Origin of the sequence: Streptomyces sp. NPDC060035 (assembly GCF_042736635.1) — a bacterium.
Classification (GTDB): Bacteria; Actinomycetota; Actinomycetes; order Streptomycetales; family Streptomycetaceae; genus Streptomyces.
Genome location: NZ_JBHWVO010000007.1, coordinates 173015 through 229199, shown reverse-complemented (window position 1 = coordinate 229199; position 56185 = coordinate 173015). Strand labels below are relative to the sequence as shown.

The 56185-nt window shown below is 70.4% G+C and carries 52 protein-coding genes and 1 tRNA gene (2 of these 53 cut by a window edge); 37 read left to right on the top strand and 16 right to left on the bottom strand.

The window, feature by feature from the left end; genetic code table 11:
* The 4 genes in view from ACFWBQ_RS14150 to ACFWBQ_RS14135 are tightly spaced (at most 21 nt apart) and all read left to right on the top strand, a layout consistent with a single transcriptional unit that may run on beyond the window.
* Positions 1 to 458, top strand: partial view of a 4Fe-4S dicluster domain-containing protein gene (locus tag ACFWBQ_RS14150; RefSeq protein WP_385487570.1) — the 3' portion only. The gene continues 145 nt to the left of window position 1, outside the view; the window shows 458 of its 603 coding nt (coding positions 146–603); its start codon lies off the left edge, out of view; it ends in the stop codon at positions 456 to 458.
* Complete coding sequence (locus ACFWBQ_RS14145) at positions 455 to 1192, top strand: ubiquinol-cytochrome c reductase iron-sulfur subunit (RefSeq protein WP_385487568.1); 738 nt, start codon at positions 455 to 457, stop codon at positions 1190 to 1192. The genes ACFWBQ_RS14150 and ACFWBQ_RS14145 overlap by 4 nt, the downstream gene beginning before the upstream one ends.
* A complete protein-coding gene (locus tag ACFWBQ_RS14140) occupies positions 1189 to 1602 on the top strand; it encodes a hypothetical protein (RefSeq protein WP_385487566.1) in 414 nt (137 codons plus the stop codon). The genes ACFWBQ_RS14145 and ACFWBQ_RS14140 overlap by 4 nt, the downstream gene beginning before the upstream one ends.
* 21 nt (positions 1603 to 1623) lie before the next feature.
* Complete coding sequence (locus tag ACFWBQ_RS14135) at positions 1624 to 1827, top strand: hypothetical protein (RefSeq protein WP_385487564.1); 204 nt, start codon at positions 1624 to 1626, stop codon at positions 1825 to 1827.
* A 36-nt stretch (positions 1828 to 1863) separates the two neighbouring features.
* Here the strand turns inward: ACFWBQ_RS14135 and ACFWBQ_RS14130 are convergent, their stop codons facing one another.
* On the bottom strand, positions 1864 to 2325 hold the full coding sequence (locus tag ACFWBQ_RS14130; protein ID WP_385487771.1) for an MscL family protein: 462 nt from the start codon (positions 2323 to 2325) through the stop codon (positions 1864 to 1866).
* Between the two features lie 113 nt (positions 2326 to 2438).
* A complete protein-coding gene (locus tag ACFWBQ_RS14125) occupies positions 2439 to 3029 on the bottom strand; it encodes an RcpC/CpaB family pilus assembly protein (protein WP_385487562.1) in 591 nt (196 codons plus the stop codon).
* A 751-nt stretch (positions 3030 to 3780) separates the two neighbouring features.
* Between ACFWBQ_RS14125 and ACFWBQ_RS14120 the strand changes: the two genes are divergently transcribed.
* Entirely contained in the window at positions 3781 to 7032 is a 3252-nt protein-coding gene (locus ACFWBQ_RS14120; RefSeq protein WP_385487560.1) for a GH92 family glycosyl hydrolase, read from the top strand.
* 587 nt (positions 7033 to 7619) lie between these two features.
* Here the strand turns inward: ACFWBQ_RS14120 and ACFWBQ_RS14115 are convergent.
* The 4 genes from ACFWBQ_RS14115 to ACFWBQ_RS14100 all read right to left on the bottom strand — a co-directional run bounded on the left by ACFWBQ_RS14115 (position 7620) and on the right by ACFWBQ_RS14100 (position 12140).
* Complete coding sequence (locus ACFWBQ_RS14115) at positions 7620 to 8468, bottom strand: S-methyl-5'-thioadenosine phosphorylase (RefSeq protein WP_385487558.1); 849 nt, start codon at positions 8466 to 8468, stop codon at positions 7620 to 7622.
* A gap of 89 nt (positions 8469 to 8557) precedes the next feature.
* Positions 8558 to 8929 (bottom strand): FmdB family zinc ribbon protein, encoded by a 372-nt coding sequence (locus ACFWBQ_RS14110; protein ID WP_385487556.1) that lies wholly within the window; start codon positions 8927 to 8929, stop codon positions 8558 to 8560.
* A 66-nt stretch (positions 8930 to 8995) separates the two neighbouring features.
* A complete protein-coding gene (locus ACFWBQ_RS14105; RefSeq protein ID WP_385487554.1) occupies positions 8996 to 10276 on the bottom strand; it encodes an MFS transporter in 1281 nt (426 codons plus the stop codon).
* 328 nt (positions 10277 to 10604) lie between these two features.
* Positions 10605 to 12140 carry a potassium/proton antiporter gene (locus ACFWBQ_RS14100; RefSeq protein WP_385487552.1) on the bottom strand — a complete coding sequence of 512 codons (1536 nt, stop codon included), beginning with the start codon at positions 12138 to 12140 and terminating at the stop codon, positions 10605 to 10607.
* 276 nt (positions 12141 to 12416) lie between these two features.
* Here ACFWBQ_RS14100 and ACFWBQ_RS14095 point away from each other — a divergent pair, with 276 nt between their 5' ends.
* A complete protein-coding gene (locus ACFWBQ_RS14095; protein ID WP_385487550.1) occupies positions 12417 to 15164 on the top strand; it encodes a penicillin acylase family protein in 2748 nt (915 codons plus the stop codon).
* Here ACFWBQ_RS14095 and ACFWBQ_RS14090 read toward each other — a convergent pair.
* A complete protein-coding gene (locus ACFWBQ_RS14090) occupies positions 15161 to 15754 on the bottom strand; it encodes a 5-formyltetrahydrofolate cyclo-ligase (RefSeq protein WP_385487549.1) in 594 nt (197 codons plus the stop codon). The two genes, ACFWBQ_RS14095 and ACFWBQ_RS14090, sit on opposite strands and share 4 nt — an antisense overlap.
* Before the next feature lie 92 nt (positions 15755 to 15846).
* Between ACFWBQ_RS14090 and galU the strand changes: the two genes are divergently transcribed.
* The 9 genes from galU (at position 15847) to ACFWBQ_RS14045 (ending at position 22735) form a co-directional block, all read left to right on the top strand.
* Positions 15847 to 16749, top strand: a complete 903-nt coding sequence (gene galU, locus ACFWBQ_RS14085) for a UTP--glucose-1-phosphate uridylyltransferase GalU (protein WP_385487547.1) — start codon at positions 15847 to 15849, stop codon at positions 16747 to 16749.
* Positions 16750 to 16753: 4 nt separating this feature from the next.
* Entirely contained in the window at positions 16754 to 18064 is a 1311-nt protein-coding gene (gene glp, locus ACFWBQ_RS14080) for a gephyrin-like molybdotransferase Glp (protein ID WP_385487545.1), read from the top strand.
* Positions 18065 to 18188: 124 nt separating this feature from the next.
* Positions 18189 to 18689: a cyclic pyranopterin monophosphate synthase MoaC gene (gene moaC / locus ACFWBQ_RS14075; protein WP_385487543.1), complete on the top strand. Its 501-nt coding sequence runs from the start codon at positions 18189 to 18191 to the stop codon at positions 18687 to 18689.
* Entirely contained in the window at positions 18686 to 19267 is a 582-nt protein-coding gene (locus tag ACFWBQ_RS14070; RefSeq protein WP_385487541.1) for a molybdenum cofactor biosynthesis protein B, read from the top strand. The genes moaC and ACFWBQ_RS14070 overlap by 4 nt, the downstream gene beginning before the upstream one ends.
* 17 nt (positions 19268 to 19284) lie before the next feature.
* A complete protein-coding gene (locus ACFWBQ_RS14065) occupies positions 19285 to 19905 on the top strand; it encodes a GNAT family N-acetyltransferase (RefSeq protein WP_385487539.1) in 621 nt (206 codons plus the stop codon).
* Positions 19906 to 20028: 123 nt separating this feature from the next.
* On the top strand, positions 20029 to 21189 hold the full coding sequence (gene glpR, locus ACFWBQ_RS14060; RefSeq protein WP_385487537.1) for a gephyrin-like molybdotransferase receptor GlpR: 1161 nt from the start codon (positions 20029 to 20031) through the stop codon (positions 21187 to 21189).
* 87 nt (positions 21190 to 21276) lie between these two features.
* A tRNA-Ala gene (locus ACFWBQ_RS14055) sits at positions 21277 to 21350 on the top strand.
* 91 nt (positions 21351 to 21441) lie between these two features.
* Positions 21442 to 21795, top strand: a complete 354-nt coding sequence (locus tag ACFWBQ_RS14050) for a hypothetical protein (RefSeq protein WP_385487535.1) — start codon at positions 21442 to 21444, stop codon at positions 21793 to 21795.
* 154 nt (positions 21796 to 21949) lie between these two features.
* A complete protein-coding gene (locus ACFWBQ_RS14045) occupies positions 21950 to 22735 on the top strand; it encodes an SAM-dependent methyltransferase (protein ID WP_385487533.1) in 786 nt (261 codons plus the stop codon).
* Here ACFWBQ_RS14045 and ACFWBQ_RS14040 read toward each other — a convergent pair.
* On the bottom strand, positions 22732 to 23220 hold the full coding sequence (locus tag ACFWBQ_RS14040; RefSeq protein WP_385487531.1) for a GNAT family N-acetyltransferase: 489 nt from the start codon (positions 23218 to 23220) through the stop codon (positions 22732 to 22734). The two genes, ACFWBQ_RS14045 and ACFWBQ_RS14040, sit on opposite strands and share 4 nt — an antisense overlap.
* Positions 23221 to 23269: 49 nt before the next feature.
* Here ACFWBQ_RS14040 and ACFWBQ_RS14035 point away from each other — a divergent pair, with 49 nt between their 5' ends.
* Positions 23270 to 24085: an exodeoxyribonuclease III gene (locus tag ACFWBQ_RS14035; RefSeq protein ID WP_385487529.1), complete on the top strand. Its 816-nt coding sequence runs from the start codon at positions 23270 to 23272 to the stop codon at positions 24083 to 24085.
* A gap of 109 nt (positions 24086 to 24194) precedes the next feature.
* Here the strand turns inward: ACFWBQ_RS14035 and ACFWBQ_RS14030 are convergent, their stop codons facing one another.
* Positions 24195 to 24836: a MerR family transcriptional regulator gene (locus ACFWBQ_RS14030; RefSeq protein WP_385487769.1), complete on the bottom strand. Its 642-nt coding sequence runs from the start codon at positions 24834 to 24836 to the stop codon at positions 24195 to 24197.
* 169 nt (positions 24837 to 25005) lie between these two features.
* On the opposite strand from ACFWBQ_RS14030, the gene ACFWBQ_RS14025 reads away from it, so the two are divergent.
* From ACFWBQ_RS14025 to ACFWBQ_RS14010, 4 genes are all read left to right on the top strand, one after another.
* Positions 25006 to 26526, top strand: a complete 1521-nt coding sequence (locus ACFWBQ_RS14025) for a flavin-containing monooxygenase (protein ID WP_385487527.1) — start codon at positions 25006 to 25008, stop codon at positions 26524 to 26526.
* Positions 26523 to 27464, top strand: coding sequence for an alpha/beta fold hydrolase (locus ACFWBQ_RS14020; RefSeq protein ID WP_385487525.1), 942 nt, complete (start codon positions 26523 to 26525; stop codon positions 27462 to 27464). The genes ACFWBQ_RS14025 and ACFWBQ_RS14020 overlap by 4 nt, the downstream gene beginning before the upstream one ends.
* Positions 27461 to 28345: an SDR family oxidoreductase gene (locus ACFWBQ_RS14015; RefSeq protein WP_385487523.1), complete on the top strand. Its 885-nt coding sequence runs from the start codon at positions 27461 to 27463 to the stop codon at positions 28343 to 28345. Before ACFWBQ_RS14020 ends, ACFWBQ_RS14015 begins: the two co-directional genes overlap by 4 nt.
* Before the next feature lie 86 nt (positions 28346 to 28431).
* Entirely contained in the window at positions 28432 to 28641 is a 210-nt protein-coding gene (locus ACFWBQ_RS14010) for a hypothetical protein (protein ID WP_385487521.1), read from the top strand.
* Between the two features lie 251 nt (positions 28642 to 28892).
* Here ACFWBQ_RS14010 and ACFWBQ_RS14005 read toward each other — a convergent pair whose 3' ends face one another.
* Complete coding sequence (locus tag ACFWBQ_RS14005; RefSeq protein WP_385487519.1) at positions 28893 to 32258, bottom strand: S41 family peptidase; 3366 nt, start codon at positions 32256 to 32258, stop codon at positions 28893 to 28895.
* Between the two features lie 191 nt (positions 32259 to 32449).
* Here ACFWBQ_RS14005 and ACFWBQ_RS14000 point away from each other — a divergent pair, with 191 nt between their 5' ends.
* Both ACFWBQ_RS14000 and ACFWBQ_RS13995 read left to right on the top strand, forming a co-directional pair.
* Positions 32450 to 33022, top strand: coding sequence for a TetR/AcrR family transcriptional regulator (locus tag ACFWBQ_RS14000; protein WP_385487517.1), 573 nt, complete (start codon positions 32450 to 32452; stop codon positions 33020 to 33022).
* 120 nt (positions 33023 to 33142) lie between these two features.
* A complete protein-coding gene (locus ACFWBQ_RS13995) occupies positions 33143 to 35353 on the top strand; it encodes an MMPL family transporter (protein ID WP_385487515.1) in 2211 nt (736 codons plus the stop codon).
* Positions 35354 to 35500: 147 nt separating this feature from the next.
* Here the strand turns inward: ACFWBQ_RS13995 and ACFWBQ_RS13990 are convergent, their stop codons facing one another.
* Positions 35501 to 35905, bottom strand: coding sequence for an SsgA family sporulation/cell division regulator (locus tag ACFWBQ_RS13990; RefSeq protein ID WP_385487513.1), 405 nt, complete (start codon positions 35903 to 35905; stop codon positions 35501 to 35503).
* 179 nt (positions 35906 to 36084) lie between these two features.
* Between ACFWBQ_RS13990 and ACFWBQ_RS13985 the strand changes: the two genes are divergently transcribed.
* The 6 genes from ACFWBQ_RS13985 (at position 36085) to ACFWBQ_RS13960 (ending at position 41057) form a co-directional block, all read left to right on the top strand.
* The gene (locus ACFWBQ_RS13985) at positions 36085 to 37176 is read left to right on the top strand and encodes an energy-coupling factor ABC transporter permease (protein WP_385487511.1); all 1092 of its coding nucleotides are present in this window, start codon (positions 36085 to 36087) and stop codon (positions 37174 to 37176) included.
* Between the two features lies 1 nt (position 37177).
* The gene (cbiQ, locus tag ACFWBQ_RS13980; RefSeq protein WP_385487509.1) at positions 37178 to 37939 is read left to right on the top strand and encodes a cobalt ECF transporter T component CbiQ; all 762 of its coding nucleotides are present in this window, start codon (positions 37178 to 37180) and stop codon (positions 37937 to 37939) included.
* Positions 37936 to 38706 (top strand): energy-coupling factor ABC transporter ATP-binding protein, encoded by a 771-nt coding sequence (locus ACFWBQ_RS13975; protein WP_385487507.1) that lies wholly within the window; start codon positions 37936 to 37938, stop codon positions 38704 to 38706. The genes cbiQ and ACFWBQ_RS13975 overlap by 4 nt, the downstream gene beginning before the upstream one ends.
* A gap of 77 nt (positions 38707 to 38783) precedes the next feature.
* On the top strand, positions 38784 to 39947 hold the full coding sequence (locus tag ACFWBQ_RS13970; protein WP_385487767.1) for a serine hydrolase domain-containing protein: 1164 nt from the start codon (positions 38784 to 38786) through the stop codon (positions 39945 to 39947).
* Positions 39944 to 40753: an SDR family NAD(P)-dependent oxidoreductase gene (locus ACFWBQ_RS13965; protein WP_385487505.1), complete on the top strand. Its 810-nt coding sequence runs from the start codon at positions 39944 to 39946 to the stop codon at positions 40751 to 40753. Before ACFWBQ_RS13970 ends, ACFWBQ_RS13965 begins: the two co-directional genes overlap by 4 nt.
* A 124-nt stretch (positions 40754 to 40877) precedes the next feature.
* On the top strand, positions 40878 to 41057 hold the full coding sequence (locus tag ACFWBQ_RS13960; protein WP_385487503.1) for a hypothetical protein: 180 nt from the start codon (positions 40878 to 40880) through the stop codon (positions 41055 to 41057).
* 37 nt (positions 41058 to 41094) lie between these two features.
* Here the strand turns inward: ACFWBQ_RS13960 and ACFWBQ_RS13955 are convergent, their stop codons facing one another.
* From ACFWBQ_RS13955 to ACFWBQ_RS13940, 4 genes are all read right to left on the bottom strand, one after another.
* Complete coding sequence (locus tag ACFWBQ_RS13955) at positions 41095 to 41946, bottom strand: EamA family transporter (protein WP_385487501.1); 852 nt, start codon at positions 41944 to 41946, stop codon at positions 41095 to 41097.
* Positions 41943 to 42452: a YbaK/EbsC family protein gene (locus ACFWBQ_RS13950; RefSeq protein ID WP_385487499.1), complete on the bottom strand. Its 510-nt coding sequence runs from the start codon at positions 42450 to 42452 to the stop codon at positions 41943 to 41945. The genes ACFWBQ_RS13955 and ACFWBQ_RS13950 overlap by 4 nt, the downstream gene beginning before the upstream one ends.
* A 93-nt stretch (positions 42453 to 42545) precedes the next feature.
* Positions 42546 to 44189: a penicillin-binding transpeptidase domain-containing protein gene (locus tag ACFWBQ_RS13945; protein ID WP_385487497.1), complete on the bottom strand. Its 1644-nt coding sequence runs from the start codon at positions 44187 to 44189 to the stop codon at positions 42546 to 42548.
* 138 nt (positions 44190 to 44327) lie between these two features.
* Positions 44328 to 46091, bottom strand: a complete 1764-nt coding sequence (locus ACFWBQ_RS13940; RefSeq protein ID WP_385487495.1) for a dolichyl-phosphate-mannose--protein mannosyltransferase — start codon at positions 46089 to 46091, stop codon at positions 44328 to 44330.
* Positions 46092 to 46144: 53 nt separating this feature from the next.
* On the opposite strand from ACFWBQ_RS13940, the gene rsmI reads away from it, so the two are divergent.
* The 6 genes from rsmI (at position 46145) to ACFWBQ_RS13910 (ending at position 50980) form a co-directional block, all read left to right on the top strand.
* Complete coding sequence (gene rsmI, locus ACFWBQ_RS13935) at positions 46145 to 47041, top strand: 16S rRNA (cytidine(1402)-2'-O)-methyltransferase (RefSeq protein ID WP_385487493.1); 897 nt, start codon at positions 46145 to 46147, stop codon at positions 47039 to 47041.
* A 172-nt stretch (positions 47042 to 47213) separates the two neighbouring features.
* The gene (locus ACFWBQ_RS13930) at positions 47214 to 47594 is read left to right on the top strand and encodes a hypothetical protein (protein WP_385487491.1); all 381 of its coding nucleotides are present in this window, start codon (positions 47214 to 47216) and stop codon (positions 47592 to 47594) included.
* A 32-nt stretch (positions 47595 to 47626) separates the two neighbouring features.
* Positions 47627 to 48493, top strand: a complete 867-nt coding sequence (locus ACFWBQ_RS13925; protein WP_385487489.1) for a TatD family hydrolase — start codon at positions 47627 to 47629, stop codon at positions 48491 to 48493.
* 106 nt (positions 48494 to 48599) lie between these two features.
* Positions 48600 to 49154 (top strand): ubiquitin-like domain-containing protein, encoded by a 555-nt coding sequence (locus tag ACFWBQ_RS13920; protein ID WP_385487487.1) that lies wholly within the window; start codon positions 48600 to 48602, stop codon positions 49152 to 49154.
* A 9-nt stretch (positions 49155 to 49163) separates the two neighbouring features.
* The gene (rsmA, locus tag ACFWBQ_RS13915; protein ID WP_385487485.1) at positions 49164 to 50084 is read left to right on the top strand and encodes a 16S rRNA (adenine(1518)-N(6)/adenine(1519)-N(6))-dimethyltransferase RsmA; all 921 of its coding nucleotides are present in this window, start codon (positions 49164 to 49166) and stop codon (positions 50082 to 50084) included.
* Positions 50081 to 50980, top strand: coding sequence for a 4-(cytidine 5'-diphospho)-2-C-methyl-D-erythritol kinase (locus ACFWBQ_RS13910; protein WP_385487481.1), 900 nt, complete (start codon positions 50081 to 50083; stop codon positions 50978 to 50980). Before rsmA ends, ACFWBQ_RS13910 begins: the two co-directional genes overlap by 4 nt.
* Positions 50981 to 51085: 105 nt before the next feature.
* Here ACFWBQ_RS13910 and ACFWBQ_RS13905 read toward each other — a convergent pair whose 3' ends face one another.
* A complete protein-coding gene (locus tag ACFWBQ_RS13905) occupies positions 51086 to 51736 on the bottom strand; it encodes a lipoprotein (protein WP_385487765.1) in 651 nt (216 codons plus the stop codon).
* 159 nt (positions 51737 to 51895) lie between these two features.
* Here ACFWBQ_RS13905 and ACFWBQ_RS13900 point away from each other — a divergent pair, with 159 nt between their 5' ends.
* The 3 genes from ACFWBQ_RS13900 to ACFWBQ_RS13890 form a co-directional block, all read left to right on the top strand.
* Positions 51896 to 53710 (top strand): ABC-F family ATP-binding cassette domain-containing protein, encoded by a 1815-nt coding sequence (locus ACFWBQ_RS13900; protein ID WP_385487479.1) that lies wholly within the window; start codon positions 51896 to 51898, stop codon positions 53708 to 53710.
* A gap of 130 nt (positions 53711 to 53840) precedes the next feature.
* Positions 53841 to 55613 (top strand): PQQ-binding-like beta-propeller repeat protein, encoded by a 1773-nt coding sequence (locus tag ACFWBQ_RS13895; RefSeq protein WP_385487477.1) that lies wholly within the window; start codon positions 53841 to 53843, stop codon positions 55611 to 55613.
* A 360-nt stretch (positions 55614 to 55973) separates the two neighbouring features.
* Positions 55974 to 56185, top strand: the beginning of a protein-coding gene (locus ACFWBQ_RS13890; protein WP_385487475.1) for a PQQ-binding-like beta-propeller repeat protein. Its footprint extends 1666 nt past the window's final position; only the first 212 of its 1878 coding nucleotides appear in the window; its start codon is at positions 55974 to 55976; its stop codon lies beyond the right edge, outside the window.

Below are 56185 nucleotides of genomic sequence, written 5' to 3'. Positions count from 1 at the left end.
TCCCCACGGTCTGCATGCACTGCGAGGACCCGGTGGCCCCCTGCGCCGAGGTCTGCCCCGCCGACGCGATCCTGGTCACCGCCGACGGTGTGGTGCAGCAGGCCGACACCACCCGCTGCATCGGCTGCGCGAACTGCGTCAACGCCTGCCCCTTCGGCGTCCCGAAGATCGACCTCCAGGCGAAGCTGCAGATGAAGTGCAACCTCTGCTACGACCGCACCGCCTACGGACTCGCTCCCATGTGCGCCACCGTCTGCCCGACCGGAGCGCTCTTCTACGGAACCGTCGAGGAGCTCCAGGCCGAGCGCCCCGGTGTCCAGGTCGCCGACACCTTCGTCTTCGGCGAGAGCGAGGTCCGCACCGGCGTGGCCATGGTCGTCCCCGCGGACCGGGTCCAGTGGCCCGTGCCCGGCGGTCTTCCCGTCGTCGAGATCAACGGTAAGGACGTCCGCCGATGAGTGTCACCGAACAGCAGCCCGGCAGCGACCGGAACTCCGGCGGCGATCCCCGCGAGGCGCTCCACGACCGGATTGCCGCCGACTCGCTCACCACCCGGCGCGAGTATCTCCGGATCGTGACCACCGTCTCCGGCGGCCTCGCGCTCGGCGGCCTGGGGGTGGCGGGCGGGATCCTCCACCGCCCCGGCGACGAGGAGGACGACAAGGCGCCTGCGCCGAAGCGGATCGCCCCGTTGCTGCTGCCCGGCCAGTCGATCGCCTTCCGCTACCCCGAGGACGAGGACCGGGCAGTCGCCGTACGGCTGGATGACGGGACCCTCGTCGGCTACTCCGCGATCTGTACCCACCTCGCCTGCGCCGTGATCTGGCGCAACGACCGGGGCACCGAGGGGGAGCTCTACTGCCCCTGCCACGAGGGTGTCTTCGACGCCCGGACCGGCGAAGTCACTGCGGGACCGCCGCCTCGCGGACTGCCCAAGGTGGCGCTCACCGAGCAGACCGACGGCAGCATCTGGGCCGTGGGCACCACCCGCTCCGGCGAAAGCATCGAGCAGGGGCTGTGCCGCCAGATCGGCGAGGACCGCCCGGACCTGGCTGCCCGGATCGGCTGCCCCGGAGTCGGCGGAGGCGTGGAGGCGCCACCCCCGGCGGTCTCGTCGAAAGCAGGTGTGCCGGGCGCCGAGCCGTCCGACAGCACCACCGGCGGGACCGGAGCCGCGGGCGGGCGGTCATGACGAACCCCCGACAGCCCCACGATCCCCCGGAGCCCACCGCTGCCCAGCAGGCCTCCGGACACCGATACCCCGAGTACCGGCCGGGCAGCACCAGCCCCGAACTGAACCGCCCCGTACACGAGCGTTACCCGCAGATCCGTGCCACCAGCGGTTACGGCGACCCGCGGGTGCGGCACACCGGTCCCGGCCCCGGAGCGGGCACCGACCAGGAACCCGAGCGCTCCTCGAAGCTGACGGCCCGGCTGGTCCTTGCCATGACCGTGGTCGTCGGGCAGCTCTGGGGGCTGACGGTGGTGATCGACGAATGGATGGAGGGCAACACGGGAACAGCCTGGTGGGGCGCCGGTTTCCTCGGCCTGTCCTTCCTCGTCGTCCTCGGCCTGTGGCTGCTCGATCCGAAGGACCGGTGAGCGCCGCCGTACCCTTGACGTATGAGTACCGCCCCCGCCTCCGGACCGCGAGATTCGAAGCCGTTGCAGGAGCCCAGGCCGAAGCCGCCTCTGATCTTCGACGATCCGCTGGACAGGCAGTCCGCGGACGATACGGACCAGGGGTGGGGCGAGCGGGCTCCGGCCGGCGGCAGCGCCGCCGATCTGGCCCGCTTCCTCGACGAGAAGCCGCCCCACCACGTGTGAACCAACACGTGTGATCCAGGACCTGTGGCCCGTTGGTTACGGCTGGTCGCGCCGGGATACCAGAGCGTCGCGGATTTCCTTCAGCACCTCCAGTTCGCTCACCTCCATCGTTTCCTGAACGCCTTCCTTGGCAGCCTGCGCGGCTGCCCTCCTGGCGAGGCACTTCGCCATCGGCATCACCATCAGGAAGTAGACGACGGCGCCGGTGATCAAGAAGCTGAGCGCGGCGCTCAGCACCGAGCCCCACAGGATCTCGATCCCGTCCATCCTGCCGGTGTCCGGATCCACGACACAGGGCCCTCGGAGACAGGAGCTGTATTTCTCCAGGTCCTGGGTGCCGAAGGCACCCACCAGCGGATTGATGATCCCTTTGACGACTGCGTTCACGACGTTGGTGAATGCGGCACCGATGACGACAGCGACCGCGAGGTCGATCACGTTGCCGCGCATCAGGAAGGCTTTGAAGCCCTCCAGCAGACTGACCTTCTTCTCGCTCATCGATGAGTCTTCCTCTGTATGTGCCGCAAGGGGGGCGAACTGCTCCTTCACATAAGGCGGCGGAAGGCGACGCTGTCCAATCAGGTAAACCCAACGCGTGAGTTGACGACATGTCAGCTCTGCTCGGTGTGGGAGACCGCGACCGCGAGACGACCGGACACGCCCGCGCCGGCCAGGGCCGCGGCGGTGTCCCGCTCCACGGACAGGACCACCAGGGCACCGCCTTCCGCGGCTGTCCCGCCGTCGCCGTCCGCGGCCGGGTACCCCTGCCCGCCGTCTTCCGAACGGCGCGGCACGTCCGCCACCTCCACATCCTTCGCCACCACCCTGGCAACAGGATCGCCGTCCTGCGCGGCGATCACGTCGACGCGGTCCCCCGCACGCAACAACCGCACCGTCGCCGCATCCGCGATCCGCACCGGCGCGGACACCATGCGCCCAGGACGCCGCTCCGGAGCCGACGGCACACCGCCCGCAACGGCGACGCCGCCCGCACCCGGTGTGCCGGTCTCCGAGGCGCTCAGGCCCGAAGCGGCGAGCGCGGCCGAGGCCAGGGCGACTCCCGCCGCCATCGCGCGGCGCTGTCGGCGTATGACCCGGCGCAGTCGTCCGGCACGGCTGCCGTGAACGTGCAGGGGGTCGAACGGTGGCACCCCGCGCGGTGCGGGAGGAGCCGGACGTGTATCGGGCACGGACGGGAACATGGCAAACACCACCTGCGGTGAAGGAAATCCAGAGCGTGAGGGGCGTCCGGCGGCAACAACGCCGGACGCCCCTCACGATCCACCTTCCGCGGGAATCCGGCCGCGGCCTGTGGAAAACCCACACGTTGTGGATAACCCCGGTACCCGAACGAGCCATGACATGGCAAGCCGGCGGGGGTGTCATGGTTCTGATGGCTACGGTCACCCCGCCGGGTCCGGAGCGAGCTCAGGCAGCTCGATCCGGCGAGCTACGCCCGCCCTCCATGTGCCGTTGAGTGGCGCATCCGCTCCCGCGGAACCCGGATCGTCCCGCGGCAGGTTCCCCGTCGACTTCGACGGATGAGGGCTTCACTCGAAAGCCTCGGCCGGGAAACGAGCCAGGACCCCTGTGCCATCACGGCCGAACGGGCGCCCGAAGAGGTCGCCCATCGGCTTGAGCTGGAGCCACATCATGCGCTCCTGGCTACCCACCGACGACGAGGCGAAGCGACTGGAGCTCGAGCCCGACGCCACCAACCCGATCGCCGGACACGTCGTGGTAGGACGCGGGGCACCACATTCTGCGGAGTCCATTCGTCGCGTCAGGATTTGACCTCCGCTCAACCAGTGACATCCGGGGGGGTCGGGGGTTACGGTGCCAACCAACAGTGTGACAACGTTGTCATGTGTGTCAGGACTCGAAGGGAAATACCCCATGCGGTTTGCTTTCAGACCGTTCCGTCCCCGTACTTCCGGTATAACAGCCGGTCTGATGGCCGCCGTACTCGTGGGTGGTGGAGTGGTCGGCATCGCCCAGCCCGCCGCCGCCGCGGACGCGGAACCGATCGATCTGGTCAATCCGTTCGTCGGAACCCAGAACTTCGGCAACACCTTCCCCGGGGCGAGCGCGCCGTTCGGCATGGTCCAGGTCAGTCCGGACACCGGCGGCCAGGGCGGCTACGACTACAAGCAGGACTCGATCTACGGATTCAGCCAGACGCACCTTTCCGGCGTCGGCTGCGGTGTCATGGGCGAGCTGCCCATCATGCCGACCACGGGCGCGGTCGACTCCGTGGACCCGAACGCCTACCGCTCCCCGTACAGCCACGACGACGAGCAGGCCAGCCCCGGTTACTACCGGGTGGGGCTGAAGAAGTACGACGTCGACGCGGAACTCACTGCCACCGAACGCACCGGGTGGCAGCGCTACACCTTCCCCTCCACCGGTTCGGCCAACGTCCTGTTCAACACGGGCAAGGCCAACCAGTCCGTGCTGGACTCCGAGGTGCACGTCGTTGGCGACCGCACCATCGAGGGCCGGGTGCACGCCGGGGGCTTCTGCGCCGGACACGACGAGCACACGGTGTACTTCAGTGCCACCTTCGACCGGCCCTTCAAGGCCTACGGCACGTGGGACGGCGCAGACCCCGAGCCCGACACCCGCGACGCGGAGGGAAGCGGCCAGAACGGTGCCTGGGTGACCTTCGACGCGACCACCGACCGGGACGCCGTCCTCAAGGTGGGGCTGTCCTACACAGGTGTGGAGGGCGCCCGTAAGAACCTGGCCGCGGAGACCAAGGAGTCCTTCGACTTCGACTCCACGCGCAAGGCGTTGCAGGACACCTGGAAGAAGCAGCTGGATTCCATCCGGGTCAGCGGAGGCGCGGCGGACCGGCAGAAGGCCTTCTACACCGCGCTGTACCACAGCCAGCTGCACCCGAACCTTGCCGGTGACGTCGACGGCCTGTACCAGGGGTTCGACAACAAGACGCACACGGCAAAGGACTACACGCCGTATCAGAACTTCTCGCTCTGGGACACCTACCGGCCGCAGAACCAGCTTCTGCAGATGCTGGAGCCGAAGGTCGCCCGGGACGTCGCGCTGTCGGTCGTCGCGGCCGGCCGGGACGGCGGCTGGCTGCCCCGCTGGGCGCTCGCCAACAGCGAGACCAACATCATGACCGGTGACCCGGTCACCCCCTTCCTCGTAGAGGCTTGGTCGAAGGGTCTCCTCGCCGGACACGAGGCAGAGACCTACGCGTTGCTGAAGAAGAACGCGACCAGCACCCCGCCCGCCGACTCGTCGTACAACGGACGCTCGGGCTCGGACCACTACACCGAGCGCGGCTACATCCCGTCAGGTCTCGAGCTCGGCAAGGACTGCGCGGACAAGGGCGGCGACAACGACTGCAAGCACCCGGCGTCGGCGACGATGGAGTACTCCGCCGCCGATGCGTCGCTCGCGCTGATGGCCGACCGGCTCGGACACAAGTCGGACGCCCGGATGTTCGCCGCGCGCGGGCAGTGGTATCGGAACCTGTGGGACTCCTCGATCCAGCAGTTCCGTCCGCGGACGGCCGAGGGCACCTGGCTCACGCCGTACGACCCGGTCGAGGCGGCGCACCAGTTCCACGAGGGCGGCGCGTACCAGTACCAGTGGCTGGTGCCGCAAGACCCGGCTGGTCTCGTCAGCCTGATGGGCGGCCGGAGCGCCACCGAGAAGCGGCTCGACTCCTTCTTCGTCCACGACAAACTGCTCACCGACCCGGCGGGCACCGCTCGGAACGACTGGATCTCGCAGCCGTACGACTACTACGGCAAGCCGACGTACAACCCGAACAACGAGCCGGATCTGCACGCCCCGTACATGTACAACTGGGTCGGCGCTCCGGCGAAGACCGCGACCGTGGTGCGTGCGGCGATGACGCTGTTCACCAACGGGCCGGACGGGATGACGGGCAACGACGACCTGGGCACCATGTCTGCCTGGTACGTCTTCTCCTCGCTCGGCATCTACCCGACGATGAGCGGCGGCAACTTCCTGGCCGTGTCCAGCCCGCAGTTCGAGTCGGCGACCGTCCGGATCGGCAGCTATCCCAAGGCGTCCGGCACCAAGGGCCAGGGCGGCACGCTGACGATCGAGGCGCCCGGAGCGAGCGACACGAAGCGGTACGTGCAGAGCGTGGCCCTGAACGGCCGGGACGTACCCCAGACCTGGCTGAGCTGGAACAAGCTCGCGCACGGCGGAACCCTGGCCCACCGGCTCGGGACCTCCCCGTCCTCCTGGGGCACGGGCAAGGACGCCCAGCCGCCATCCGTCAACCAGGCGTCCCCCGACAGCCGCAAGCACGTCGACGCGTCGTTGCGTCCCGCCTCGGCGGTCGTCCCCACGGGCGACACCGCGCAGACCGCGAAGTTCACGCTGGACGTCCTGGGGCAGGCACCCGGCAAGCTGAACGTGTCGGTCACGGCGAAGGTGCCCAGCGGCTGGAAGGCCACGACGGCACCGCGTTCACCCCTGGTGATCGATTCCGGACACCTTCCGGTGCAGAAGAAGGTGTCGCTCGACATCACCGTGCCGCCGGGCGTCGCCGCCGGGTCCTACCCGGTGGAGGTGAAGGTCGCGGGCCGAGGGGCGAACGCGGTCACGCGCAAGGCCACCGTCGCGGTGGGAGCCGCCACGACCTGCGCGAGTGAGGCGAACGGGCAGTGCGCCGTGAACCTGCGCGCGGACCTCGGCCACGACGGCACGGCCACGGTGGCGAACTCCGACGAGGGCGACTTCGACGGGCATGGCTGGAGCTATGACGGCGACCTGCTGCCCAAGGAGGGGCCGGTCACATGGGACGGGGTGACGTACGACGCGCCGGACCCCACCGGCACGGCGAACAACTTCCTCGAAGCGCGCGGGCAGGCCCTCCTGCTGCCCGCCGGACAGCACAGTGCGCTGCGGCTCGTCGGCTCGGCGCACAACGGTCCTGTGACCACCACACTGACCGTGCACTACACGGACGGCAGCAGCACGGAGGCACCGGTGACGTTCGGTGACTGGGCGGGCTCCGCGCCGGACGGCAGCACGGTCGTCCTCGACATGCCGCACCGCATCAAGCGGGGCAGCGGTGTCGACGGGCCGTCCATTCGGCTCTTCGGCACGGCCGCCGAGCTCGACGGGGGCAAGACGGTCCGTTCGGTCTCGCTGCCGGACGACTCCCGCGTCGAGATCTACGCGATCACGCTCGCTTAGAGAGGGACGACGGACCGCCGGAACCCATGCCGGCGGTCCGCCGTTCCCGATCGGCGCACCCATCTCAGGGCCTCGGCGCGGAAGCCTGGGTTTCCGTGGGCGTCGCAACACCCCAGCTAAGGGGTGCGATGGACCTCGAGATCCGGAGGGACCGGTAGCCGCAGGGACGGAAGAAGCTGACCCGTGAGCGGGCGAGGTACTTCCAGCTCATGCAACAGGGCCAGCAGGGAAGCCTGTCGGATCGCCGGTATCGAGTGCGGACGTGAAAGAAGTGGCGCAACGGCCGCCACGCCTGCAAAGGCAGTGAGAAGGCGGCGCCTCCGATCCATCAGGAGGCGCCGCCTTCGTCGGGCCCGTCCCCCCGCCCCGAGCCGGGGAAGAAGAGTGCCGCGCTGAGGAACTTCATCCGGCGTCACCTGGACCTACGGTCGAGCCCCGAGCAGATCTGCCAGGCTCTGCGGTCCCGGTTTCCCGACCGGCCGGATATGCACGTGGCCCACGAGACGATCTACCAGGCCCTCTACGTCCAGGGCCGGGCTGCGACGTGGTCGACGGCTGCCGGGTTCACCGGGGTGACGTCGGCGGTCTCAAGGCAGCTCGATCCCTGTGTCGAGTCCGTCCAGCGCGCGCACACACGCGCAGTCGCGTTCCGTGTTCGCAGGCAGCGCTGCCACCGCGTCGAACAGCACCGACCGCAGCCGGTCGACGTTGGCGGAGAACACCTTGAGCACATCCCCGTGACTGACGCCCTCGCCGGCCTCGGCCCCCGCGTCGAGGTCCGTCACCAATGTCAGCGTCGTATAGCAGAGCCCCAGTTCACGGGCGAGCACCGCCTCCGGATGCCCGGTCATCCCGACCACCGACCAGCCCATCGCCGCATGCCAGCGTGATTCCGCGCGGGTCGAGAAGCGCGGCCCCTCCACGACGACCAGGGTCCCGCCGTCCACCGGCTCCCAGTCGCGCCCTCGTGCGGCCTTGAGCGCCGCATGGCGTCCCTGAGGGCAGTACGGGTCGGCGAAGCCGAGATGCACCACGTTCGGTTCGGTTCCGTCCGCCCGGGTCACGCCGTCGTAGTACGTCTGTGTACGGGCTTTGGTGCGGTCCACAAGCTGGTCCGGTACGAGCAGGGTCCCCGGCCCGTACTCCGGGCGCAGCCCGCCGACGGCACACGGGCCGAGCACCTGGCGTACGCCGACGGAACGCAGGGCCCAGAGATTGGCGCGGTAGTTGATGCGGTGCGGCGGGAGGTGGTGGCCGCGTCCGTGACGCGGGAGGAATGCCACCCGGCGGCCCGCGATCTCGCCCAGGAAGAGGGAGTCGCTCGGCGCCCCGTACGGGGTGTCCACCTGGACCTCGGTCACGTCCTCGAGGAAGGAGTAGAAGCCCGATCCGCCGATGACACCGATATCCGCTGTACCCGTTTCTGCGTTCACCATGCCGTCACACTAACCGGGCACACACGACCGGGACCCCGCCGAGTCGATCAGCGGGGTCCGGGTGAAGCGTGTGGTGTACGTGCGCAGCCTCAGGCAGCCGATGTACTGCTCGAGGACGAAGACGAGGACGACGGCGCCGACGAGGACGCAGACGACGACGAAGAAGAACTCGACGCGGCGGGCTTCGAGTCCGAACCCGAGGACCCCGACGAGGACGTCGACGTGGCGGACGCGGAACCGGATGCCTTCGCGGGCGACGTCGACGGCGTGCTGCTCGACGAGGAGCCGCGGCTGTCGTTCCGGTAGAAACCGGATCCCTTGAAGACGATGCCGACCGCCGAGAACACCTTCTTCAGGCGTCCCTCGCAGTTCGGGCACACGGTCAGGGCATCATCGGTGAACTTCTGCACCGCCTCGAGGCCCTCGCCGCACTCGGTGCACTGGTACTGATAGGTCGGCACTTGCTCCTCCTGGCACTCTCACTCAGTGAGTGCTAACGACGTTCCATACTGACGTATTCCGAGCGATCAGTCCACCGTGACCGGCTCGCGGTGACCGATCCCACGTGCCACCGTCCGTCCCCGGTACCTCGGCGTCAACCGCGAGCGCAGGGCCAGCAAGGTCGCCAGCGCCAGCGCCGTCCCCACCAGCGGCACCACGAAACCGGTGCTCGCACCGTGGGAGTCGGCAAGCTGCCCGGCCACCGTGACAGCGGCCGCCTGGCCGAGCGCCACTGCGCCCGTCAGCCAGGTGAAGGCCTCGGTCCTGGCCGATGCCGGCACCAAGGCCTCGACCAGCGTGTAACCGCTGATCAATGCCGGGGCGATGCACAGACCGACCAGCAGTCCGAGACCGGCCAGCAGCGGTACGGAGTGCACCGCCCAGAGCCCGGAGGCGGTCAGAGTCAGGGCCACGTACCCGACGATCAGCCGGCGACGCGGGCTGCTCTTCCAGGCGATGGCCCCGCAGGCGATCCCGGCCAGCATGTTGCCGGCCGCGAACACCCCGTACAGCAGTCCGTTCACGCCCGGCCTGCCGATCTCCTCGGAGAACGCCGTCAGCGAGACCTGCATTCCCCCGAAGACGGCGCCGATGCCCAGGAAGGTGATGGCGAGCACCCGGACTCCCGGTACGGACAGTGCGGAGCGGTGCGGTTCGGCGGCGGTCGCGGCGCTACGGGGAGCGGGCTGGGTGGAGCTCTGGGCGGCGAAGAGAACTCCGCCGATCAGCGTCAGCGTGGCTTCGGCGATCAGTCCGGCCGCCGGGTGCACGCCGGTGCACAGTGCCGTCGCGAGGACCGGGCCGACGACGAAGGTGAACTCGTCCGTCACGGACTCGAAGGCGGCGGCCGTGGACATCAGCGGGGACGCAGGCCGCCCCGGGGCGGCCCCGAGCCGGGCCGCCCAGCGGGCCCGGACCATCGGCCCGATCTGCGGGATGGAGGCTCCGGTGGGTACGGCCGCCAGGAACAGCACCCACAGGGGTGCGTGCGCCAGGGCGAGCGCCGTGAGGACGCCCACGGACAGGGCGTGCACGAGAACGCCGGGCAGGAGCACGGCGCGCTGGCCGAGACGGTCGGCGAGCCTGCCGCTCTGCGGTGCGAACAGCGCCATCGAGACGCCGGACACGGCGGCGACAGCGCCTGCGCTGCCGTACGAACCGGTGGTGTGCTGAACCAGGAGCACGATGCCGATGGTCAGCATCGCGAAGGGCTGCCGGGCAGCGAAGCCCGGGAGGAGGAAGGTCCACGCACCAGGGGTGCGCAGCAACTGCCCGTAACCGGGGCGGTCGGAGACCGTGGATGCCACGGTCCTTGCCTTTCTGCCGCCTGGTAGCCGTGCTCCCGGGCGCGGCCGGCACCGGAGTGCGCGGCTCGTGCGGGAGCTGCCGAGAGCTGTCCTCTTCGCGCGGAACTGCGGTAGATGCCGGGCGCTCGCTCCAGAGGCGAAAGGACGCCACGACCGCCATACGGTCGCGCCAGCTCTGCATCAGACAGAGTTGGTCGATCAAGATGTGTTGATCAATGTGGTCGATCAAGACTAATACGGGTGGATCTTCGGTAACAATCCTTCATCTTACAGGTCACGGGCTGCATGTGCCTGTGATTGCGCACGAGGTACCCGTCACCACCTCCGATCAGTGGTGCGTCCGTGTGTCCCCGTGTTTGCCGCTCTTGCCCAGCTTCTTCGCGAGCTTCACCACGTGCGGTACCTCCAAGCCCAGCGACCCGTTGTCCCGGTGACCGCCCGTGCCCAGCCAGCCGGCCAGCTTGCCGCCCTCGCCGACCGCCCGCAGTCGTGCTTCCGCGGCGTCGCGTACCGGGTCGGTCGCCACCACCAGCAGCTCGTCCCCGCGTCGCAGCACGGTGGACGGCGCGGGCACGAAGCTCTTCTTGTCCCGTACGACAAGGGTGACGGCGGCCCCGGCGGGCAGTCGCAGCTCGCCGACCTCCACGCCGTGCATCTTCGACTTCCCCGGGATCGCGACGGACAGCAGGTGCCCCCGCAACCGCTCCAGGGGCGCCGACTCGATGCCCAGGTCGGCGGCCTCGGACGGATCCTCGCCGATCTTGAGGGCCTTCGCGAGCCAGGGCAGGGTCGGGCCCTGGATCAGGGTGTAGACGATGACGAGGACGAAGACGATGTTGAAGACCTTCGTGCTGCCCTCGATTTCGGACACCATGGGAATGGTCGCCAGGATGATGGGCACGGCGCCGCGCAGCCCGGCCCAGGACATCAGGGCCTTCTCCCGCCGTGGCAGCCGGAACGGCGCCAGGCTGATGAAGACCGACAAGGGCCTCGCGACCGCGGTGAGAACCAGCCCCACGACCACGGCAGGCCAGAAGTCGTCGACCAGGTCGTGCGGGGTGACCAGCAGGCCCAGCAGGACGAACATGCCGATCTGGGCAAGCCAGCCGAGCCCGTCGGCGAAGCCCCGGGTGGCCGGCCAGTGCGGCAGTTTGGAGTTGCCGAGGACCATCGCGGCGAGATAGACGGCCAGGAATCCACTTCCGTGAGCCATGGCGCCCGCCGCGTACGCGGACACCGCGATGGCCATCACGGCGATGGGATAGAGGCCGGACGCGGGCAGCGCCACGTGGCGCAGTCCGAAGGAGCCGAGCCAGCCCACCGCGAGCCCGATGGCCGCGCCGATGGTCAGCTCCAGGGCTATTTCGCCCACCAGTACGTACCAGTGCTCCACGGGGCCGACCGTCGAGAACGCCACCACCAGGATGACCACCGGGGCGTCGTTGAAGCCGGACTCGGCCTCCAGTACGCCCGTGATCCGGGACGGGAGCGGGACCTTGCGCAACACGGAGAAGACAGCCGCTGCGTCGGTCGAGGAGACGACCGCACCGATGATCAGTGCCTGCCGCCAGTCCAGGCCCACGAGATAGTGTGCCGCGGCCGCGGTGACGCCCACGCTGATGCCCACCCCGACGGTCGACAGCATGGCCGCTGCCGGCAACGCGGGTTTGACTTCTTTCCACTTCGTGCCCAGACCGCCTTCGGCCAGGATGACGACCAGCGCGGCGTAGCCGATCACCTGGGTCAGCTCGGCGTTGTCGAACTTGACGTCGAAAATGCCGTCCTGCCCCATGGCGATGCCGATGCCGAGGTACAGGAGCAGGCTGGGAAGCCCGCTGCGGGACGAAATGCGTACGGCCGCCACAGCGACCAGCAGGACGAGCGAGCAGACGAGCAGAAGTTCGTTGAGCGCGTGGACAGTCAGGGTCCGTTCCTTCCCTGCGTACGCCCTCCGGATCGACCTCCGGGGGCCAGTACTTCGTTACCTTACCTAATCTTTAACGTTTTCTTGACGCCTTCGAGTGTTCGTGCGAGCGGTGCGCAAATGGATGCATCCCCATACCGCGTCCGAGTGGCTTCGGCGGGGCGCCTATGGTTGCTCCTGCACTCCCAGGACCACCCTGCCCCTCGAAGGACAGCGATGCCCGCCAACACAACCGCCTCTTCCGGTTCTTCCGATGCGAAGAAGCCCGGCAGGAAGAAGGGGCGACGCGCCCGCCTGTTCGTGATCGTCCTGGTGCTGGCGCTTGTCGCGGGTGTCGGGTACGGCGCGTTCTGGTCCGTATCCACGGTTCGGGCCTCGTACCCGCAGACGACCGGTTCGATCGAGCTCGAGGGTCTTACCGGCAACGTCGACGTCAAACGCGACAGTTACGGGATCCCGCAGATCTACGCGGACTCCGACAGCGATCTCTTCCGCGCCCAGGGCTTCGTCCAGGCCCAGGACCGCTTCTGGGAAATGGACGTCCGCCGTCATATGACGTCCGGGCGGCTCTCCGAGATGTTCGGCTCCGGCCAGGTCGAGACCGACGCCTTCCTGCGCACGCTGGGCTGGCGCAAGGTCGCACAGGACGAGTACGACAACAAGCTGGACGAGGACACCAAGAAGAACCTCCAGGCGTACGCGGAGGGGGTGAACGCGTATCTGGGCGGCAAGGACGGCAAGGACATCTCCGTCGAGTACGCCGCCCTCGGCCTGACCAACGACTACAGGCCCACCGAGTGGACTCCGGTCGACTCGGTCGCCTGGCTGAAGGCGATGGCCTGGGACCTGCGCGGCAACATGCAGGACGAGATCGACCGCTCGCTGATGACCAGCAGGCTCAGCGAGAAGCAGATCGAGGACCTCTACCCGGCCTACCCCTACGCGAAGAACAAGCCGATCGTCCGGCAGGGCGCCATCTCCCCGGTCACCGGCAGGTTCGACCCGAAGGCCGAGCCGTCGGACAGTATCGGTTCGACCACCCCCGAGGGTGCGGCCGAGGGCCTCAACACCCAGCTCTCCGCGCTCTCCGAGACCCTCGACGAGATCCCGGCGCTGCTCGGACCCAACGGCAGCGGCATCGGCTCCAACTCCTGGGTCGTCTCCGGCGAGTACACGACGACCGGCAAGCCGCTGCTGGCCAACGATCCGCACCTGGCGCCGCAACTTCCCTCCCTCTGGTACCAGATGGGGCTGCACTGCCGGGTGATCTCGGAGACCTGCCAGTACGACACCGCCGGCTACACGTTCTCCGGGATGCCCGGTGTGATCATCGGCCACAACGCGGACATCGCCTGGGGCTTCACCAACCTCGGCGCGGACGTCACGGATCTCTTCCTGGAGAAGGTCTCGGGCGAGGGCTACCAGTACGACGGCAGGACCAAGCCCTTCAAGACCCGCAAGGAGACCATCGAGGTCGCCGGAGGCCGCAGCCGGCACATCACCGTGCGCGAGACGAACAACGGCCCGGTGGTCTCCGACCGCAGCAGCGAGCTGGAGAAGGTCGGCCAGAAGGCACCCGTCACCAACTCCGCCCCGGACCGCGCCGATGGATACGCGGTCGCCCTGAAATGGACCGCGCTGAAGGCCGGCAAGTCCATGGATGCCGTCTTCGAGCTCAACCGGGCCAAGGACTTCCCGTCGTTCCGGGCAGCGGCCGAGCACTTCGAGGTGCCCGCGCAGAACCTCATCTACGCGGACACCAAGGGCCACATCGGCTATCAGGCCCCCGGGACGATCCCGGTCCGGATCAAGGGCGACGGCACGCTGCCCAGCCCCGGCTGGACCTCGGACTACGGGTGGAAGGCCGACCCGATTCCGTTCGACGAGCTGCCGTACGAGTACGACCCGGAGCGCGGCTACATCGTCACCGCCAACCAGGCCGTCATCGACGAGAAGTACCCCGAGCTGCTCACCAAGGACTGGGGCTACGGCGCCCGCAGCCAGCGGATCAACGACCTCATCGAGTCGAAGATCAAGGGCGGCGGGAAGATCTCGACCGACGACATGCAGAAGATGCAGATGGACAACCAGAGCGCGATCGCCGTGGAGCTGGTGCCCGCACTGCTGAAGATCAATATCTCCGACAAGAACGTCCGTGAGGCGCAGAAGCTGCTGGAGAACTGGGACTTCGCCCAGGAGCCCGACTCGGCAGCCGCGGCCTACTTCAACGGCGTCTGGCGCAACATCCTCAAACTGGCCTTCGGCAACAAGCTCCCCAAGGAGCTCCGCGCCGAGGGTGACTGCCTGAACGTGCCGCCCGCCTCCGGCACGGGTCCGGTGGACGAGCAGAACAGGCTCGTACGGGAATGCGGTCAGCGCGCCCCGGACGCCGCCCAGCCGGACGGCGGCGACCGCTGGTACGAGGTGGTCGATTCCATCCTCGAGGACACGGACAACGAGTGGTGGAAGGCTCCGGCCAGGGGTCGTGAAGAGGCGATCGACAACCGTGACGAGCTCTTCGCCCGCGCCATGGAGGACGCCCGCTGGGAGCTGACGGCCGAGCTCGGCAAGGACATCACGACCTGGAGCTGGGGCCGGCTGCACCAGCTGACCCTGCGCAACCAGACGCTCGGCACCGAGGGCCCCGGTCTTCTGCAGCGGGCTCTCAACCGGGGTCCCTGGCACCTCGGCGGCGGCGAGGCCGCGGTCAACGCCACCGGCTGGAACGCGGCGGGCGGCTACGACGTCATCTGGGTCCCGTCGATGCGGATGGTCGTCAACGTGGGGGACTGGGACAAGTCCCGCTGGATCAACCTGACCGGCGCCTCGGGGCACGCGTTCAGCGCGCACTACACCGATCAGACCGACAAGTGGGTCGACGGCGAACTGCTCGACTGGTCCTTCGGGACCAACGCTGTCGGGCAGTCCACGGTCGACACCCTGACACTCAAGAAACCTGGCTAGGCATGGAAGCGCCGTGCTCCGGCCGGCGTGATCACGGCATCCACGGGGTGGTCGTGCGGTTCCTCCGGAACCTGCGCGACCACCTCGTCGTCGTACAGCAGGACGACGAGGGCGGGGTGGGCTCCGGCCGCCGACAGCCGGGCCAGTACCCGGTCGTAGCTGCCGCCGCCCCGGCCCAGCCGCAGCCCGCGCCGGTCCACCGCGAGCCCGGGCAGCAGGACCACGTCCGCATCGAGGACCGCGGCCGGCCCGAGGCGCACCCCGTCCGGCTCGAGCAGCCCCCGTCCCGCGGGCAGAAGGTGTTCGGCGCCCTCGTAGGCCGCCCAGTCCAGGTCGTTGTCCGCCATGAGCACCGGCAGCAACACCCGTACGCTCCGCGCACGCAGCGTGTCCAGGAGCGGGCGGGTCCCGGGTTCGCGCCCCACGGACACATAGGCGGCGACGGTCCGGGCCCCGGCGAGCTCCGGAAGGGCGAGTGCGGCAAAGGAGAGAACCGCGGCGGCGTTTTCGACGTCCTGAGAGGTCAGGAGCCGTCGTGCGGCGAGCAGTTCGCGCCGCATGGGCGCCTTTCCGGACATGTCATGGTTCACGGGTGCTCGCATACTTCTCGTATGGGGTTGTATGAGTACGAAGTTAACCGGACGCTCATCTTCCGCCCATACGCACCCGTTAGAGTCTGCCTATGACTCAGTCGCGCCCCAGGATCAGCAAAGCTGTCATTCCGGCTGCAGGTCTCGGCACCCGGTTCCTGCCGGCCACCAAGGCCACTCCCAAAGAGATGCTGCCTGTCGTCGACAAACCCGCCATCCAGTATGTCGTCGAAGAGGCGGTCGGAGCAGGCCTCTCCGACGTGCTGATGATCACCGGTCGGAACAAGCGTCCCCTGGAGGACCACTTCGACCGGAACTACGAGCTGGAGTCGGCACTGACCCGCAAGGGAGACGCCGAACGGCTCTCCAAGGTCCAGGAGTCCAGCGACCTGGCCACCATGCACTACGTCCGCCAGGGCGACCCGCGCGGTCTCGGTCACGCCGTCCTGTGCGCCGCGCCGCACGTCGGTGACCAGCCGTTCGCGGTCCTTCTCGGCGACGACCTGATCGACCCGCGCGACCCGCTGCTCGCCCGGATGGTCGAGATCCAGGAGCGCGAGGGCGGCAGCGTCATCGCGCTGATGGAGGTCGACCCGGCGCAGATCCACATGTACGGCTGCGCGGCCACCGAGGTGACCGCCGACGGCGACGTCGTACGGATCACCGGGCTGGTGGAGAAGCCCGACCCGGCCGACGCACCCAGCAACCTCGCCATCATCGGCCGCTATGTCCTGGACCCCGCGATCTTCGACATACTCCGTCACACCGAGCCCGGCCGCGGCGGCGAGATCCAGCTCACCGACGCCCTGCAGCTGCTGGCCGAGGACGAGAAGGCCGGCGGCCCCGTGCACGGCGTCGTTTTCAAGGGCCGCCGCTATGACACCGGTGACCGCGGCGACTACCTGCGTGCCATTGTCAGACTCGCGTGCGAACGTGAAGACCTGGGCCCGGACTTCCGGACCTGGCTCCGCAGTTACGTCACCGAGGAGTTGTAACAGCTTGAGCACCACGATCTGGTCGGTGGACGAGCACCTGGACGACATCCTCGCCGCGGTGAGGCCGCTGGAGCCCATCGAGCTGCAGCTGCCCGACGCACAGGGATGTGTCCTGGTCGAGGACGTCGTGGTCGAGGTCGCTCTGCCGCCCTTCGACAACAGCTCGATGGACGGATATGCCGTCCGGATCTCCGATGTCCAGGGCGCCAGCGAGGAGTTCCCCGCCGTCCTCACCGTCATCGGCGATGTCGCGGCGGGCGACGGCGGACTCGCCGACGGCCGGTCGGTGGCCCCCGGCGAGGCAGCCCGCATCATGACCGGCGCCCCGCTGCCCGCGGGTGCCGACGCCGTCGTGCCGGTCGAGTGGACCGACGGAGGCACGGGCGGCGGCCCGGCCGAGGCCATGCGCGCCCACAGCGACGCCCCGGAAGGGGCGAGCGGTGAGGTCCGTATCCATCGTCCCGTCGAGGCGCGCGCCCACGTCCGGGCCCGGGGCAGCGACGTCCGGCCGGGGGATCTGGCGCTGCGCGCGGGGTCGGTCGTCGGGCCGCCGCAGATCGGGCTGCTCGCCGCGATCGGCCGCTCGACGGTGAAGGTGCGGCCCCGCCCGCGCGTCGTCGTGCTCTCCACCGGCAGCGAGCTGGTGCAGCCCGGTGAGGAGCTGACCGGCGGCCGGATCTACGACTCCAACAGCTTCGCGCTGACAGCCGCCGCCCGGGACGCCGGGGCCATCGCCTACCGGGTGCCCGCGGTCGCCGACGACGCGGAGACGCTGCGTGCCACGATCGAGGACCAGCTGATCCGCGCGGACATCGTCGTCACCACCGGGGGCGTGAGCGTCGGTGCGTACGACGTGGTCAAGGAAGCCCTGTCCTCCGTGGGCGACGAGGACGACCCGGGCAGCGGCATCGACTTCCGCAAGCTGGCCATGCAGCCGGGCAAGCCGCAGGGCTTCGGCTCGATCGGTCCCGATCACACCCCGCTGCTGGCACTGCCCGGCAATCCCGTCTCCTCGTACGTCTCCTTCGAGTTGTTCGTACGGCCGGCGATCCGGGCCCTGATGGGGCTGAAGGACGTCCGCCGCCCGACGGTCCGCGCCACGCTGAGCACGGACAAGGCGCTCGTCTCGCCGCCCGGCAAGCGGCAGTTCCTGCGGGGGACGTACGACGCCGAGGCGGGCACCGTCACCCCGGTCGGCGGTTCCGGATCGCATCTGATCGCCGCGCTCGCCCAGGCGGACGCGCTGATCGTGCTGCCCGAGGACGTCACCTCCGCGGAGCCCGGCGCGGAGACCGAGGTGATCCTCCTCCGCTGACTTCCGCGCGGTGGCGGTACGGTATCTGGCGCTGTGCCTTACCGGGGGAAGCCCCCCGGCCCCCCGGTCCGCACGTGTGTGCGGGCCGAGTGGGCAACCGGCGCCCTACCGCTAGGCGGAGTAGTTGAGTACGCAGAACAGGCTGACGCACATCGACGAGGCGGGCGCGGCCCGCATGGTCGATGTGTCGGAGAAGGACGTCACGGCGCGCATCGCCCGGGCCAGCGGCCGGGTCCTCGTGTCGCCGCGTGTGGTCGAGCTCCTCCGGGGTGAGGGCGTCCCCAAGGGCGACGCGCTCGCCACCGCGCGGATCGCCGGAATCATGGGGGCCAAGCGCACCCCGGACCTGATCCCGCTCTGCCATCCCCTCGCCGTTTCCGGTGTGAAGGTCGATCTGAGCGTCACCGACGACGCCGTCGAGATCCTCGCCACCGTGAAGACCACCGACCGTACGGGGGTCGAGATGGAGGCCCTGACCGCCGTCTCGGTCGCCGCGCTCACGGTGATCGACATGATCAAGGCGGTCGACAAGAGCGCGGTCATCACGGACGTCCGGGTGGAGGCGAAGTCGGGCGGCAAGTCCGGCGACTACCGCCGCCCCGCGCCGGAGGGTGCGGACGCATGACCGTCCCCGACGAGAACCCGGCGGCCGCCGAGCGGCCCGCACCGGAACCGGCAGGGCCGTCCCCGTCCGGTGGAGCGCTGACCGCTCCCTACGCCGCCCTCGTGGTGACCGCGTCCAACCGCGCATCGGCCGGGGTCTACGCCGACAAGGGCGGCCCGATCATCGTCGAGGCGCTCATCGGTCTCGGATTCGCCGTCGACGGCCCCCAGGTCGTCCCGGACGGCGACCCGGTCGAGGCGGCCCTGCGGGCCGGCGCGGCAGCCGGCTACGACGTGGTCCTGACCACCGGTGGTACGGGCATCTCGCCCACGGACCGCACCCCGGAGGCCACCCGCCGCGTCATCGAACGCGAGATCCCGGGCATTGCCGAGGCGATCCGGGCCGAAGGCCGGGACCAGGTCCCCACGGCCGCACTCTCGCGCGGCCTCGCAGGTATCGCGGGGGGCACCCTCATCGTGAACCTGCCGGGGTCCACCGGCGGGGTGCGCGACGGCCTCGCGGTCCTGAGCAGGCTTCTGGTGCACGCCGTCGATCAGGTGCGCGGCGGCGATCACCCCCGACCGGGGAGCTCGAGCTGAACGTCCCGACCTGGCCGGTGATCCTGACCGACGGCGAGATCACCCTGCGCCCGATAAAGCTGCGTGACCAGCGCATGTGGCGTGAGGTCAACCGTCGCAACCGCGACTGGCTGCGCCCCTGGGAAGCGACCGTCCCGCCGGCCGCGCCGGGCGCCCCGGTTGCCCAGCGCCCCACCTACCGTCAGATGATCCGTCATCTGCGCTCCGAGGCGAACGCCGGTCGGATGCTGCCCTTCGCCATCGAGTACGAGGGGCGTCTCGTCGGACAGCTGACGGTGGCCGGGATCACCTGGGGATCGATGTGCTCGGGCCATGTCGGCTATTGGGTGGACCGCAGCGTGGCGGGCCGCGGTGTCATGCCGACCGCGGTGGCGCTCGCCGTCGACCACTGTTTCCGCAGCGTCGGTCTGCACCGGATCGAGGTGTGCATTCGGCCTGAGAACGGCCCCAGCCGGAGAGTCGTGGAGAAACTCGGATTCCGTGAGGAAGGGCTGCGTCCCCGCTATCTCCACATCGACGGCGCGTGGCGGGACCATCTGATCTTTGCCCTGACCGCCGAAGAAGTCCCTGACGGGCTGCTCCGGCGCTGGCGCAGAGTACGACCGGAGGCGCCGCACACTCCCGGGGAAATGAAATAAGTGTTCGAAATTGATCGCTCTCTGAACGCTAAGGGACCCACTCGCGGCGACTGCTGATCTGAACAATCGCAAAAAAGTCCGTGATATCAGCCGGATCGAGCGACACACCGGGCCAATTGGCGGATGCCGCCGTGCAAACCCCTCTACGGTGTGAGCGTGAGCAGCAGCGGCCTCATCTACGCAGTCATTGTCGGGGCCTGGGCCGCCTACTTGGTGCCGATGTGGCTCCGCAGGCAGGACGAGCTCAATGAGGCCCGTCCGACGGAACGCTTCAGCACCGCCATCCGGCTGCTGTCCGGACGGGCGGCGATGGAGCGCCGATACGCCAAGGAGCTGCGGGAGCGCGATGCCGAGGAGGCGCCCGGCGACGTCGACCCGGATGCCGTCACGGACCGATTGGGTTCCGCGGACGTCCGGGCCTTTTCCGCGCCCCCGGCGCACACGGAAGCCCGGTTGCACGACCCGGTCCGTGAGCGTCGCGCCGCGGAGCCCCCGCGCGCGCAGTCGGCGCGGCCCGCGCCCGTACATCGCGCGTATACCTCAAGCGCGGAAGCCGAGCGGGAGAGGCGGGCCCGGCGCTCGAAGGTGCTGGCACGCCGCCGGCGCACGACCATCGTCCTGTTCCTGGCGTTCACGCTCGGCGCGGTCGTCGCGGCCGTCGGCGGACTCCGCTTCCTGTGGGCGCCCGCCGTTCCGGCCTTGATGTTGAGCACGTACATCGTGCATCTGCGTGCCCAGGAGCGGCGCCGGTTCGCCTTCACCATGGACCGTCGCCGGGCAGAGGTGGCCGCGCAGCGGCTCCGCGAGAACCGTCCCCGCAGGCACCAGCCCGCGGCAACGGCTCCGGCCGAGCCCGACGAGGAGCCCGAAGGGCGCGACCCTCATCCCGCACCCGTCCCCACGGTCTCCCCGCAGGAGGCAGGCCGCCGCGCCCTCGTCGAGCAGACGGACCACGCGGAGTGGGTGGACCAGCAGCGTGAACGCGGGCCGGCCCAGGGCGACAGCTGGGAGCCGGTCCCGGTCCCCCTCCCGACCTATGTCACCGCCCCGGTGGCCCCGCGCGCCGCGGGCGGCGTGGAGGTCGGAGACCCGGACACCTGGAGCGCGGCACGCTCCAGCACGGCGGAGCCCACCCAGGCGGACACCGAGCACCCCGCCGCACCTTCGGCGGACCCGGCGCCGCGCCGACGCGTCAACCAGCCCCGCCGCACTCGCGACCGGGGCCGGACCCCGCTCTTCGACCAGTACGACGACGGGGACCGGCCCCGTGCAGCCAACGAGTGAGACCGGCGGCGACGCCGACTCGGCTGACCTGCGGCATACGGATTTCCGGGCACCCCGGTGGGGGTGCTAAAGTTTCACTCGTTGCAAGGGCCTGTGGCGCAGTCTGGTAGCGCACCTCGTTCGCATCGAGGGGGTCTGGGGTTCAAATCCCCACAGGTCCACCGCAGCTCAGAGCCTCTACCGGGGAAACCCGGTAGGGGCTCTTTGGCGTCGTAAAGCGTATGGGCCTCGGGGCCTGGCAGCATGCCGGACATGGACGAAGCTTTGAAGACCCTGGAACACGAGTTCCGTGCCGAGCCCGGGAGCTTCCTGCTGGGACTGCGAAGTGATCTGGTCTGGAACCACGTCGCATTCTCCGAGCTGGAGAAAGCCATGCGCACTGTCTGCGGCTCCTTGCAGGAGGCCGAGGACCTTCCCCGATGGCTGGCAGAGGGGTATTACCACGTCTTGACGGACGTTCCCTCGTGGACGGCGCACCCCGACTTCCCGCGGCCGGAGCCGGCGGACTACTACGCCGCGTGCATCGAGCGGATCACGGATCTGGCGGACTGGTTCTTCCGGGGGGAGCACGTCTACCTGGAGCCGCACACCTGGCCGGAGCTGTAGGGGAGTCGTGCGCGATGTGTTCAGGGTGAAGCAATCGCTTACCGGGGCGCTTAGGGTGGTCGTGCTCACCTGGCCGCCCGGTGGCCGCAGTTGACGGTCGCCCCGCGCCAGGACGAGCGCCCAGTGCCCGCGATTCCGTACGGAGGAGCGCCCCGTGACTGCCGGTATGCCCAGCTCTCGAATCGACACCAGCAAGCCCCATCCGGCGCGCGTCTACGACTGGCTCCTGGGCGGCAAGGACAACTACCCCGTCGACCAGGAGGTCGGGGAGAAGCTGCCTGCCGAGGCGCGGGCCAACGCGGCGCGGAACCGGGCTTTCATGCACCGTGCTTCCGGTTGGCTGGCCCAGCAGGGCATCGACCAGTTCCTCGATATCGGCACCGGCATCCCCACCTCCCCGAATCTGCATCAGATCGTCCAGGCCGTCACGCCGCAGGCCCGGGTCGTCTACGCCGACAACGACCCCATCGTGCTGCGCCATGCGGAAGCGCTCCTGGTCAGCCGGCCCGAGGGTGCGACCGAGTACATCCATGCGGATGTGCGGCAGCCCGAGGCGATCCTCGAACGCGCGGGTGAGGTCCTGGACTTCGGGCGCCCCGTCGCGTTGTCCCTCATCGCGCTGATGCACTTCCTGCCCGATGACCAGGACCCGTACGGCATCACCAGGACCCTGGTCGGCGCGCTGCCGTCGGGGAGCTACCTGGTCCTCTCGCACGGGACGGCCGATCAGCACCCGGAGCTCCGGCAGGAGACCGAGTCCGCGTACCGCAAGGGTGCGATCTCGTTGCGGATGCGGACACGCAGCGAGGTCGAGCCCTTCTTCGAGGGGCTGGATCTCGTGGGGCCGGGTCTGGTATCGGCGACCGAGTGGTACCGGGAGCAGCCCGCGCCGGCGTACGAGCGGAGCGGGTTCCACGTGGGTGTGGCGCGGGTCCCCTAGGAGGACTGCTGCAGCGGCTTGGCCATGCAGATACTGCTCGCGTACGTCCGGTAGTGGCCGAACTTCGCGCACGGTGCGTAGCCGCTGGAGGTGTACAGGGCGATCGCCTCGGGCTGCTGGTCGCCGGTCTCCAGGACCATGCGGCTGCGGCCCGCGGCTCGGGCGTCGGCTTCCAGGGCGGCGAGGATGCGCCGGGCCAGGCCGTGGCCGCGGCCTTCGGGTATGACGAACATCCGCTTGATCTCGGCGTCGCCGTCGGAGTACCCCTCGGCGTTCCGCTTCTGGGAGCGCCAGCCGCCGGTGGCGACCGGCGTGCCCTGATCGTCGTAGGCGAGCAGGTACAGTCCGCGCGGCGGATCGAACATGGTGGCGTCGAGCGGTGTGATATCGCCCTCGTCCCCGTAGCGCTCGGCGTATTCGAGCTGCACCTGGTCGTTGAGTTTGACCGCGTCAGGGTGGTCGTAGGGCCGAGGCTGGATATTCATGCGAGTGATGGTACAGGTATGCACTAGCGGGTGTCGGTACTGTGCCGGGATGCTCACCGTAACCAGTGTGAATGTGAATGGGCTCCGCGCCGCCGCGAAGAAGGGCTTCGTCGAGTGGCTGGCGCAGACGGAGGCCGACGTGATCTGCCTCCAGGAGGTCCGGGCCGAACCGCAGCAGCTGCCCGAAGAGGTGCGTGACCCCGAGGGCTGGCACGCCGTGCACGCTCCGGCCTCGGCCAAGGGGCGCGCCGGTGTGTCCATCTTTACGCGGCACGCGCCGGAGCGCGTCCAGATCGGGTTCGGCGGTTTCGGGGGCGCCGGGAGCGAGGAGTTCGACGAGAGCGGCCGGTACGTCGAGGTGGACCTGCCGGGCGTGACGGTCGCGAGCCTGTATCTGCCGTCCGGCGAGGTCGGTACGGAGAAGCAGGAGGAGAAGGAGCGCTTCATGGCGGCCTTCCTGCCCTACCTGAAGGGCCTCAAGGTGCGGGCCGCCGCCGAGGGGCGTGAGGTGGTCGTGTGCGGCGACTGGAACATCGCCCACCGTGAGGCCGACCTCAAGAACTGGAAGTCGAACAGGAAGAGCTCCGGCTTCCTGCCCGAGGAGCGTGAGTGGCTGTCCCGGGTGTTCGACGAGGCCGCGTACGTGGACGTGGTGCGGGCGATGCACCCGGAGGAGGAGGGGCCCTACTCCTGGTGGTCCTATCGTGGACGGGCATTCGACAACGACGCGGGCTGGCGCATCGACTACCAGGTGGCGACCGGCGGGCTCGCCGCCCGCGCCGTGAAGGCCTGGGTGGAGCGGGCGGCCACGCACGGCGAGCGGTGGAGCGACCATGCGCCGGTGACGGTCACGTACGAGCGGTAGCCGAGCGGTTCGGTGTCCCGGGCCGGGACCCGCCCGCCGTTGCGGAGCGCGGGGCGTTCCGTGCCGCGGGGTTCCCCTGTCCGCGCGCTGCTGCGGAGCCCCGGGCCCTTCATTCCTCCCGGGTGCCCGTGCCGTCCTCGCTGCGCAGCCGCCGGTCCAGGGCCATGGACAGTTCGGCGTCCACCACCGCGTGGGCGAGGCTGCGCAGCCGGTCCGGTTCGGTGCTCGCGGCGTGGGTGTTCATGACCCGGACGAAGAGATCGGCGAGCGCGTCGGCGTGCTCACGGACCAGGCGGCCGGAGGAGAGCACCGCGGAGAGCGGCACTCCCTGCCGTACGAGCTCCGACGAGGCCTCCAGCAGGCGGCGGCTCATGTGCACGATCTCGTCGCCGTCGGTGGCGAGGTAGCCGAGGTCCAGGGCTGCGGCGAGATTCTCCGCCGTGGCCTCGTCCCGGAAGTAGTCGGCGAGTTGCTCGGGGGTGAGCCGGACCGGGGTCTCCTCGGTCGGTTCGCCCAGGCCCAGCACCTCGGCGACATCGCGGCCGCTGTCGAAGGTGGTGGCGAGGTCGGCGATGCCGTTGAGGGTGTGGCCGCGTTCCAGCAGGCCCGTGATGGTGCGCAGCCGGGCGAGGTGGTGGTCGTCGTACCAGGCGATGCGGCCCTCGCGGCGAGGTGGCTGGATCAGCCCGCGCTCCCGGTAGAAACGCAGGGTGCGCACGGTGATGCCGGCCTCCTTGGCCAGCTCGTCCATGCGGTATTCGCGGTGCTCGCGTCCTTCAGCCACACCCGCACCCTATGTTGTACCGCCGGTAACTTTCCTTGGTGCGACCCCTACCCATCGGTACGGTCCTGCTCTACCCTCCCAACAATGCCAGTGATTGCTGGCAGAGTCGTGGGACGTACCGCGGGGAGGCGGCAGCATGGCCCAGCACGAGCACGTACGAGTGGCGGTGATCGGATCCGGATTCGGGGGCCTCGGGGCCGCTGTCCGGCTGCGCCGTGAAGGCATCACCGACTTCCTGGTCCTGGAGCGGGCCGGCTCCGTCGGTGGCACGTGGCGCGACAACAGCTATCCCGGCTGCGCCTGCGACGTGCCGTCCCATCTCTACTCCTTCTCCTTCGCGCCCAACCCCGACTGGCCGCGCACCTTCTCCGGGCAGGAGCACATACGCGCCTACCTGGAGCACGTGGCCGACACCTTCGGGCTGCGCCCGCACCTCAGGCTCAACCACGAGGTCACGGTCATGCGCTGGGACAGCGACGAGCTGTACTGGGTGATCGAGGCGGCGAACGGCGCCACGGTCACCGCAGATGTCGTCGTCTCCGCGACCGGCCCGCTCTCCGACCCGAAGCTGCCGGACATCCCGGGGCTCGCGGACTTCCCCGGCAAGGTCTTCCACTCGGCCCGGTGGGACCACGACTACGACCTCACCGGCAAGCGCGTCGCGGTGATCGGCACCGGCGCCTCCGCCATCCAGATCGTGCCGGAGATCCAGCCCGAGGCGGGCAGGCTCACGCTGTTCCAGCGGACCCCGCCCTGGGTCATGCCGCGCATGGACCGCGCCATCAGCGGGGCCGAGAAGTGGCTGCACCGCACGCTCCCGTTCACCGGCACCGCGCGCCGCGGACTGCTGTGGGGCATACGGGAGTTGCAGGTCGGCGCGTTCACCAAGCATCCCGACCAGCTGGGCCTCGTGGAGCGGATAGCCAAGGCCAACATGGCGCGGGCGGTCAAGGACCCGGAGCTGCGGGCCAAGCTGACCCCCTCGTACCGCATCGGCTGCAAGCGCATCCTGCTCTCCAGCGCCTACTACCCGGCGCTCGCCCAGCCGAATGTGGACGTGGTCGCCTCCGGCCTCGCCGAGGTGCGGGGCTCAACCGTGGTCGCCTCCGACGGCACGGAGGCCGAGGCCGACGTGATCATCCTCGGTACCGGCTTCCATGTGACGGACATGCCGATCGCCGACCGGGTCGTCGGTGCGGAGGGCATCACGCTCGCCGAGTCCTGGAAGGACGGCATGCAGGCGCTGCGCGGCGCTTCCGCGGCGGGCTTCCCCAACTGGATGACGGTCATCGGGCCCAACACGGGACTCGGGAACTCCTCCATGATCCTGATGATCGAGTCCCAGCTGAACTACATGGCCGACTACCTGCGCCAGCTGGACGTCCTGGGCGGCCGCGCCGCACTCGGTGCACGGACCTCCGCCGTCGGCGCGTGGAACCGGCGGGTCCAGGAGCGAATGAAGCGGACGGTGTGGAACACCGGCGGCTGCACCAGCTGGTATCTGGACGCCAACGGGCGCAACACCACGGTCTGGCCGGGGACGACGGCCGAATTCCGGCGGGCCACGCGCTCGGTCGACCTCGGGGAGTACGAGGTCATCCGGCCGCCCGCCGTCAGCACTGCGGAGAAGTCCGTCACCGAGGAGGTTGCCCGATGAGCCGGCTGCTGCACCGGGCGGACACCCCGCCCGTGCCCGTACGCGAACTGACCGCCGTGTCCGTCGACGGCGCGCGCATCCACGTCGAGCTGCACGGACCCGACGGTGCACCCGCCGTGGTCCTGGCGCACGGCTGGACCTGCAATACGCACTTCTGGGCCGCGCAGGTGCGCGACCTGGCGGCGGACCACCGGGTCGTCGTCTACGACCAGCGGGGCCACGGCCGTACGCCGGAGGTGGGTGCGGACGGATACGGCACGCAGGCGCTGGCCGACGATCTGGAGGCGGTGCTGAGGGCCACGCTCGCGCCCGGCCAGAAGGCGGTGCTCGCCGGGCACTCGATGGGCGGGATGACGCTGATGGCCGCAGCCGGGCGGGACGCCGTGCGTGAGCACGGGGCCGCCGTGCTGCTGTGCAGCACCGGGAGCTCGCGGCTGACCGCCGAGTCGCTGGTGCTGCCGATGCGGGCCGGCGCCCTCCGTACGCGGCTGACCGAGAAGGTTCTCGGGGCGCGGGCACCGCTCGGGCCGGTCACGGGGATCTCGAGGGCCATCCTCAAGTACGCGACAATGGGCCGCGGTTCGGCCCCGGAGCGGGTCGACGCCTGTGCCAGGATCGTGCATGCGTGTCCGCGCAAGGCGCGTGTCGCCTGGGGGCATGTGCTCGCGGAGCTCGATCTCGAGTCGGGCGTACGGGAGCTGCGGCTGCCGACCGCGGTGATCGCGGGTGCGGAGGACCGGCTGACGCCGCCGGTGCACGCGCGGGCCATCGAGGCGGCGCTGCCCCAGAGCCTCGGGCTCACGGAGCTGACGGGTATGGGTCATATGACGCCGGTCGAGGCGCCCGAGGTGGTCACCGCGAAAATCCGGGAACTGGTGGCCACGTACGTCACTGCGGACAGCACGGCGCAGGCCGTGCGCGAGGAGGAGATCGCATGAGCGGCAGGCGGAGTCTCGAAGGGCAGGTCGTGGTCGTCACCGGCGCGGCCCGCGGCGTGGGCGAGCTGCTGGCCCGCAAGCTGTCGGCGCGCGGCGCCACCCTGGCCCTGGTCGGGCTGGAGCCGGACGAACTGAAGAAGGTCTCGGAGCGGCTGCACGGGGAGAGCGGCCACTGGTACGCGGATGTCACCGACCACGAGGCGATGGCCCGGGTCGCCCGCGAGGTCAAGGAACGTTTCGGCAAGGTCGACATAGTCGTCGCCAATGCCGGGGTCGCCTCGGGAGGGCCGTTCGTGGACTCCGATCCCGTCGCCTGGCGGCGGGTCATCGAGGTGAACCTGATCGGTGGTGCGGTGACGGGGCGGGCCTTCCTGCCCGTGCTCATGGAGAGCCGTGGGTACTTCCTCCAGATAGCGTCGCTGGCCGCGATCACTCCGGCGCCGATGATGAGTGCGTACTGCGCGTCCAAGTCGGGCGTGGAGGCGTTCGCGCACAGCCTGCGGGCGGAGGTCGGCTACCGGGGGGTGAAGGTCGGGGTCGGCTATCTGTCCTGGACCGACACGGACATGGTGCGCGGTGCCGACGAGGACGACGTCATGCGGGAGTTGCGGCAGCGGCTGCCGTGGCCGACGAACCGTACGTATCCGCTGGGTCCGGCGGTGGACCGGATAGTGGCCGGGATCGAGCGGCGGTCCGCGCATGTGTACGCGCAGTGGTGGCTGCGCGGAATGCAGTCGGTGCGGGGCTACCTGCCCATGCTGATCGGGACTGTCGGACAGCGGGAGATGAAGCGGTTCGGGCCGCGGCTCGAGGGCGTGAGCAAGGGGCTCGTGGGGGCCGGCGGCGAGGCGGACAGGGAGGCGCGGGCCCAGCGTCAATGATCGAAATGCGGTGAATGTGCGGGTGTGTAACTCTGATCGAGGCCCCAACAGGGCCAACCCCACGCACCCACATAGGAGTGAACAGCATGGGCATCGCAGACCAGTTCAAGGACAAGGCGCAGGAGCTTGCCGACCAGGCCAAGCAGCAGAAGAAGGCCGGCGGCAAGCGGGACGAGCGGCACGACCGCTCGTCCGACGCCGACGAGCAGCGTTCGGACCGGGCCTCGGGCCAGTCCGGCGCGCGGGAGCGGGCGCAGGGCGCGGCGGACCAGGCGCGTGAGCGTTCCGACCGCTGACCCGAGCTCGGCGGCGCCAGGCGTTTGACGCGTCTGCGTTGCTGCGAGGGGCGCATCCGGAGGACCGGGTGCGCCCCTCCTGCGTGCGCGCGGGGGCGGGCGGGTGCCGCGGGGTGGGCCGCTGTGCGGGGCTTGTCCCCTGCCCGCCCTTCCCGGAACCGTGGGCTCCGCCACCGGACCCCGTTGCCCTCGAGCGCCGGGCGGGCTTGAGGGCAACGGGGTCCGGTGGTGCCGGACTCGGTGGTGCCGGGTCAACGTGGCGGTAGCGGGGGGCGGCGCAGGACCGGGGCCGTCGCGTACGTGGGAGGCATGGCCGCCGGGCGGTCCGCCAGGAGGTCCAGGGCCACATGCACCGCGTCGTCCAGGACCGCGTGGCGGCCCTCCGCCCAGTCCAGAGGGGTGCGCAGGGCCTCCAGGTCCGGTCCGACGCCGTGGTTCTCGACGGACCAGCCGTACGTGTCGAACCAGGCCGCGTTCATCGGCACCGTGATCACCGTGCCGTCGCCGAGCCGGTGGCGCCCGGTCATGCCCACCACACCGCCCCAGGTGCGCTGTCCCACCACCGGCCCCAGCTTCAGCAGCTTGAAGGCGGCCGTGATCATGTCACCGTCGGAGGAGGTCGCCTCGTCCGCCAGCGCGACCACAGGGCCCCGCGGAGCGTTGGACGCGTAACTGACGGCCTGCGCGTTGCGGGTCAGGTCCCAGCCGAGGATCGTGCGGGTGAGTTTCTCGACGACGAGCTCGCTGATGTGGCCGCCCGCGTTGCCGCGTACATCCACGATGAGGGCGGGTCGCGAGACCTCCAGCCGCAGGTCGCGGTTGAACTGTGCCCACCCCGAGCCGCCCATGTCCGGGATGTGCAGATACCCGCACTTGCCGCCGCTCAGCTCCCGTACGACCTCACGGCGCTTGGCCACCCAGTCCTGGTAGCGCAGGGGCCGTTCGTCGACCAGGGGGACGATCGCGATGCGCCGGGACCGGCCGCCGCACTCGCCCCCGGCCGGCCGGAACGTCAGCTCGACCGTGGTGCCGCCCGCTGCCGTCAGCAGCGGGTACGGGCCCGCCACCGGGTCGACCGGGCGGCCGTCGATGTGGCTGAGGACGGCCCCTTCCCGGATGCCCGTACCGGCAAGCGGTGAACGGGCCTTGGAGTCCGAGGAGTCACCGGGCAGGATCCGCTGCACCGTCCAGTCGCCGTCCCGGCACACGAGGTTCGCGCCCAGCAGCCCGATCGCCCGCTGGTAGTGCGGCGGGCCCTCGTTGCGGCGGGCGGGCGAGACGTACGCGTGGGAGGTGCCCAGTTCGCCCAGGACCTCGCGCAGCAGGTCCGCGAACTCATCGGGTGAGGCGACCCGTTCGACCAGCGGCCGGTACTGGTCGAGCACGCCGTCCCAGTCGATGCCGCACATGTCCGGTTCCCAGAAGTAGGCCCGGATGATGCGCCCCGCTTCCCCGTAGGCCTGACGCCACTCCGCGGCCGGGTCGACATCGTGCAGGATGCGGCGCAGGTCGAGGAAGACCGTCGAGTCGTTGTCGCCGGGCTCGTTGGACGGCACGGCGCGCAGCTCGCCGTCGTCCATCACGACCAGCCGGCTGGCGTCCCCGCTGACCGCGAACCAGTCCAGGTGGTCGACGAGTTCGGTCTTGCGTGCCTTGGCGATGTTGAAGTGCTCCAGTGTGGGCCTGCCCGACATGTCCGCAGGGTTCGCGAACGTCTCGCCCAGGGCTCCGGAGATCGGCCAGCGCAGCCAGACCAGCCCGCCGCCGCTGACCGGCTGCAGCCCCGAGTACTTCGACGCGGAGACCGGGAACGGTGTCACCCGGCTCTCCAGCCCCTCGAACTCCACGATGACCGTCGTCCCCTCGACCGTTCCTTCGGGGATGTCCACCGGGTCCAGCCCTCCCGCCGCGGGCCGGCCGTCCGGCAGCAGTGCGAACGGGGACGGGGTGGCCGAGGAGAGCGGGACCAGATAGGGGCGGCAGCCCAGCGGGAAGGAGAGATCGCCGGTGTGGACGTCGTACACGGGGTCGAAACCGCGCCAGGAGAGGAAGGCGAGATAGCGTCCGTCGCCCGTGAAGACGGGGTTCTCGTCCTCGAAGCGGCCATTGGTGACATCGACTATCACCGGGGCGTCGGGACCCGAGATCCGGGCCAGCTTGATCTGCCGCAGTGACCGGCCCACGCCCGGGTGGGACCAGGCCAGCCACGCTCCGTCCGGCGAGAACGCCAGATCGCGGACCGGACCGTTGACGGAGCGGATGAGCTCGGTGACCACGCCCTCCGAGGAGACCGGGGAGGTCGGCGGGGCGGCCCCGGCCCCGTCCGGCGCCTCTCCTTCCGCCTGTCCTTCCACCTCCCCTTCCACCTCCTCGGCCGTGTCCAGCAGCAGCAGACGGCCGTCGTTGGACGCGATGGCCAGCCGCTCACCCTCCGGATCCGAGGTGATCTCGTGGACCCGGCCCAGCTGCCCGGTGGCCAGCCGGAGCGGACCGCGGTCGCCGCTGGCCCGGGGGAGATAGGCGATCTCGATCGCGTCGTCGCCGTCCGCGTCCGTCACGTAGGCGACCTTGCCGCTGCTGCCGAGCATCTCCGGCAGCCGGACCCGTACCCCCGGAGTGTCGGTGATCGTGCGGGCGGGCCCGTCGCGGTGCGTGAGCCAGTAGAGGCTGCCGCGTACGGAGACGGCGCTCGCCCGGCCCGTCTCGTCCACGGAGAGCGAGTCGACATGGCTGGCGGCCGGCACCTGGTACGTGCGCCTGCCTGCCCGCGGCCCGCCGAGCCGTACCTCCAGTTTTCGAGGCGCGGCGCCCGGCGCCTCCAGGTCGTCGACCAGCCACAGATCGCCCGCGCACTGGTAGACGACCCGGTGTCCGTCGCTGGAGGCGTGACGGGCGTAGAACGCGTCGTGGTCCGTGTGGCGGCGCAGGTCGCTGCCGTCCATCAGACAGGAGTACAGATTGCCGACCCCTTCGTGGTCGGAGAGGAACGCGATCCGGCGCCCGACGAACATGGGCGAGTCCAGATGGCCGCCGATGTCCGGCAGCAGCCGCTCGCCGTGCAGCCACAGACGCCCGGTCGCCCCGCCCCGGTAGCGCTTCCATGCGGCGGGCTCGTGCGGCGGCTTGCCGGTGAGCAGGAGGGTGCGCCGCTCGCCGTCGATGTCGGCGACCGCGATGTCGGAGACCGGGCCCCAGGGGAGCTTGCCGCCGGGGCTGCCGTCCGTGGGGACGCTGTAGGCCCACGAGAAGTACGAGAACGGCTGGTTGTGCGAGGACACGGCGAGGATCTGGGACGTGTCGCCGGGATCGGGGCTCCAGCCGCAGACCCGCGCGTCGGTCGAGCCCCAGTACGTGAGCCTGCGGGCAGGCCCTCCGTCCACCGGGGCCAGATGGATCTCTGGATCGAGCGTGCGCCAGGTCGTATAGGCGATACGGCTCCCGTCGGGAGAGAAGCGCGGATGACTGACCCTGGTCCGGTCGACAGTCACCCGCCACGCCCGGCCGGGCCGCTGCCCTGCCGGGGCGAGGGGGGAGACCCAGAGGTCGTCCTCGGCCGCGAAGCAGAGCAAGTCCTTGTGGAGGTGCGGGAAACGGAGATACGCGACGTCGTCACTCACCCTCCAATGCTTTCCGTGCGAAGGGGCTCCGGCAACTTGTGGTGCAGGACACAAGCGAAACTGTCTCGTTTCGCCAGGGGAGGGGAGTACCCTCAAAGTGTACGAAACAGTTTCGTTCCCGTGGTTGATCATTCCGGTGATCGGCCACTGACGTACGATCCAGCAGGCACAACGGACAAGGAGGTCGGGACATGGCACGCAGCCGGCTCACGCCAGAACGCGAGAGCGAGCTGTACACCGCTGTGCTCGACCTGCTCGGCGAGGTCGGATACGAGGCCCTGACCATGGATGCCGTTGCCGCCCGCACCCGTTCCAGCAAAGCCACCCTCTACCGCCAGTGGGGGAGCAAGGCCGAGCTGGTCGTCAAGGCGCTCCGGAACGACAAGCCGGTGCATCTTGCCGAGATCGACACCGGTTCGCTGCGCGGCGACTTCCAGGCCGTTCTCCTGCGCACCGACGACTGTCAGATGGAGAAGAACTCCGCGCTGATGCGGGGCCTGACCCATGCCGTCCATGACAATCCCGATCTGTTCCAGGCGCTGCGCGAGCTGCTGATCGAGCCGGAGATGACCGGTCTCGGGGCGCTGCTCCAGCGGGCCGTGGACCGGGGTGAAGTGCGTCCGGACAATCCGGCGCTCCCCTATGTACCGCACATGATGATCGGCGCTTTCGCCGCCAGGCAGCTGGTCGACGACCGCTCCGTCGACCAGGCGTTCCTCGTCGACTATGTCGAAGCCGTGGTGTTCCCCGCCCTCGGCGTCTGACGTCCCCTTTTCTTTCCCGAGGACCCCCTCCCCGAAGCTCCACCTGACACGCCGCTCTCGTCGTCGGGCTGGTTCCTCACGCCCTTTTCCACTCAACGACCTGACCGGGAGTACCCCTCCGTGGCCACATTCCTTTACAAGCTCGGACGGCTTGCCTTCCGGCGCCGCCGCTATGTCGCCCTTGTCTGGGTGGCGCTGCTGGCGCTCGCCGGGTTCGGTGCCGCCTCCGCGTCCACCGCCACCTCCAGTTCCTTCTCCATTCCCGGTACGGAGGCCCAGAAGGCCTTCGACCTGCTGGAACAGCGCTTCCCCGGCGGCAGTGCCGACGGTGCGACCGCCCGGGTCGTCTTCAAGGCCCCCGGATCTCAGAAGGTGACCGACGCCGGAAACAAGGCCGAGGTCAAGGAGATCGTCGCCGAGCTGAAGTCGGGCTCGGACCAGATCGCCTCCGTCGCCGACCCGTTCACGGCGAACGCCGTCAGCAAGGACGGCTCGACGGCGTACATCTCGGTCTCCTACGACGTCAGCTCGATGGAGCTCACCGACGGGACGCGCGAGGCGCTCGAGGACGCGGGCGAGGCCGCGCAGAGCAGCGGAATGACCGTGGAGATCGGTGGTGACGCGCTCCAGGTGATGCCGGAGACCGGGGCCACCGAGATCATCGGTGTCGCCATCGCCGCGGTGGTCCTCGTGATCACCTTCGGCTCGCTGATCGCGGCGGGGCTCCCGCTGCTGACCGCGCTCATCGGCGTCGGTATCGGTGTATCGCTGATCACGGCCCTGGCGAACGTGTTCGACCTGGGCTCCACCACGTCCACACTCGCGATGATGATCGGCCTCGCGGTCGGTATCGACTACGCGCTCTTCATCGTCTCCCGCTACCGTGCCGAACTGGCCGAGGGCCGGGAGCGCGAGGAAGCCGTCGGCCGGGCCGTCGGCACAGCCGGATCCGCGGTCGTCTTCGCGGGTCTGACCGTCGTCATCGCCCTGGTCGGTCTCGCCGTCGTCAACATTCCGATGCTGTCGAAGATGGGCTTCGCCGCCGCGGGCACCGTCGCGATCGCCGTCCTCATCGCGCTCACCCTCGTCCCGGCGCTGCTGGGCTTCGCGGGCAAGCGGGTCCTGGGGCGCAAGGCGCGCAAGGCCGCCGAGGAGGAGAACAAGCCCGAGGCCAAGCCGAACATGGGCACCCGCTGGGCGCGGTTCGTACTGCGCAAGCCGGTGTGGGTGCTGCTCACCGGGGTCATCGGCCTCGGCGTCATCGCCGTACCTGCGGCCTCGCTGGAGATGGGCCTGCCGGACGACGGTTCCCAGCCGACGAGCACCACGCAGCGCCAGGCCTACGACCTGCTGTCCGACGGCTTCGGGCCCGGGTTCAACGGTCCGCTGCTGGTCGTCGTCGACACGAAGAACAGCTCGGACGGCAGGACCGCGGTCGACCAGGTCTCCCAGGAGATCGAGGGCATCGGTCACGTCGAGGCCGTCACCCCGGCCACCTTCAACAAGGCCGGCGACGCCGCGACCATCACCGTCATCCCGAAGGACCGTCCGAGCTCCAGCGAGACGGAGCAGGTCGTCCACGCGATCCGTGACGCGGGCGCGGACATCAAGAGCGACACCGGTGCCGAGGTGCTGGTCACCGGTGCCACGGCGATGAACATCGACTTCTCGCAGAAGATGAACGACGCGCTCCTGCCCTATCTGGCACTCGTCGTGGGCCTGGCCTTCCTGCTCCTGATGGTGGTCTTCCGCTCGCTGCTGGTGCCGCTGAAGGCGGCCCTCGGCTTCCTGCTCTCGGTCGTCGCGGCCCTGGGTGCGGTCGTCGCGGTCTTCCAGTGGGGCTGGCTCGCCTCGCTCTTCGGGGTCGAGCAGACCGGGCCGATCATGAGCATGATGCCGATCTTCATGGTCGGTGTGGTCTTCGGTCTCGCGATGGACTACGAGGTCTTCCTGGTCACCCGGATGCGGGAGGCGTACGTCCACGGGGAGTCGCCCGGCCAGGCGATCGTCACCGGCTTCCGGCACGGGGCCCGGGTGGTCACGGCCGCCGCGGTGATCATGATGGCGGTCTTCGCGGGCTTCATCGGCTCCAGTGAATCGATGATCAAGATGATCGGCTTCTCGCTGGCCATCGCCGTCTTCTTCGACGCCTTCGTGGTCCGCATGGCCATCGTGCCGGCGGTGCTCGCCCTGCTCGGCAGGCGTGCCTGGTGGCTGCCGCGCTGGCTGGACCGCGCACTGCCCAACGTGGACGTGGAGGGCGAGGGGCTGCGCAAGGACCTGGCCGACGGCCCGGCGGACGGCGGGGAGCGGGAACTGGTCCGCGTCTGATCCGCACATACCCCGGGTCCGCGTCCGAGCGGAACGCGGCCCCGGTGCACCGGTTACCTGTGGGGACGGGGGACCGGAGCGACAGAAAGCCCCCGTGCACGCGGCACGGGGGCTTTCGTCATGCAGCGCCGCCGGCGCCGCCCGGCGTCATGCGCGGGTGACGGAGGCGGCCGGAGTGGGGGCCGGGGCGGGAGTGGTGGGGGCAGAGCGAGCGGGGGCCCGGCGCTCGATCTCCTCGTGCGTACGGTGCAGGAACCGGATCAGCGGCGCGACGTCGAACTGGAACACCGCGACGCCGTCCGGGGAGTGCAGTTCCAGGACCAGCTGGGCACGGCCGCACGGCCAGACCCGTATGTCGCCGCGTTCGACGGGGGCGCGGAGTCCGCCCTCCAGGAGGTCACGGCCGAACGCCCAGTCGACGTCGCCGGGAAGTCCGACGTGGACGGTCTGCGGGGCGTCGGCGTCGCAGGTGAGCTCGACGGGGACCAGCCGCGGGTCGGGTCCGTCGGTGATGAGCCGGGCTATTGCTTGTTCATGGATCACGAGGGTCATGGGCCGGCTCCTCCTGTATATGCACCTTTCCCTACCAATGTGCCATATCTCCCATTTTGGGCATGTTGGGAAGGTGAAGCAGTTGTCACGCCTACGCTGTTGCGAACGGTTTGCAACAGGGCACTATCATTGAGCGGTTCCCGACCCCGCCCTCGAACGCCCGAAAGCGGAGCCACTCCATGCATGTACCCGACGGATTCATCAATGCACCCGTCTCCGCCGTCGCGGGCGTCGTCGCCGCAGGCGCGGTCGCCGTCAGCCTCCGGGGCGCCCGGCGAGAACTGGGAGGCACCTCCCTCTCGGACGGAACCGGGATCGGGGGAGAGCGCACGGCCCCGCTGGCCGGCCTGGTCGCCGCCTTCGTCTTCGCCGTGCAGATGCTGAACTTCCCGGTCGCCGCCGGCACCAGCGGCCACCTCCTGGGCGGGGCACTGGCAGCGATCCTGGTCGGGCCGTACACCGGGGTGCTCTGCATAGCGGTCGTCCTGCTGATGCAGGGAATCCTCTTCGCCGACGGCGGTCTCACCGCGCTCGGCGTGAACATCACGGTCATGGGCGTCGTCACCACGGTCGTCGCGTACGCCCTCTTCCGCGGGCTGACTCGTGTGCTGCCCCGCGGGCGCCGCTCGACGACCGTCGCGTCCTTCGTGGCCGCACTGGTCTCCGTGCCGGCCGCTGCCGCCGCCTTCACCCTGATCTACGCGATCGGCGGGACCACCGACGTCCCCATCGGCAAGGTTCTGACGGCGATGGTGGGCGTCCACGTCCTGATCGGCATCGGCGAGGCCGCGATCACCGCGCTGACCGTCGGCGCCGTCATCGCGGTCCGCCCCGACCTCGTCCACGGCGCCCGCGGACTCGCCGCCCCTCTCAAGCTCCGCATCGACGGCGAGCTCGTCGACGCCCCGGCCGCAGCTCCCACCCCCGTCGCCGTCGCCGCACGCTCCACGCGCAAGGTCTGGGCCACCGGCCTGGTCGCCGCCCTCGTCCTCGCGGGCTTCGTCTCCTTCTACGCCTCCGCCGACCCGGACGGCCTGGAGAAGGTCGCCGCCGACAAGGGCATCGACGAGAAGGTCCAGGAGCACGGTGCGGCCGGCTCCCCGCTGGCCGACTACGGCGTCAAGGACATCGGTGACGCCCGGCTCTCCGGCGGTCTCGCCGGAGTGATCGGTGTCGGCGCCACCGTCGCCGTCGGCAGCGGAGTCTTCTGGGCGGTGCGCCGACGCCGTACCTCCGAGGCACCGGCCACCCCCGCCACCGGGGCCGTCTGACATGGGCGCCGGCCACGCGCACAAGCTCTACCGGCACGGGCACTCACCGGTCCATGACCTTCCCCCGCACTGCAAGCTCGCCGCGGTCCTGTGCTTCGTCGTGGTCGTCGTCTCCACCCCGCGCGAGGCCGTGTGGGCCTTCGCCCTGTACGCGGTCCTGCTCGGCGTCGTCGCGGGCCTGGCCCGGATCTCCGCGGGGTTCCTGCTGAAGCGGCTGGCCATCGAGGTGCCGTTCGTGGCGTTCGCGCTGCTGATGCCGTTCGTGGTGCCCGGTGAGCAGACCGAGCTCCTCGGCATCTCCGTCAGCGTTCCCGGCCTCTGGGGCGCCTGGAACGTCCTCGCCAAGGGCACCCTCGGCGTGGCCGCCTCGGTGATCCTGGCCTCCACCACCGAGCTGCGCTCCCTGCTGCTCGGGCTCCAGCGGCTCAGGCTGCCGCCGATGCTCGTCCAGATCGCCTCCTTCATGATCCGGTACGGCGATGTGATCACCGACGAGCTGCGCCGGATGTCGATCGCCCGCCGCTCCCGCGGTTTCGAGGCGAGCGGCGTGCGGCACTGGGGTGTCCTCGCCAAAACGGCCGGCGCCCTGTTCATCCGGTCCTACGAGCGCGGCGAGCGGGTCCACCTCGCGATGGTCAGCCGCGGCTACACCGGCACCATGCCCGTCATCGACGAGGTGACCGCCTCCCGAACCCAGTGGGCGTACGCCTCGGCACTCCCCCTGATCGCCCTCGCCGTGTGTCTGCTGGGATGGACCGTATGAGCCTGCCCACCACCGCCGCCCCGTCCCTCGAGGTCAGTGGCCTCGCCTATGCCTACCCCGACGGTCACCAGGCCCTCTTCGGTGTCGACCTGACCGTGGCCCGTGGCGAACGGGTTGCGCTCCTCGGCCCCAACGGGGCGGGCAAGACCACTCTCGTCCTGCACCTCAACGGCATCCTCGACGCGGGCGCCGGCAGCGTCCGGGTCGCCGGGCTGCCCGTGGAGAAGCGCCACCTGGCCGAGATCCGCCGCCGGGTCGGCATCGTCTTCCAGGACCCCGACGACCAGCTCTTCATGCCGACGGTCCGCGAGGACGTCGCCTTCGGACCCGCTGCCGCCGGACTGCGCGGCCCCGAGCTGGAGGAGCGGGTCACGGCCGCGCTCAAGCAGGTCGGCATGGACGAGTTCGCGATGCGGCCCCCGCACCACCTCTCCTTCGGCCAGCGGCGCCGGGTCGCCGTCGCCACCGTCCTTGCGATGGAGCCCGAGATCCTCGTCCTGGACGAGCCCTCCTCCAATCTGGACCCGGCCTCCCGCCGCGAACTCGCGGACATCCTGCGCTCCCTGGACGTCACCGTCCTGATGGTCACCCACGACCTGCCGTACGCCCTCGAACTCTGCCCGCGGGCCGTCATCCTCAGCGACGGAGTGATCGCCGCCGACGACCGCACACAGGACCTGCTCTGCGACGAGGAGCTGATGCGCAGGCACCGGCTGGAGCTGCCCTTCGGCTTCGACCCCCGTTCCGTCTCCGTTCCGCATCCGTGAACATGGGGTGACCCGCCAGCCGTCCGACCTGCGGCGCGATGCACCATGGGGGGATGAGCGGGAGCGCGGGAGCAGGCGTGGATGTACGGGGCACGGTGACGCCCGGATTCGAGGCGGTACGGGATGCTTTCGTCCGTAACTTCGAACAGCGCGGGGAACGGGGAGCGGCCGTGGCCGTCTACCGTCACGGGCGCAAGGTCGTGGATCTGTGGGCCGGTACGAGAGATGTCGACGGGGCCGAACCGTGGGCGGTCGACACCGTCCAGGTCGTCCGGTCGGCCGGCAAGGGTGTCGCCGCCGCCGTACCGCTGCTGCTGCACCAGCGAGGCCAGGTGGACCTGGATGCCCCGGTCGGTACGTACTGGCCCGAGTTCAAGGCGAACGGCAAGGAACGCGTCCTCGTACGCCATCTCCTCGCCCACCGTGCGGGGCTGGCCGCACTCGACGGGACGCTGACGCCCGAGGAGGCCGCCGACGGGATCTCCGGTCCGCGGGCCGTCGCCGCCCAGCGGCCCCTGTGGGAACCCGGCACCGACCACGGGTACCACGCCCAGACCTACAGCTGGCTCATCGGCGAACTGGTGCGCAGGGCCACCGGACGCACCATCGGCCGCTGGATCGCCGAGGAGATCGCCCGCCCGCTCGGTCTGGACTTCTGGTTCGGGCTCCCGGCGGACGAGGCGCACCGGGTCGGACGGATCGGCCCCGTCGAACCGCCCGTGACCGAAGGGAACGGGGGTGCCCTGCGCATGCGCCCCAAGCGTTCCGTGACCGAGGCCTACCGCGACCCCGCCTCGCTCACCCGGCGTGCTTTCGGGGCGATCGACCCCTTCCCCGACGAGAACGACCCCGCCTACCGTGCGGCCGAACTGCCCGCGTCCAACGGCGTCGCCACCGCGCGCGGCCTCGCCCGCTGCTACGCCGCGATGATCGGTGAGGTGGACGGCCACCGGCTGTTCGCCCCGGCCACGCTCACCCTGGCCCGCACCGAGGAGTCCGAGGGCCCCGACCGGGTCCTGGTCGTCAACACCCGTTTCGGCCTCGGGTACATGCTGCACGGCACGGCTGCCCCGTTCCTGGCCCCCGGCTCCTTCGGCCACCCCGGCCGCGGCGGCTCGCTGGGCTTCGCCGACCCCGAATCGGGCATCGCGCTCGGCTATGTGACGAACGGTCTGCAGAAGGGAGTCACCGCCGACCCCCGTGCCCAGGCCCTGGTCAGGGCAGTACGTTCGGCTCTATGACTTCTCCTCCTTGCGCAGCACGCTTCGACGGGCACGCCGCACTCCTCACGGGCGCCGGCCAGGGCATCGGCGCCGCCACGGCCCACCGGCTGGCCGCCGAGGGTGCGGCCGTCCTCGTCACCGACCTGGACGCCGGCCGGGCCGCGCGCAGCGCGAAGGAGATACGGGAGCGGGGCGGTACGGCCGCATCCATGGCCTGCGACGTGGGCGACCGGGCCGCCGTCGAGGCGGCTGTCGCCCACGCGGTCGCCGCCTTCGGCAGGCTCGACGTCCTCGTCAACAACGCCTACGCCAACCACGACGACGCCCCGCTCTTCGAGGACGAGGCCGACGAGCCCTGGGACCACACCCTGGACGTCACCCTGACCGGCCCCTACCGCTGTTCCCGCGCCGCGCTGCCGCACCTGGTGGCCTCCGGCCGGGGCGCGATCGTCAACATCGGCTCGGTCAACGGGGAACAGGACTTCGGCGGCCACGCCTACAGTGCCGCCAAGGCGGGCCTGGCGAGTCTCACCCGGACGCTGGCCGGCCACGCGGGCCCGCGCGGCGTCCGCGTCAACCTCATCGCCCCCGGCACGATCCGCACGGAAGCCTGGGCGGGCCGCGACGCCGAACTCGAGCGGGTGAGCGCCCTCTACCCGCTGGGCCGGCTCGGTGCCCCCGACGACATCGCGTCCGCCGTGGCCTTCCTCGCCTCCCGGGACGCGGCCTGGATCACGGGAACGACGCTGCGGGTGGACGGCGGGCTGCTCGGGGTCAACACCGGCTTCCGCAGGGCGATGTCGGAGGGCCGGGAGACCCGCTGACCGGGACGGAGGTCCACCCTCCCTCGCTGATCGATCACGGACGTACGGACCGGACCGGCCGGCGCAGGTCTGGCAGCCGTTCAGGGACGGCATCGCGGCCTGGAAGGAGACCGGCGAGGGCACGGTGCCCTGTTCCGCCTGCGGAGTCTCCTCGCCGGTCACCGACTGGGAGTTCGGGTCCGGATTCGACCTCGGCGCGCTCGCGTTCGACTTCTGGGGGTGGCCGCCGCTCAGCGTTCGCTTCCTCGTGGAGTTCCGGAGGGAGCTCGGCCACCGCACGGAGGAGCAGTCGGGGAAGTTCTGAGGCGGCCCCGGGCCCGGGCCCTCGACGTCCTACCGGATCAGCTCGTGTGCAGCATCAGCCCGATGCCCACCACCATCAGCCCGGCAGCCGCGATCCGTGGAGCGCCGAAGCGTTCCTTGAAGAACAGCGTCCCTATCGCGGCTCCCACGATGATCGAGGACTCCCGCAGTGCGGCGATCGGGGCGAGGGGCGCCTTGGTCTGTGCCCACAGGACGAGCGCGTACGCGGCGAACGACAGGGTCGCGCCCAGCAGTCCGCGCGTCACGAACGGGGAGAGCTGGGCGGCCAGTTCACCGCGCCGGCGCCAGTACGTGTACGCCGGGATCGCCATGCCCTGTACGAGCATCAGCCAGGCGATGTAGCCGAGCGGCGACCCCGAGGCGCGCACCCCTACCCCGTCGACCGTGGTGTATCCGGCGATCGCCAGGCCCGTCGCGAGGGCCGCCAGGATCGCGGGCCCGTGCGGTCGCGTACCGGAACCGCGGATCCCCCACAGGGCCAGCCCGACGAGCCCCGCCGAGGCCACCGCGACGCCCGCCGTCGCCCAGGCGTCCGGGCGCTCACCGAGGAGGACGGCGGCCAGGACCGTCACCACGAGGGGCGCCGTGCCCCGGGCGATCGGATACATCTGGCCGAAGTCGCCCAGCGTGAACGAGCGCATCAGCAGCGCCATGTAGGCCACGTGCAGGCCCGCGGAGAGGAACAGGTACGGCCAGGCCCCGGCTGCTGGAGGCGGTACGAAACACGCCAGGAGTCCCCCGATCAGCGCCCCGCCGCCGGAGATCAGGGTGAAGGACAGCAACTGGTCACGTATGGCGTGGGCGATCGCGTTCCAGCCGGCGTGCGTGATCGCGGCGGCCAGGACGGCCGCCGCCACCAGCGGGGTCACGCGGTCTGCTCGCGTACGTCCACCAGCGTGCCGCCCGCGTGCGCGATCACGGTCTTCGGGTCGAGCGGGAAGACGGTGTGCGGAGTGCCCGCCGCTGCCCACACCACGGCGTGGTCGAGCAGCCCGCGGTCGGCCAGCACCCGGGTCTTCGTCACGTGACCGAAGGGCGGTACGCCGCCGATCGCGTACCCCGTGCTCTCCCGGACAAGATCGGCCCCGGCCCGCTCGACCTTCGCGGCGCCCAGCTCGCTCCGTACGCGCTCGACGTCCACCCGGGACGAACCGTCCATCAGGACGAGGACCGGGGCGCCGTCCGCCTCGAAGATCAGCGACTTGACGATCTGGCTGAGCTCGCAGCCGATCGCGGCAGCGGCCTCGACGGCGGTGCGGGTGGCGTCGGGGAAGCGGCGTACCTCGACGTCGAGACCCAGCTCACGCAGGGCTTCGGCGAACCTGGGATGGGCATCGGACGAGGTCGCGGCGGGGGTCATGTCGGATGTGCTCATGGCCAGCACGCTACTGAACGGCCCGGCTCCCGCACCAGGCAGTTCCGGCTCGTCCCTGTTGCGACAGGGACGACACCACGACCTCGGCCTCGGTCAGGGCCCGGCCCGCAGCACCGCTGCCACCACCGGGCCGGCCGCGTCGCCGCCGTGGCCGCCGGACTGGACGACCGCGGCGGCCGCGAGGTCGTTGCTGAAGCCGGTGAACCAGCTGTTGGACGTGCCCTGCCCGTCGACCTCGGCCGAGCCGGTCTTGGCACCCTTGTCGCCGCCGACCGTCGCCATGGCGGCCCTGCCGGTGCCGCTGGAGCTGGTCGCGGTGTAGCGCATCATCTCCCGCAGTTGCTGGGCCACGTTGCCCGGCAGCGGGCGGGCGGTGGCGAACTGCCGGGCGTCCAGCTCGCGGGGAACGATGTAGGGCTGCTTGAAGGCGCCGTGCTTCGCGGTCGCGGTGACCGACGCCATGTTCAGCGGGCTCATGAGGAGCTTGCCCTGGCCGATGTAGGAGGCCGCCGTCTCGGCTCCCGAGGACTCGGGGATGCTGCCGTCGAAGGACTGCAGGCCGGTCTTCCAGTTGTCCTGGCCGAGCCCGAAGTAGTCGCGCGCTTCCTGGCCGAGGGCCGTACCGGCCCGGTCGCCCAGCGACTTGACGGGCTTGATGAACGTGGTGTTGCAGGACCGGGCGAAGGCGTCCCGCAGGGTGGCGTCGGCAATCGAGAAGTCCTTCAGGTTGTGGAAGGGCACTCCCTCCCACGACACGGTGGAAGGGCACTCCACCTTCTCGTTCATGCTCCCGAGGCCGTTCTGGATGATCATCGCGGCCGTCACGATCTTCATCGTGGAGCCGGGGGCCAACTGGCCCGTCATCGCCGCGTTGTAGCCGTCCGCCCGGTTGTTGGCGATGGCCTGTATCGCACCGGTCGACGGCTGGACCGCCACCACGGACGTCTCGGGGAACTGCTTCGCCGCCCGCTCCGCAGCCGCCTGCACGTCCCTGTCGAGGGTGGTCTGCAGCCGGCCCGGCTTGCCCTTGGCCAGGGTCAGCAGGGTGGTGTTCGGTACGTCCTCGGCATCGGGCTCGACCCACGTCTCGATGCCGGGCGAACCGCCGGTGGTGTCCCCGTACTTCTTGCGCAGCGCGTCGATGACCGGGCCCAGCGACGGGTACGTCTCCTTGTCCAGCACCTTGCCGTTGCGGTCGACGGCCTCGATCGCCGCCGTCGACGACTCACCCGTCTTCAGGGACGCGCCCTCCGTCAGCTGCGGGTGAATCACCGTGGGGGCCCAGTCGACGAGAGCCTTGCCGGTGGTCAGGCCGCGCACCACGGACAGTTCGGAGGAGTAGGACCAGGGCTTGGTCTTCCCCTCGTACGACACCGTGGCCTTCACCGTGTACGGGACCTTCGTGCCGACGGCCGGGCCCGGGGTGATCACCGCTTCGGTGACGTGGGCCTCTTCGCTGTAGCCGGTCAGCAGCGGCTCGGCGGCAGCCTGGTTGTTGGTGAGCAGGGCGGCGGTCGTCGCGTCGCCGGACGCCCATGCCGTGAGGAACCCCTTCGCGGTCTCCTCGATCTCGGACCTGCTGGGCGGTCCCGTCCTCACCTCGGAGGACGTGGACGCGGCCTCCGTGCCCTCGGTCCCGTCACCGTCCAGCACCACGCTGTACACGCCGTAGCCGAGTCCTCCGACCACGAGCACGAACACCCCGCCCACTACGGCGACCTTCGCTCCACTGCGCATCCGTGCAGTCCCCTCCCCAGGAGTCCCCCTTGAACGTGTTCAGGGGGGATGTCATCGGCACTGTACGGGACGGCAGTGACGGCTGAGGGGGTTGTTACAGGACCGCGACGGTCTCCGCGAGAGCGCTCTCCCCCGTCTTTACACCCAGCTGTCCAGCCACATCCGATCCCGCCAGGAGTTGTCCGGAATGGACGTTCCCGTGTAGAGGGGCCAGAAGTAGACGAAGTTCCAGACGATCAGCAGCACCAGCACGCCGGCCGCGACCGCTCCCAGCGTCCGTCTGCGCTCGCCGGTCGGATCACCGGTGCTCAGGCCCAGCTCGCGCTTGGTGCCGGTACCGGCCGCCGGGCCCAGCAGGGCGCCGACCAGCATCGTCACCGCCAGGCACAGGAACGGCACGAACACGACCGCGTAGAAGAGGAAGATCGTCCGCTCCTGGTAGAAGAACCAGGGCACCCAGCCCGCCGCCACACCGCACGCGATCGCGCCCGCCCGCCAGTCGCGGCGGAAGAACCAGCGCCACAGCACGTACAGCAGCGCCACGCAGCCGGCCCACCACAGCAGCGGGGTGCCGATCGCCAGCACCTCGCGGGCGCACTTGCCGGTCTCCGACGTGACGCAGGCCTTCTCCTCGTAGAAGTACGAGACGGGGCGGCCCAGCACGATCCAGCTCCACGGGTTGGACTGGTACGTGTGGCCCGAGGTGAGGCCGACATGGAAGTCGTACACCTGGTTCTCGTAGTGCCACAGGCTGCGCAGCCAGTCCGGCAGCCAGGTCCAGCTGCCGCCCTTGCCCTCGGTGGCCGCCCAGTTGCGGTAGTAGCCCTTGTCCGTGACGATCCAGCCGGTCCACGAGGCGAGGTAGGTGCCGATCGCGACCGGCACCGTCGAGACGAACGCGGGCAGCAGGTCCCGCAGGGCCACGGCCCGGTACGGCTGCGGCGCACCCGCTGTGCGCCGCGCGCCCACGTCCCACAGCACCGCCATCACACCGAAGGCGGCGAGGATGTAGAGGCCGTTCCACTTCGTGGCGAAGGCCAGACCGAGCATCACGCCGGCAGCGATCCGCCAGGGGCGGAGGCCGAGCCGGAGCGTTTCGGCGATGTGGGCATCCGGACGCAGCACGCCGTCCTCGTCCGTCGGCAGTGCGGCGGCCAGTTTGCGGCGGGCCCAGTCGCGGTCGATGAGGAGGCAGCCGAAGGCCGCGAGGACGAAGAACATGAGCACGAGGTCGAGCAGTGCCGTGCGGCTCATCACGAAGTGCAGCCCGTCCACGGCCAGCAGCGCGCCCGCGAGACAGCCCAGGAACGTCGAGCGGAAGAGCCGTCGGCCGATCCGGCACAGCATCAGCACCGAGACGGTGCCGAGCAGCGCCACCATGAAGCGCCAGCCGAACGGCGTGAAGCCGAAGAACTGCTCACCGAAGCCGATGATCCACTTGCCGACCGGCGGATGCACGACGTAGCCCGGATCCACAGGGATGTCCACCGAGGACGGGTCCTTGAGGATCAGCTTGTCGACGTCCTTGGGCCAGGCACCCTCGTACCCCTGGTTGACCAGCGCCCAGGCGTCCTTGGCGTAGTACGTCTCGTCGAATATCACGGCCCTCGGGCTGCCCAGGTTCCAGAACCGCAGTGCCCCGGCCACCAGGGCCACCAGGAGCGGCCCGCCCCAGGCGGACCAGCGAACCAGATGGTTCGCCAGGGTCGGTGGCACCGCGAGCACGTCCCAGAACTGGCCTCCGGGGCGGGTGTACGGCGGGATCAGCCGCTCGCGCAGCCCGGTTTCCGGCCGTGGGGAATGGCCGAAGCGGCGCAGCCGCTGCTGCCAGGAAGGCGGCTGGTCGCCGGCATCGTTCCCGGCGTCGTGGCCCTGCTGGGCTTCGGGCGCAGTACTCGTCACCGCGCCATCGTAGGGAACGCATCTGTGCGAGTGGTGCCGCCCGTGCTGGGAGGATGGCCGATGTGACTGGAACGACTGGAACGCTCGTACTCGCAGGGACCCCCATCGGCGACGTGGCGGACGCCCCGCCACGCCTCGCCGCCGAACTGGAGACGGCCGATGTCGTGGCCGCCGAGGACACCCGGAGGCTGCGCCGGCTTACCCAGGCGCTGGGCATCCACACGACGGGGCGTGTCGTCTCCTATTTCGAGGGCAACGAGTCGGCGCGTACGCCGGAACTCGTCGAGGCTCTGATGAACGGCGCGCGTGTCCTGCTGGTCACCGATGCCGGTATGCCGTCCGTCTCCGACCCCGGTTACCGGCTCGTCGCCGCGGCCGTGGAGAAGGACATCAAGGTCACCGCGGTACCGGGGCCGTCCGCGGTGCTGACCGCGCTCGCGCTGTCCGGCCTGCCGGTCGACCGTTTCTGCTTCGAGGGCTTCCTGCCCCGCAAGGCGGGCGAGCGGCTGGGGAAGCTGGGCGAGGTCGCCGGGGAGCGCCGCACGATGGTCTTCTTCGAGGCACCGCACCGGCTGGACGACACCCTGGCCGCGATGGCCGAGGTGTTCGGCGCGGACCGCAGGGCCGCCGTGTGCCGTGAACTGACCAAGACGTACGAGGAAGTGAAGCGCGGGCCGCTGGGCGAGCTGGCGCAATGGGCGGCCGAGGGGGTGCGCGGCGAGATCACCGTGGTGGTCGAGGGCGCCACGGACTCCGGGAACGAGGGGCTGGACGCCGCCGAGCTGGTGCGCAGGGTGCAGGTGCGCGAGGAGGCGGGGGAGCGGCGCAAGGAGGCCATCGCGGCGGTCGCCGCCGATGCGGGCCTGCCCAAACGCGAGGTCTTCGATGCGGTCGTCGCGGCAAAGAACGCGGCCAGGACCGGCCCTGCGGAGGGCAAAGGACTAACCTGAAATGTAAAGCCCGAGCCGCGTACCGGGCCCTTTGGCCATGGAGGGGCCAAGAGCGTTCCAACACTCGGCAGACCTGGTGCGTTGCCGCCGGGAAAGGCGTCCACTGGAGGGTGGAACGCACCACCCGGAGTGCTTGTCCGGAGTGCTTGTCCGACGGACAAGAGGAGCAGGCATGAGTGAGATCGCAGCAACCACCGTGCATGAGGCGTACGCCTTCGCCTGCATGAGGTGTGGGTACGGCTGGGAACAGGCCTACGAGATAGAGCACCACGTGGACGGCTCCGGCCACGCGTTCGTGGTGTACAAGGCGGACGGGGAGCGCGTGCCCTCTCCGCTGTCCACTCCGACGTGCACGAACTGCGGCGGGCATGTGGTCCGGATCATGCGGGCCGGCCGGGTCTCCACCGTGCAGCAGCTGCTGTGGCAGCAGAAGGCCAAGCGTCCCGAGAAAGCCGTGGAGGAAGCGGCCGAACCCGCCGCCGTCCTGGCATCGGGCACCGCTCCGCACCACTGGCAGCTGTCCGATCTGCTGCATCCCTTCCACCGGCGGTGAGACCGGGCTCATGCCCTCGTAGAGTCGTGGGCATGAGCCGTACGGACGCCCCGCCGCTGCCCGAACCCCTCCGGGTTCCGGTCGCCGATTCGCACACCCATCTGGACATGCAGGACGGAACCGTCGAGGAGGGCCTGGCCCGGGCCGCAGCGGTCAATGTGACCGCGGTCGTCCAGGTCGGCTGCGACGTGAAGGGCTCGCGCTGGGCCGCCGGGACCGCGGCCGCGCACGCGTCCGTGCACGCCTCCGTGGCCCTGCACCCCAACGAGGCGCCCCGCATCGTGCACGGGGACCCGGAGGGCTCGGCGCGGCAGGGGGTCCGGGAGCCGGGCGGGAAGGCGGCGCTGGACGAGGCGCTCGCCGAGATCGACGCACTGGCCGCCCTCGACCACGTACGCGGTGTCGGCGAGACCGGGCTCGACTACTTCCGTACGGGCCCCGAGGGCATGGCCGCCCAGGAGGAGTCCTTCCGCGCCCACATCGAGATCGCCAAGCGGCACGGCAAGGCCCTGGTGATCCACGACCGGGATGCCCACGCGGATGTGCTGCGCATCCTCGCCGACGCGGGTGCGCCGGAGCGGACCGTCTTCCACTGCTACTCCGGTGACGCCGACATGGCCCGGATCTGCGCGGCGGCCGGGTACTTCATGTCCTTCGCGGGCAACGTCACCTTCAAGAACGCCCAGCCGCTGCGTGACGCCCTGGCCGTCGCTCCGACGGAGCTCGTCCTCGTCGAGACGGACGCCCCCTTCCTCACGCCTGCGCCGTACCGCGGACGGCCCAACGCGCCCTACCTCATTCCGGTGACGCTCCGTGCGATGGCCGAGGTGCGGGGGACCGACGAGGACACCCTGGCCGCCGCGGTCTACGACAACACAGCGCGCGCATTCGATTTCTGACGCAACTGCCGCACCACGCTGCGTAGTCGCACAACTTTGGACAGTGACCGATGCTCCGCTATCGTCCCCGCGCAATGGGTCGGCAGGCCGGAACTCCTGGAGCGTCGTGGGCCATTCGCAGGGCAGTCATCGCGCAGCACGCGGCAGTCGGCAGACGAAGGAGGTTCCGGCTCCGGCATCGCCGCGCTCCCTCCACGAGGAGCGGACCATCGTCGCCGGAGTGCGGCCGGGCGGCTTCCCGGTGCACGACCCGACGGTGCTCGACATCCCTCCGGTGCCCCGGCAGGCGGCTCCGGACGCGACAACCGGGCGCAGGGCCGCTGCCCGGCGTGCGGCGGCCAGGCGGCACCGGAGCGCCCCGGAGAGCCTGCGGCGGCTCCTCCCGCAGGCTCTGGTCGTCGCCGTCCTGGCCGGCGGCACCTCCGCGTTCCTCGCCCATGACAAGGCCATCGAGCTCAGCGTCGACGGGGAGCCGCGCACCGTGCACACCTTCGCGGACGACGTCGAGGAGCTCCTGGACGACCGGGGTGTCACGGTCGGCGCCCGCGACCTCGTCGCGCCGGCCCCCGGCACCGGGCTCGACGACGGCGACGAGGTCGTCGTCCGCCGCGAAACCCGGCCGGTCACGGGGGGCGGGACCCGGCCCCCGCAGCGGCCGTAGGCTTAACGGGTGAGCACCACAGAGCCCGACGCCCTCCTGGGCCCCGCAGAAATCCGCGAGCTGGCCGCAGCGCTGGGCGTACGCCCCACGAAGCAGCGCGGTCAGAACTTCGTCATCGATGCCAACACCGTCCGCAGGATCGTCCGGACCGCCGAGGTGCGGTCCGACGACGTGGTGGTCGAGGTCGGGCCCGGTCTGGGCTCGCTGACCCTGGCCCTGCTGGAGGCGGCCGACCGGGTCGTCGCCGTCGAGATCGACGACGTGCTCGCGGGCGCGCTGCCGGCCACGGTCGCGGCCCGGCTCCCGGGGCGTGCCGACCGCTTCGCCCTGGTCCACTCGGACGCGATGCTGGTGACCGATCTGCCGGGCCCTGCACCGACCGCGCTGGTCGCGAACCTTCCGTACAACGTCGCCGTGCCGGTCCTGCTCACCATGCTGGAGCGCTTCCCCACCATCGAGCGGACGCTCGTGATGGTGCAGGCCGAGGTCGCCGACCGGCTGGCTGCCGGGCCGGGCAACAAGGTCTACGGTGTGCCGTCGGTCAAGGCCAACTGGTACGCCGACGTCAAGCGCGCCGGATCCATCGGGCGCACGGTCTTCTGGCCCGCGCCGAACGTCGACTCGGGGCTGGTCTCCCTGGTGCGGCGCAGCGAGCCGATCAGGACCACGGCGAGCAGGGCCGAAGTCTTCGCCGTCGTCGACGCCGCCTTCGCCCAGCGCCGCAAGACGCTGCGCGCGGCCCTGGCCGGCTGGGCGGGCTCCGCGCCCGCCGCCGAGGCCGCCCTGGTTGCCGCCGGGGTCTCGCCGCAGGCGCGCGGCGAGGCGCTGACGGTCGAGGAGTTCGCCGCAATCGCCGAGAACAAGCCCGCCGAGGACAAGCCCGCCGAGGACAAGCCCGCCGAGAGCAAGCCTTCCGGGGGCAGCGAGTGAGCGTCACCGTCCGCGTCCCCGCCAAGGTCAACGCGCAGCTCGCGGTCGGCGCCCCGCGCCCCGACGGCTTCCACGACCTGGCCAACGTCTTCCTCGCCGTCGGCCTGTACGACGAGGTCACCGTCACCCCCGCCGACGCCCTGCGTGTCACCTGCTCGGGTCCCGACGCCGCCCAGGTACCGCTCGACGCCAGCAACCTCGCGGCCCGTGCCGCGATCGCCCTGGCCGCACGGCACGGCATCGCCCCCGATGTGCACATCCACATCGCCAAGGACATCCCCGTCGCCGGCGGCATGGCGGGCGGCAGCGCCGACGGCGCCGCCGCCCTGCTGGCCTGCGACGCCCTGTGGTCCATCGGGTCCACCCGGGACGAGCTGCTCGCCATCTGCGCCGAGCTGGGCAGCGACGTGCCGTTCAGCCTGGTCGGCGGGGCGGCACTCGGGGTCGGACGCGGTGAGCAGCTGACCACCGTCGACGTCGGCGGCACCTTCCACTGGGTCTTCGCCGTCGCCGACGGCGGGCTCTCCACCCCCGCGGTGTACGGCGAGTTCGACCGGCTCACCGCCGGTACGCAGGTGCCCGAGCCGGCAGCGTCGGCCGCGCTCCTCACCGCGCTGCGCGCCGGGGACACCGCCGCGCTCGCGGGCGCCCTGAGCAACGACCTCCAGGCCGCAGCGCTCTCGCTGCGTCCCTCGCTGGCCGACACCTTGGCGGCGGGCACCGCAGCGGGGGCCCTGGCCGCGCTGGTCTCGGGCTCCGGGCCGACCACGGCGTTCCTGGTGGCGGACGCGGAGTCGGCGGAGAAGGTGGCCGACGCGCTGCTGACGTCGGGCACATGCCGCAGCGCCCGGGCTGCTGTGTCCCCGGCGCCGGGCGCGACGCTCCGGCGGCCGTAGCGGTGCGGCACGGGGCGATACGTACCTCGTGCCGGGTCTGCCGCCACACGTAGTGCGTCCACGCGGAGACGGGGCAAGCGGCTCAGTCGTCGGCGGCCCGCCCCGTCAGCCGAGCTTCAGGGTCTTCTTCGCCAGCTCGTACGCCGGAAGCATCTGCTGGTGCTCCTCGGAGTCCAGCCCGCCCAGGTGCACCACGACCGGGCCCTTCGGAGTGGTGACCGAGAAGGCCCGCTCCGTCTTCCGCTCGTCCAGCAGCTCGACTTCCACCGTGTAGGTGACCTCCACGGCCTTCTCCGACCCCGCCTCCGTCTCCTTGTACGAGACCTTGCTCGCGTTCGGGTCACCCGCCACGAAGTCCTCGAGACCCTTGCGCGGGTCGGTGTCGGAGGCCTTGCCCTGCCAGACCCGGAGGTAGCCGAGGTTCCCGGCCGGCTTGGCATCGATCTCGCAGACCATCGTGGCCGAGCCCTGCTGCCCCAGTTCCGCGAGGTCGGAGCCGGGATCCACCTCCACGGCGTTCGGCTTCCAGTCCGCCGCCAGATCGAAGGTCACCGGCAGCTCGCAGGCCGAGCCCGGGCCACCGAGCGTGACGCCCTTCTCCACGGTAATGCTCTCCGCGGCCTTCGAGGGGGCGCTGTCCCCGCTGCTGCCCGTATCCGGAACCGTGTCGCTGCCGTCGGACGACGACGAACAGCCGGCCAGTGCAACTGCTGCCAGGACTGCCGGAACCAAGGCCCGTACCGCACCGCGCATCATGAAGTCCCCCACCCCAGAGATGATCCGAACCGCTCCGACCAGGGGTTCTGTCCCATGATCGATCGCCGCACGCTATCGCACCTCCCGCGGCGACTACCCTGGGACGTCGAGCGTACGTAGAGCGGTCCCCGACGCAGGGATCCCCGAAACAGGAGTGAAATGGCCGTCAATCTGGTCAATGTCGAGCAGGTCAGCAAGGTGTACGGCACCCGTGCCCTGCTCGACGGTGTATCCCTCGGGGTGTCCGAGGGCGACCGGATCGGCGTCGTCGGCCGCAACGGCGACGGCAAGACGACGCTCATCCGGATGCTCGCCAAGCTGGAGGACGCGGACACCGGCCGGGTCACCCACAACGGCGGGCTGCGCCTCGGTGTCCTCACCCAGCACGACTCGCTCGACCCGAAGGCCACCATCAGGCACGAGGTCATCGGCGACCTCGCCGACCACGAGTGGGCGGGCAGCGCCAAGATCCGTGACGTCCTCACCGGCCTCTTCGGCGGGCTCGCCCTGCCGGGCTTCGAGCACGGCCTGGACACCGTCATCGCCCCGCTCTCCGGCGGCGAGCGGCGCCGGATCGCGCTGGCCAAGCTGCTCATCGGCGAGCCGGACCTGATCGTCCTCGACGAGCCCACCAACCACCTCGACGTCGAGGGCATCTCCTGGCTGGCCGGCCATCTGCGGGCCCGGCGCTCCGCACTCGTCTGCGTCACCCACGACCGGTGGTTCCTCGACCAGGTCTGCACCAGCATGTGGGACGTCCAGCGCGGTGCGGTCCACGAGTACGAGGGCGGCTACAGCGACTACGTCTTCGCCCGGGCCGAACGGGAGCGGATCGCCGCCACCGAGGAGGGCAAGCGACAGAACCTGATGCGCAAGGAGCTGGCCTGGCTGCGGCGCGGTGCCCCCGCCCGTACGTCCAAGCCGCGCTACCGCATCGAGGCGGCCAACGAGCTGATCGCCGACGTGCCGCCGCCGCGCGACACCAGCGCGCTGATGAAGTTCGCCAATGCCCGGCTCGGCAAGACCGTCTTCGACCTGGAGGACGTGACGGTCCAGGCCGGGCCCAAGACGCTGCTCACCCACCTCACCTGGCAGCTCGGCCCCGGCGACCGGATCGGCCTGGTCGGCGTGAACGGCGCGGGCAAGACCTCCCTGCTGCGGGCACTGGCCGAGGCGTCCCGCACCCAGGGCGACGCGCAGCCGGCCGCCGGGAAGGTGATCGTCGGCAAGACCGTCAAGCTGGCCTACCTCTCCCAGGAGGTCACCGAGCTCAACCCGAACCTGCGGGTGCTCGAAGCGGTTCAGCAGGTGCGCGACCGGGTCGACCTCGGCAAGGGCCGCGAGATGACCGCGGGCCAGCTCTGCGAGCAGTTCGGCTTCACCAAGGAGAAGCAGTGGACGCCGGTCGGCGACCTGTCCGGTGGTGAGCGGCGGCGACTGCAGATCCTGCGGCTGCTGATGGACGAGCCCAACGTGCTCTTCCTCGACGAGCCCACCAACGACCTGGACATCGAGACCCTGACGCAGCTGGAGGACCTCCTCGACAGCTGGCCCGGGTCGATGATCGTGATCTCCCACGACCGGTTCTTCATCGAGCGGACCACCGACAAGGTGATGGCCCTGCTCGGTGACCGTGCCCTGCGGATGCTGCCGCGCGGCATCGACGAGTACCTGGAGCGCAGGCAGCGGATGGAGGAGGCGGCCACGCCGTCTGCCGCAGCCTTCGCGGCGCCGACGGCCGCAGCGGCCGAGACCGTTTCGCCGCAGGCGGCGCGTGCGGCGAAGAAGGAACTGCAGAAGGTCGAGCGGCAGCTCGGCAAGATGTCGACCAGGGAAACCGCACTGCACGCGCAGATCGCCGACAACGCCACGGACTTCGGGAAGGTGGCCGAACTCGACGCCGAGCTGCGTGAACTGGTCACCCAGCGGGACGAGTTGGAGATGCGCTGGCTTGAACTGGCCGAGGAGGCCTGACCGCTGGGGCAGGGCGGGCGGTTCGATGCAGGTGGGGCGGCAGGGACGCGTGGGGCGAATGGTGGAAAGTAGGCCCGCGCGAAAGGTTGTGACCTTGCGGTAGCCGCACCGCTCGAAGGGGGACGTGCCGATGACCCAGCCGCCCGGCCGGCAACCGCAGGGAGGCTTCGGGGCGCCGTACGACCCTGCGCCGGGTCCGCCGCCGGCGCCCGGGTACGGCTACCCGCCCGCAGCGGGCGCACCGGGTGCACAGCCGGGACCGTACGGGCAGCAACCCGGCCCGTACGCCCAGCCGCCGGGACCGTACGGGCAGCCGCCGGGACCGTACGGGCAGCAACCCGGCCCGTACGCCCAGCAGTCGGGACCCTACGCCCAGCAGTCCGGGCCCTACGGCCACCCGCAGCCGACGCGGCCCGGGTTCGGCTCCCCGTCGCCGAACCCCGGTGGGCCCGGGAGGGGGCGCGGGCCGTTCACGGGCAAGCCCGCGCTGGTCATCGGGGCCGTGCTCGCCGTGCTGCTGCTCGTCGGTGGAGGCGTCTGGTTCGCCACGAGCGGCGACGGCGGGACCGGGAAGAAGCCCGTCGCAGGCGGGGGCGGCACCGGGAAGCCGAGCGGCTCGCCCACGGCGGTCAAGGAGGACGGCAGGAGCACCGGTCCGACCGCTGCCGGCCTCAACGCCAAGCGCAAGCCCGGCGAGGGGAAGGTGCTGTGGATACGGGAGAACGGCATCGACCTGCCGCAGTACGGGGACGAGGAGTACGGCCCCTGGTTCGCGGGCGACACGGTTGTCAAGGGCATCTACCGCACGGTCTCCGGCTATTCGGTGGCCGACGGATCCGAGAAGTGGACCCTGAAGCTGCCCACCGATCTGTGCGCGGCGCCGACACTGCCCACCGCCGACGGCAAGGTCGTCGTCGGTATCGAGGACAACGTCTCGGAGAAGGAGGCGGACTGCTCGGTCCTGCAGATGATCGACCTGCGCACCGGCAGGGCGGGCTGGAAGAAGACAGTCGATCGCACCGGGATGCAGGACGGGCTGTCGCACGTCGCGATGTCGGTCAACGGGGACACGGTGACCTTCGGACGCACCAGCAACACGGACGCGTTCCGGATCAGTGACGGCAAGAAGCTGTTCGGTGGACGAGAGGGCGTCTGCCAGCCGTTCGCCTTCACGAGCGGTCCCCGGATGATCGCCGCCGTCAGCTGCCAGGCCGAGCCCGTCGACCCCGTCCGGCAGCAGGTCCAGGAGGTCGATCCGGTCACCGGTGCGCCGAAATGGACGTACGAGGTCAAGGCCGGCTGGAAGGTCGCGCATGTGTACTCGTCGAGTCCGCTCGTCATCTCGATCAAGAAGGACGAGCAGGGGGCCATCGCCGTCCTGAACGAGGACGGTACCTACCGTTCCCAACTGGTCGGCGGCTCCGAGAACTACGCCGCGAGGTGCGGCGAGGAGTCCGTGGAGTCCGGCAGCAACCTCGACGGCTGCGTCGGGTTCGCGGCCGACAAGGAGAGGTTCTACCTGTCCACCGAGTCCCAGAGCACCGCGGAGGCGATGACCAACAAGGTCATCGCCTTCGACCTGGCCACCGGCCGGACCGTGTGGGAGGCGCCCGCGCCGGACAACCAGGTCATGTGGCCGCTGCGCATGGAGGGTGGTGACGTACTGATCCATGTGAGGGCCTCGTACCGCAAGGGCGGCGCGCTCGCCGTGATCGCGCCGACCGGGGGTACCCCCAGGACGCTGCTGCAGCACCCGGCGTCGGGGGCCGGGACGGAGTCCCTGCTCTTCGCGCCGAAGGCCGCCTATGTGGGGGGCCGTTCCTTCCTCGTGCCGACGCGGATCAGCTCGGACGAGGACGAGGAGGAGAAGGCGATGACGGCTCTGATGGTCTTTGGCACGTGAGGATTCCGTGTGCGCTGCGCCGCGCGGGAGCGTCACGGAGCGGTACGGCGCAAAAAGTGCAGGGTGTGTGAAAGGCCCCCGCGGCGGGGCAAGTTGACGCAACGTCGGTGACAGGCGTCCCGAACGGCCCGGGTGTGCGCGTAACGGCGGCATCACGGGCCGGTTCTCCCTTGGGAACAGGGGGTGGACCGATCCGGTGTTCGACATCGAGCGGGTGGTACAAAGAAGCCCCGCTCGACTGTCGTAACGCCGCGGAAGCCATGCCCGATTCGCTCCTTTCCGAGGGGAATTCAGCCCAGCGGAATCGCGGGGGAGACCGAACCGGGCACCGGACCGCACCGCACGAAGGGGGACGTGCTGATGACCCAGCCGCCCAGCCAGCAACCGCCGCAGGGAGGCTTCGGGGCTCCGCAGGAGCCGCCGCCGGGAACTCCTCAGCCGCCCCAGAACCAGCCGTCCCCGCCCCAGACGCCGCCGCCTGCCGCCCCGCCGCAGATGCCGCCGGCCGCCCCGCAGACGCCGCCCCCGGGCGGGCCCGGCTACGGCTACCCGCCCCAGGCACCGGCCGGAGC

Bases quoted from the DNA above. Each gene is read 5' to 3' on its own strand.
- ACFWBQ_RS14145 (WP_385487568.1), top strand. From the start codon at position 455: ATGAGTGTCACCGAACAGCAGCCCGGCAGCGACCGGAACTCCGGCGGC.
- ACFWBQ_RS14140 (WP_385487566.1), top strand. From the start codon at position 1,189: ATGACGAACCCCCGACAGCCCCACGATCCCCCGGAGCCCACCGCTGCC.
- ACFWBQ_RS14135 (WP_385487564.1), top strand. From the start codon at position 1,624: ATGAGTACCGCCCCCGCCTCCGGACCGCGAGATTCGAAGCCGTTGCAG.
- ACFWBQ_RS14130 (WP_385487771.1), bottom strand. From the start codon at position 2,325: ATGAGCGAGAAGAAGGTCAGTCTGCTGGAGGGCTTCAAAGCCTTCCTG.
- ACFWBQ_RS14125 (WP_385487562.1), bottom strand. From the start codon at position 3,029: ATGTTCCCGTCCGTGCCCGATACACGTCCGGCTCCTCCCGCACCGCGC.
- ACFWBQ_RS14120 (WP_385487560.1), top strand. From the start codon at position 3,781: ATGGCCGCCGTACTCGTGGGTGGTGGAGTGGTCGGCATCGCCCAGCCC.
- ACFWBQ_RS14115 (WP_385487558.1), bottom strand. From the start codon at position 8,468: ATGGTGAACGCAGAAACGGGTACAGCGGATATCGGTGTCATCGGCGGA.
- ACFWBQ_RS14095 (WP_385487550.1), top strand. From the start codon at position 12,417: ATGCCCGCCAACACAACCGCCTCTTCCGGTTCTTCCGATGCGAAGAAG.
- galU (WP_385487547.1), top strand. From the start codon at position 15,847: ATGACTCAGTCGCGCCCCAGGATCAGCAAAGCTGTCATTCCGGCTGCA.
- ACFWBQ_RS14070 (WP_385487541.1), top strand. From the start codon at position 18,686: ATGACCGTCCCCGACGAGAACCCGGCGGCCGCCGAGCGGCCCGCACCG.
- glpR (WP_385487537.1), top strand. From the start codon at position 20,029: ATGCCGCCGTGCAAACCCCTCTACGGTGTGAGCGTGAGCAGCAGCGGC.
- ACFWBQ_RS14050 (WP_385487535.1), top strand. From the start codon at position 21,442: ATGGACGAAGCTTTGAAGACCCTGGAACACGAGTTCCGTGCCGAGCCC.
- ACFWBQ_RS14040 (WP_385487531.1), bottom strand. From the start codon at position 23,220: ATGAATATCCAGCCTCGGCCCTACGACCACCCTGACGCGGTCAAACTC.
- ACFWBQ_RS14035 (WP_385487529.1), top strand. From the start codon at position 23,270: ATGCTCACCGTAACCAGTGTGAATGTGAATGGGCTCCGCGCCGCCGCG.
- ACFWBQ_RS14030 (WP_385487769.1), bottom strand. From the start codon at position 24,836: ATGGACGAGCTGGCCAAGGAGGCCGGCATCACCGTGCGCACCCTGCGT.
- ACFWBQ_RS14025 (WP_385487527.1), top strand. From the start codon at position 25,006: ATGGCCCAGCACGAGCACGTACGAGTGGCGGTGATCGGATCCGGATTC.
- ACFWBQ_RS14020 (WP_385487525.1), top strand. From the start codon at position 26,523: ATGAGCCGGCTGCTGCACCGGGCGGACACCCCGCCCGTGCCCGTACGC.
- ACFWBQ_RS14015 (WP_385487523.1), top strand. From the start codon at position 27,461: ATGAGCGGCAGGCGGAGTCTCGAAGGGCAGGTCGTGGTCGTCACCGGC.
- ACFWBQ_RS14010 (WP_385487521.1), top strand. From the start codon at position 28,432: ATGGGCATCGCAGACCAGTTCAAGGACAAGGCGCAGGAGCTTGCCGAC.
- ACFWBQ_RS14000 (WP_385487517.1), top strand. From the start codon at position 32,450: ATGGCACGCAGCCGGCTCACGCCAGAACGCGAGAGCGAGCTGTACACC.
- ACFWBQ_RS13990 (WP_385487513.1), bottom strand. From the start codon at position 35,905: ATGACCCTCGTGATCCATGAACAAGCAATAGCCCGGCTCATCACCGAC.
- ACFWBQ_RS13985 (WP_385487511.1), top strand. From the start codon at position 36,085: ATGCATGTACCCGACGGATTCATCAATGCACCCGTCTCCGCCGTCGCG.
- cbiQ (WP_385487509.1), top strand. From the start codon at position 37,178: ATGGGCGCCGGCCACGCGCACAAGCTCTACCGGCACGGGCACTCACCG.
- ACFWBQ_RS13975 (WP_385487507.1), top strand. From the start codon at position 37,936: ATGAGCCTGCCCACCACCGCCGCCCCGTCCCTCGAGGTCAGTGGCCTC.
- ACFWBQ_RS13965 (WP_385487505.1), top strand. From the start codon at position 39,944: ATGACTTCTCCTCCTTGCGCAGCACGCTTCGACGGGCACGCCGCACTC.
- ACFWBQ_RS13950 (WP_385487499.1), bottom strand. From the start codon at position 42,452: ATGAGCACATCCGACATGACCCCCGCCGCGACCTCGTCCGATGCCCAT.
- ACFWBQ_RS13945 (WP_385487497.1), bottom strand. From the start codon at position 44,189: ATGCGCAGTGGAGCGAAGGTCGCCGTAGTGGGCGGGGTGTTCGTGCTC.
- rsmI (WP_385487493.1), top strand. From the start codon at position 46,145: ATGGCCGATGTGACTGGAACGACTGGAACGCTCGTACTCGCAGGGACC.
- ACFWBQ_RS13930 (WP_385487491.1), top strand. From the start codon at position 47,214: ATGAGTGAGATCGCAGCAACCACCGTGCATGAGGCGTACGCCTTCGCC.
- ACFWBQ_RS13925 (WP_385487489.1), top strand. From the start codon at position 47,627: ATGAGCCGTACGGACGCCCCGCCGCTGCCCGAACCCCTCCGGGTTCCG.
- ACFWBQ_RS13905 (WP_385487765.1), bottom strand. From the start codon at position 51,736: ATGATGCGCGGTGCGGTACGGGCCTTGGTTCCGGCAGTCCTGGCAGCA.
- ACFWBQ_RS13900 (WP_385487479.1), top strand. From the start codon at position 51,896: ATGGCCGTCAATCTGGTCAATGTCGAGCAGGTCAGCAAGGTGTACGGC.
- ACFWBQ_RS13895 (WP_385487477.1), top strand. From the start codon at position 53,841: ATGACCCAGCCGCCCGGCCGGCAACCGCAGGGAGGCTTCGGGGCGCCG.